Annotated in this window: 57 protein-coding genes, 1 tRNA gene and 1 pseudogene (1 of these 59 only partly in view); 21 read left to right on the forward strand and 38 right to left on the reverse strand. The window is 69.0% G+C overall.

Annotated elements, in window-relative coordinates:
- Positions 1–509 precede the first annotated feature (509 nt).
- Positions 510–794, reverse strand: a pseudogene (locus tag ACQI5H_RS21025) (PE family protein); the annotation flags it as partial.
- Positions 795–967: 173 nt separating this feature from the next.
- On the opposite strand from ACQI5H_RS21025, the gene ACQI5H_RS21030 reads away from it, so the two are divergent.
- Entirely contained in the window at positions 968–1,315 is a 348-nt protein-coding gene (locus ACQI5H_RS21030; RefSeq protein ID WP_427081234.1) for a hypothetical protein, read from the forward strand.
- A 15-nt stretch (positions 1,316–1,330) separates the two neighbouring features.
- Here ACQI5H_RS21030 and ACQI5H_RS21035 read toward each other — a convergent pair whose 3' ends face one another.
- Together ACQI5H_RS21035 and ACQI5H_RS21040 are read right to left on the reverse strand one after the other, a co-directional pair.
- On the reverse strand, positions 1,331–2,524 hold the full coding sequence (locus ACQI5H_RS21035; RefSeq protein ID WP_427081235.1) for a PPE family protein: 1,194 nt from the start codon (positions 2,522–2,524) through the stop codon (positions 1,331–1,333).
- Between the two features lie 13 nt (positions 2,525–2,537).
- On the reverse strand, positions 2,538–2,837 hold the full coding sequence (locus tag ACQI5H_RS21040; RefSeq protein WP_427081236.1) for a PE family protein: 300 nt from the start codon (positions 2,835–2,837) through the stop codon (positions 2,538–2,540).
- A gap of 277 nt (positions 2,838–3,114) precedes the next feature.
- Between ACQI5H_RS21040 and ACQI5H_RS21045 the strand changes: the two genes are divergently transcribed.
- The gene (locus ACQI5H_RS21045; protein WP_427081237.1) at positions 3,115–3,852 is read left to right on the forward strand and encodes an SIMPL domain-containing protein; all 738 of its coding nucleotides are present in this window, start codon (positions 3,115–3,117) and stop codon (positions 3,850–3,852) included.
- A gap of 5 nt (positions 3,853–3,857) precedes the next feature.
- On the opposite strand, the gene hpt is transcribed toward ACQI5H_RS21045, so the two are convergent.
- Genes hpt through dacB form a run of 4 tightly spaced genes read right to left on the reverse strand, consistent with a single transcriptional unit; the run spans position 3,858 to position 7,879 of the window.
- The gene (hpt, locus tag ACQI5H_RS21050; RefSeq protein ID WP_076114835.1) at positions 3,858–4,466 is read right to left on the reverse strand and encodes a hypoxanthine phosphoribosyltransferase; all 609 of its coding nucleotides are present in this window, start codon (positions 4,464–4,466) and stop codon (positions 3,858–3,860) included.
- A 43-nt stretch (positions 4,467–4,509) separates the two neighbouring features.
- Complete coding sequence (tilS, locus tag ACQI5H_RS21055) at positions 4,510–5,463, reverse strand: tRNA lysidine(34) synthetase TilS (RefSeq protein WP_427081238.1); 954 nt, start codon at positions 5,461–5,463, stop codon at positions 4,510–4,512.
- Positions 5,442–6,497, reverse strand: a complete 1,056-nt coding sequence (locus ACQI5H_RS21060; RefSeq protein WP_427081239.1) for a zinc-dependent metalloprotease — start codon at positions 6,495–6,497, stop codon at positions 5,442–5,444. The genes tilS and ACQI5H_RS21060 overlap by 22 nt, the downstream gene beginning before the upstream one ends.
- Positions 6,494–7,879, reverse strand: a complete 1,386-nt coding sequence (gene dacB, locus ACQI5H_RS21065; RefSeq protein WP_427081240.1) for a D-alanyl-D-alanine carboxypeptidase/D-alanyl-D-alanine endopeptidase — start codon at positions 7,877–7,879, stop codon at positions 6,494–6,496. Before dacB ends, ACQI5H_RS21060 begins: the two co-directional genes overlap by 4 nt.
- Positions 7,880–7,984: 105 nt before the next feature.
- Between dacB and ACQI5H_RS21070 the strand changes: the two genes are divergently transcribed.
- The gene (locus tag ACQI5H_RS21070) at positions 7,985–8,473 is read left to right on the forward strand and encodes an inorganic diphosphatase (protein ID WP_427081241.1); all 489 of its coding nucleotides are present in this window, start codon (positions 7,985–7,987) and stop codon (positions 8,471–8,473) included.
- Between the two features lie 47 nt (positions 8,474–8,520).
- On the forward strand, positions 8,521–9,213 hold the full coding sequence (locus ACQI5H_RS21075) for a hypothetical protein (RefSeq protein WP_427081242.1): 693 nt from the start codon (positions 8,521–8,523) through the stop codon (positions 9,211–9,213).
- Between the two features lie 183 nt (positions 9,214–9,396).
- Here ACQI5H_RS21075 and ACQI5H_RS21080 read toward each other — a convergent pair whose 3' ends face one another.
- Positions 9,397–10,488 (reverse strand): DUF475 domain-containing protein, encoded by a 1,092-nt coding sequence (locus ACQI5H_RS21080; RefSeq protein ID WP_427081243.1) that lies wholly within the window; start codon positions 10,486–10,488, stop codon positions 9,397–9,399.
- Between the two features lie 91 nt (positions 10,489–10,579).
- On the opposite strand from ACQI5H_RS21080, the gene ACQI5H_RS21085 reads away from it, so the two are divergent.
- From ACQI5H_RS21085 to ACQI5H_RS21095, 3 genes are read left to right on the forward strand one after another with little or no spacing between them, the layout of a single operon-like run.
- Positions 10,580–11,854 carry a hypothetical protein gene (locus ACQI5H_RS21085; RefSeq protein ID WP_427081298.1) on the forward strand — a complete coding sequence of 425 codons (1,275 nt, stop codon included), beginning with the start codon at positions 10,580–10,582 and terminating at the stop codon, positions 11,852–11,854.
- A 14-nt stretch (positions 11,855–11,868) separates the two neighbouring features.
- Complete coding sequence (locus ACQI5H_RS21090) at positions 11,869–12,570, forward strand: glycosyltransferase family 2 protein (RefSeq protein ID WP_427081244.1); 702 nt, start codon at positions 11,869–11,871, stop codon at positions 12,568–12,570.
- The gene (locus ACQI5H_RS21095; RefSeq protein ID WP_427081245.1) at positions 12,567–12,908 is read left to right on the forward strand and encodes a DUF2304 domain-containing protein; all 342 of its coding nucleotides are present in this window, start codon (positions 12,567–12,569) and stop codon (positions 12,906–12,908) included. Before ACQI5H_RS21090 ends, ACQI5H_RS21095 begins: the two co-directional genes overlap by 4 nt.
- Here the strand turns inward: ACQI5H_RS21095 and ACQI5H_RS21100 are convergent.
- A complete protein-coding gene (locus ACQI5H_RS21100) occupies positions 12,905–13,849 on the reverse strand; it encodes an NAD-dependent epimerase/dehydratase family protein (protein WP_427081246.1) in 945 nt (314 codons plus the stop codon). The genes ACQI5H_RS21095 and ACQI5H_RS21100 overlap by 4 nt on opposite strands.
- On the opposite strand from ACQI5H_RS21100, the gene ACQI5H_RS21105 reads away from it, so the two are divergent.
- On the forward strand, positions 13,815–15,626 hold the full coding sequence (locus tag ACQI5H_RS21105) for a hypothetical protein (RefSeq protein WP_427081247.1): 1,812 nt from the start codon (positions 13,815–13,817) through the stop codon (positions 15,624–15,626). The two genes, ACQI5H_RS21100 and ACQI5H_RS21105, sit on opposite strands and share 35 nt — an antisense overlap.
- Here the strand turns inward: ACQI5H_RS21105 and ACQI5H_RS21110 are convergent.
- The 3 genes from ACQI5H_RS21110 to ACQI5H_RS21120 are packed head-to-tail and all read right to left on the reverse strand — an operon-like array spanning position 15,623 to position 17,628.
- Positions 15,623–16,417: a hypothetical protein gene (locus ACQI5H_RS21110; RefSeq protein ID WP_427081248.1), complete on the reverse strand. Its 795-nt coding sequence runs from the start codon at positions 16,415–16,417 to the stop codon at positions 15,623–15,625. The two genes, ACQI5H_RS21105 and ACQI5H_RS21110, sit on opposite strands and share 4 nt — an antisense overlap.
- A 1-nt stretch (position 16,418) precedes the next feature.
- Positions 16,419–17,117 (reverse strand): RHO alpha subunit C-terminal catalytic domain-containing protein, encoded by a 699-nt coding sequence (locus ACQI5H_RS21115; protein ID WP_427081249.1) that lies wholly within the window; start codon positions 17,115–17,117, stop codon positions 16,419–16,421.
- Positions 17,089–17,628: an aromatic ring-hydroxylating oxygenase subunit alpha gene (locus ACQI5H_RS21120; RefSeq protein ID WP_427081250.1), complete on the reverse strand. Its 540-nt coding sequence runs from the start codon at positions 17,626–17,628 to the stop codon at positions 17,089–17,091. Before ACQI5H_RS21120 ends, ACQI5H_RS21115 begins: the two co-directional genes overlap by 29 nt.
- Before the next feature lie 67 nt (positions 17,629–17,695).
- On the opposite strand from ACQI5H_RS21120, the gene ACQI5H_RS21125 reads away from it, so the two are divergent.
- Positions 17,696–18,304 (forward strand): TetR/AcrR family transcriptional regulator, encoded by a 609-nt coding sequence (locus ACQI5H_RS21125; RefSeq protein ID WP_427081251.1) that lies wholly within the window; start codon positions 17,696–17,698, stop codon positions 18,302–18,304.
- A 533-nt stretch (positions 18,305–18,837) separates the two neighbouring features.
- Complete coding sequence (locus tag ACQI5H_RS21130; protein WP_427081252.1) at positions 18,838–19,212, forward strand: DUF732 domain-containing protein; 375 nt, start codon at positions 18,838–18,840, stop codon at positions 19,210–19,212.
- 30 nt (positions 19,213–19,242) lie between these two features.
- Here the strand turns inward: ACQI5H_RS21130 and ACQI5H_RS21135 are convergent.
- Both ACQI5H_RS21135 and ACQI5H_RS21140 read right to left on the reverse strand, forming a co-directional pair.
- Positions 19,243–19,315 (reverse strand) — tRNA-Thr (locus tag ACQI5H_RS21135).
- A gap of 64 nt (positions 19,316–19,379) precedes the next feature.
- Positions 19,380–20,588: a DNA polymerase III subunit delta' gene (locus ACQI5H_RS21140; protein ID WP_427081253.1), complete on the reverse strand. Its 1,209-nt coding sequence runs from the start codon at positions 20,586–20,588 to the stop codon at positions 19,380–19,382.
- Positions 20,589–20,686: 98 nt separating this feature from the next.
- On the opposite strand from ACQI5H_RS21140, the gene ACQI5H_RS21145 reads away from it, so the two are divergent.
- Positions 20,687–22,357: an adenylate/guanylate cyclase domain-containing protein gene (locus ACQI5H_RS21145; RefSeq protein ID WP_427081299.1), complete on the forward strand. Its 1,671-nt coding sequence runs from the start codon at positions 20,687–20,689 to the stop codon at positions 22,355–22,357.
- Positions 22,358–22,366: 9 nt separating this feature from the next.
- Here the strand turns inward: ACQI5H_RS21145 and topA are convergent, their stop codons facing one another.
- From topA to cspA, 3 genes are all read right to left on the reverse strand, one after another.
- Positions 22,367–25,156, reverse strand: a complete 2,790-nt coding sequence (gene topA, locus ACQI5H_RS21150) for a type I DNA topoisomerase (RefSeq protein ID WP_427081254.1) — start codon at positions 25,154–25,156, stop codon at positions 22,367–22,369.
- 194 nt (positions 25,157–25,350) lie between these two features.
- Entirely contained in the window at positions 25,351–25,941 is a 591-nt protein-coding gene (locus ACQI5H_RS21155) for a hypothetical protein (protein ID WP_427081255.1), read from the reverse strand.
- Between the two features lie 160 nt (positions 25,942–26,101).
- Positions 26,102–26,305 (reverse strand): cold shock protein CspA, encoded by a 204-nt coding sequence (gene cspA, locus ACQI5H_RS21160; protein ID WP_007166602.1) that lies wholly within the window; start codon positions 26,303–26,305, stop codon positions 26,102–26,104.
- Positions 26,306–26,552: 247 nt separating this feature from the next.
- On the opposite strand from cspA, the gene ACQI5H_RS21165 reads away from it, so the two are divergent.
- Both ACQI5H_RS21165 and ACQI5H_RS21170 read left to right on the forward strand, forming a co-directional pair.
- A complete protein-coding gene (locus ACQI5H_RS21165) occupies positions 26,553–28,868 on the forward strand; it encodes a DEAD/DEAH box helicase (RefSeq protein WP_427081256.1) in 2,316 nt (771 codons plus the stop codon).
- 262 nt (positions 28,869–29,130) lie between these two features.
- Positions 29,131–30,168, forward strand: coding sequence for a PAS domain-containing protein (locus tag ACQI5H_RS21170; protein WP_427081257.1), 1,038 nt, complete (start codon positions 29,131–29,133; stop codon positions 30,166–30,168).
- On the opposite strand, the gene ACQI5H_RS21175 is transcribed toward ACQI5H_RS21170, so the two are convergent.
- From ACQI5H_RS21175 to ssd, 7 genes are read right to left on the reverse strand one after another with little or no spacing between them, the layout of a single operon-like run.
- Positions 30,165–30,461, reverse strand: a complete 297-nt coding sequence (locus ACQI5H_RS21175) for an Rv3654c family TadE-like protein (protein ID WP_427081258.1) — start codon at positions 30,459–30,461, stop codon at positions 30,165–30,167. The genes ACQI5H_RS21170 and ACQI5H_RS21175 overlap by 4 nt on opposite strands.
- Positions 30,462–30,492: 31 nt before the next feature.
- Complete coding sequence (locus tag ACQI5H_RS21180) at positions 30,493–30,768, reverse strand: TadE family type IV pilus minor pilin (protein WP_427081259.1); 276 nt, start codon at positions 30,766–30,768, stop codon at positions 30,493–30,495.
- Between the two features lie 50 nt (positions 30,769–30,818).
- A complete protein-coding gene (locus tag ACQI5H_RS21185) occupies positions 30,819–31,052 on the reverse strand; it encodes a DUF4244 domain-containing protein (RefSeq protein ID WP_427081260.1) in 234 nt (77 codons plus the stop codon).
- Positions 31,053–31,643, reverse strand: coding sequence for a type II secretion system F family protein (locus tag ACQI5H_RS21190; RefSeq protein WP_427081261.1), 591 nt, complete (start codon positions 31,641–31,643; stop codon positions 31,053–31,055).
- On the reverse strand, positions 31,640–32,440 hold the full coding sequence (locus tag ACQI5H_RS21195) for a type II secretion system F family protein (RefSeq protein WP_427081262.1): 801 nt from the start codon (positions 32,438–32,440) through the stop codon (positions 31,640–31,642). Before ACQI5H_RS21195 ends, ACQI5H_RS21190 begins: the two co-directional genes overlap by 4 nt.
- Positions 32,437–33,600 carry a TadA family conjugal transfer-associated ATPase gene (locus ACQI5H_RS21200; RefSeq protein ID WP_427081263.1) on the reverse strand — a complete coding sequence of 388 codons (1,164 nt, stop codon included), beginning with the start codon at positions 33,598–33,600 and terminating at the stop codon, positions 32,437–32,439. Before ACQI5H_RS21200 ends, ACQI5H_RS21195 begins: the two co-directional genes overlap by 4 nt.
- Entirely contained in the window at positions 33,597–34,643 is a 1,047-nt protein-coding gene (ssd, locus tag ACQI5H_RS21205) for a septum site-determining protein Ssd (RefSeq protein WP_427081300.1), read from the reverse strand. Before ssd ends, ACQI5H_RS21200 begins: the two co-directional genes overlap by 4 nt.
- Positions 34,644–35,139: 496 nt before the next feature.
- Between ssd and ACQI5H_RS21210 the strand changes: the two genes are divergently transcribed.
- A complete protein-coding gene (locus tag ACQI5H_RS21210; RefSeq protein ID WP_427081264.1) occupies positions 35,140–35,997 on the forward strand; it encodes an HAD-IB family hydrolase in 858 nt (285 codons plus the stop codon).
- 490 nt (positions 35,998–36,487) lie between these two features.
- On the opposite strand, the gene ACQI5H_RS21215 is transcribed toward ACQI5H_RS21210, so the two are convergent.
- From ACQI5H_RS21215 to ACQI5H_RS21240, 6 genes are all read right to left on the reverse strand, one after another.
- On the reverse strand, positions 36,488–37,258 hold the full coding sequence (locus ACQI5H_RS21215) for an oxidoreductase (RefSeq protein ID WP_427081265.1): 771 nt from the start codon (positions 37,256–37,258) through the stop codon (positions 36,488–36,490).
- A gap of 11 nt (positions 37,259–37,269) precedes the next feature.
- On the reverse strand, positions 37,270–38,874 hold the full coding sequence (locus tag ACQI5H_RS21220; protein WP_427081266.1) for a dipeptide ABC transporter ATP-binding protein: 1,605 nt from the start codon (positions 38,872–38,874) through the stop codon (positions 37,270–37,272).
- Positions 38,871–39,743 carry an ABC transporter permease gene (locus ACQI5H_RS21225; protein WP_427081267.1) on the reverse strand — a complete coding sequence of 291 codons (873 nt, stop codon included), beginning with the start codon at positions 39,741–39,743 and terminating at the stop codon, positions 38,871–38,873. Before ACQI5H_RS21225 ends, ACQI5H_RS21220 begins: the two co-directional genes overlap by 4 nt.
- Positions 39,736–40,662: an ABC transporter permease gene (locus ACQI5H_RS21230; protein ID WP_427081268.1), complete on the reverse strand. Its 927-nt coding sequence runs from the start codon at positions 40,660–40,662 to the stop codon at positions 39,736–39,738. Before ACQI5H_RS21230 ends, ACQI5H_RS21225 begins: the two co-directional genes overlap by 8 nt.
- 1 nt (position 40,663) lies before the next feature.
- Positions 40,664–42,304, reverse strand: coding sequence for a peptide ABC transporter substrate-binding protein (locus ACQI5H_RS21235; RefSeq protein ID WP_427081301.1), 1,641 nt, complete (start codon positions 42,302–42,304; stop codon positions 40,664–40,666).
- A 124-nt stretch (positions 42,305–42,428) separates the two neighbouring features.
- Positions 42,429–42,983 carry a DUF4232 domain-containing protein gene (locus tag ACQI5H_RS21240; protein ID WP_427081269.1) on the reverse strand — a complete coding sequence of 185 codons (555 nt, stop codon included), beginning with the start codon at positions 42,981–42,983 and terminating at the stop codon, positions 42,429–42,431.
- A 116-nt stretch (positions 42,984–43,099) separates the two neighbouring features.
- Between ACQI5H_RS21240 and acs the strand changes: the two genes are divergently transcribed.
- Positions 43,100–45,052, forward strand: coding sequence for an acetate--CoA ligase (gene acs, locus ACQI5H_RS21245; RefSeq protein ID WP_427081270.1), 1,953 nt, complete (start codon positions 43,100–43,102; stop codon positions 45,050–45,052).
- 1 nt (position 45,053) lies between these two features.
- Here the strand turns inward: acs and ACQI5H_RS21250 are convergent, their stop codons facing one another.
- Positions 45,054–45,752: a serine protease gene (locus ACQI5H_RS21250; protein ID WP_427081271.1), complete on the reverse strand. Its 699-nt coding sequence runs from the start codon at positions 45,750–45,752 to the stop codon at positions 45,054–45,056.
- A gap of 126 nt (positions 45,753–45,878) precedes the next feature.
- On the opposite strand from ACQI5H_RS21250, the gene ACQI5H_RS21255 reads away from it, so the two are divergent.
- Positions 45,879–46,436, forward strand: a complete 558-nt coding sequence (locus ACQI5H_RS21255) for a phage holin family protein (protein WP_427081272.1) — start codon at positions 45,879–45,881, stop codon at positions 46,434–46,436.
- On the forward strand, positions 46,437–47,390 hold the full coding sequence (locus ACQI5H_RS21260; RefSeq protein WP_427081273.1) for an alpha/beta fold hydrolase: 954 nt from the start codon (positions 46,437–46,439) through the stop codon (positions 47,388–47,390). It begins immediately after the preceding gene.
- Here ACQI5H_RS21260 and marP read toward each other — a convergent pair.
- Genes marP through nth form a run of 4 tightly spaced genes read right to left on the reverse strand, consistent with a single transcriptional unit; the run spans position 47,383 to position 50,770 of the window.
- Entirely contained in the window at positions 47,383–48,576 is a 1,194-nt protein-coding gene (marP, locus tag ACQI5H_RS21265; protein ID WP_427081274.1) for an acid resistance serine protease MarP, read from the reverse strand. The two genes, ACQI5H_RS21260 and marP, sit on opposite strands and share 8 nt — an antisense overlap.
- 11 nt (positions 48,577–48,587) lie before the next feature.
- The gene (locus ACQI5H_RS21270; RefSeq protein WP_427081302.1) at positions 48,588–49,403 is read right to left on the reverse strand and encodes an NUDIX hydrolase; all 816 of its coding nucleotides are present in this window, start codon (positions 49,401–49,403) and stop codon (positions 48,588–48,590) included.
- Positions 49,378–50,016 (reverse strand): TlpA family protein disulfide reductase, encoded by a 639-nt coding sequence (locus tag ACQI5H_RS21275; protein WP_427081275.1) that lies wholly within the window; start codon positions 50,014–50,016, stop codon positions 49,378–49,380. The genes ACQI5H_RS21270 and ACQI5H_RS21275 overlap by 26 nt, the downstream gene beginning before the upstream one ends.
- 16 nt (positions 50,017–50,032) lie before the next feature.
- Positions 50,033–50,770, reverse strand: a complete 738-nt coding sequence (gene nth, locus ACQI5H_RS21280; protein WP_427081303.1) for an endonuclease III — start codon at positions 50,768–50,770, stop codon at positions 50,033–50,035.
- A gap of 104 nt (positions 50,771–50,874) precedes the next feature.
- On the opposite strand from nth, the gene ACQI5H_RS21285 reads away from it, so the two are divergent.
- Both ACQI5H_RS21285 and crp read left to right on the forward strand, forming a co-directional pair.
- Positions 50,875–51,270, forward strand: coding sequence for a hypothetical protein (locus tag ACQI5H_RS21285; protein WP_427081276.1), 396 nt, complete (start codon positions 50,875–50,877; stop codon positions 51,268–51,270).
- Between the two features lie 97 nt (positions 51,271–51,367).
- Complete coding sequence (crp, locus tag ACQI5H_RS21290; RefSeq protein ID WP_007772229.1) at positions 51,368–52,042, forward strand: cAMP-activated global transcriptional regulator CRP; 675 nt, start codon at positions 51,368–51,370, stop codon at positions 52,040–52,042.
- Positions 52,043–52,123: 81 nt separating this feature from the next.
- Here crp and ACQI5H_RS21295 read toward each other — a convergent pair whose 3' ends face one another.
- From ACQI5H_RS21295 to ACQI5H_RS21305, 3 genes are read right to left on the reverse strand one after another with little or no spacing between them, the layout of a single operon-like run.
- A complete protein-coding gene (locus ACQI5H_RS21295; protein WP_427081277.1) occupies positions 52,124–52,918 on the reverse strand; it encodes an MBL fold metallo-hydrolase in 795 nt (264 codons plus the stop codon).
- A gap of 5 nt (positions 52,919–52,923) precedes the next feature.
- Complete coding sequence (locus tag ACQI5H_RS21300; protein ID WP_427081278.1) at positions 52,924–53,379, reverse strand: RidA family protein; 456 nt, start codon at positions 53,377–53,379, stop codon at positions 52,924–52,926.
- 13 nt (positions 53,380–53,392) lie between these two features.
- Positions 53,393–53,548 (reverse strand): hypothetical protein, encoded by a 156-nt coding sequence (locus tag ACQI5H_RS21305; RefSeq protein WP_139329387.1) that lies wholly within the window; start codon positions 53,546–53,548, stop codon positions 53,393–53,395.
- 40 nt (positions 53,549–53,588) lie between these two features.
- Between ACQI5H_RS21305 and ACQI5H_RS21310 the strand changes: the two genes are divergently transcribed.
- A complete protein-coding gene (locus ACQI5H_RS21310) occupies positions 53,589–54,614 on the forward strand; it encodes an ArsA-related P-loop ATPase (protein WP_427081279.1) in 1,026 nt (341 codons plus the stop codon).
- A protein-coding gene (locus ACQI5H_RS21315) for an ArsA family ATPase (protein WP_427081280.1) crosses the window boundary here: on the forward strand, positions 54,611–55,659 show its 5' portion. The gene runs 103 nt beyond the window's last position; the window shows 1,049 of its 1,152 coding nt (coding positions 1–1,049); it begins with the start codon at positions 54,611–54,613; its stop codon lies beyond the right edge, outside the window. The genes ACQI5H_RS21310 and ACQI5H_RS21315 overlap by 4 nt, the downstream gene beginning before the upstream one ends.

Consider the following 55,659-nt stretch of genomic DNA (forward strand, 5'->3'; position numbering starts at 1 on the left):
GGGTGAGCCGGTGCCGGGTGACTACCCCAGCCGCCGCCATGCAGCTCGTGACCACCCCAGCCGCCGCCGTGCGGCGCGGCGTAACCGCCATAGGCGCCGCCGTGCGGCGTGTAGTTACCGCCCCAGCCACCGCCGTGGGGCGTGTAGTTACCGCCCCAGCCACCGCTGTGCGGCGCGCCATAACCGCTGTAGGCGCCACCCCTAAACCGCGTCGGGTTGGCGGGCGGTGCGGGCGCCGGGTGAGCGGGCGCCGGCCGAGCGGGCGCGGTCGGCGCCATGCGCGGCGGCGCGACGCGGGCGGGCCCGCTCGGCACGCGAGCGGGCGCGGCAGACGCCGCACCAGCGGGCACCGCCGAGGCGACGCGTTCAGGAACGACAGGCGCGGCCGGCACATGAGCAGGTGCAGCCCCGGCGGGCACACGAGCGGGCCCGGCCGGCACGCGAGCGGGCGCGGCGGGGACCATGCGCGCCGGCGTCCCGGTGACCACCTGGCCACCCGCGACCTGCATCGCGTTGATCGCGTCGGTGTCCGCGTAGGCGTTGGCGCTGGCCCCCAAGGTCTGGACGAACTGTTCGTGGATCACGCCGGCCTGCGCGCCGATTGCCTGATACATCTGGCCGTAACCGGTGAAGCGTGCCGCTGTCATTGCGGACACCGCGTCGGCTGCGGCGGGCACCACGCCGGTGGTCGGAAACGCGGCGGCCGCATTGGCCGCGCTGACGGCCGCGCCAATCGCCTGTAGCCGGCCGGCGGCAGCGCTGAGCTGCTCCGGCAGTGTGATCACAAACGACATGGGGATTGCTCCTTCTGGCGGGAACCGTGGTGCTGTCCGGGGACGAACTGCGGACACTCTGTCATAAAACTGGAATATATGTCTAGTTCTAAGTCAGAAATTCTTTTTTGGAAGCTCGACGTCCCAGCTCAGGACAGTTTGACCGGCTTTCGGCACCCGGTTACGCTTGTCGGATGCCACGGACGAACGCGGACGGCTGGGGATTGAGGCGCCTTCTCGAGGCGACGCTGAACCGCGACATCACGGTCGAGCAGTTGCGCGACGCCTGTGGCGTCACCAAGGGCCGCTGGTACGGCGAGGCGGGGCGCGCAAACGCCGACGACTTCCCGGACGCCGAGGAGGCCAGGCGCGCGGCCCACGCGTTCGGGCTCAGCGCCACCTGGCTGCAGGTCGAACTCGGCCTCATCACGCTCGCGGACGTGCGCGAGGCCCTAGCCGACCCGGGTTCCGTGGGCCCGTTCCAGGACACCAGTCGACGCCGGGTGTTGCAGTTTCCGACGCCGGACGCTCCCCGCGAGTAGCTGGCGAGCCCGCCGCTAACCGCCGACGGGCGAATGCGCCATCACGGTCGGCTTGAATCCGTAGCGGGGTGGCGCAATGTGGGCCAGACCCCGCCCTCCCCCGGCACCCACCACGGGCAATCCGCCCAACGTGTTCGTGGCCGGTTCGGCGGCCGCGGCGGCTCCGAGGCCGTTGAGGCCCACCGTGACGGGGCTCGCCGCCGGGGCCGCGCCCGCCCAAGACGCCGGCACCGACAATCCCCCGATCGATGCGGCCTTGCCCACCGCTCCCGCGGCGCCGCCGAGGGCGCCCGAAACGGCGCGCGGCAACGTCTCAACAGCAGCCTTCGCGGCGCCCTCCGCCCCCTTCGCGGCCTGGGGCATCATGGCCTGGGCGAGGCCCTGGATGTCTTTGAATGCGGTGGTGAAAAGCCGTGTGGGAGAGATCAATCGGATAAACGTGTCGAAGGGCGTGCTGGCATCCAGCGTCGCCGATCCGGTCAAGCCCTCCAGCACATCGCCGAGCACGCCGCCGACGACGATTCCGTCGCCGTTAGGGGTCGGGGTGACGTCGAGAAGCGACGTCGGTGAGCTTGTCAATCCGGCGAGGCCCCGCAGCGCGGTGGGAATCGCCTGCTCCGCGCCGGTGGCGCCCGCGGCCGCTTGGGCGACCGCGGCGGCCTGGCTTGCCGGCCCGGCCGGGTTGGTCGTGGGCGCCGCGGGGTCGAACGGCGGCAACGTCGACGCAGCCGCCGACGCACCGGCATAGCCGTACATCGCGGAGGCATCCTGAGCCCACATCTCGGCGTACTGCGCCTCAGTGGCCGCTATCGCCGCGGTGTTCTGGCCGAGGAAGTTGGTCGCGAGCAAGGCCATCAACAGCGCCCGATTGGCCGCGATCACCGGCGGAGGCACCGTTTCGGCGAACGCCGCCTCGTAGGCGGCGGCCGCCGTAACGGCCTGGGCCCCGGCCTGTTCCGCCTGTCCGGCGGTGCCGTTCAGCCACGCGACGTGCGGCGCGGCCGCGGAGACCATGGACGCCGCGGCCGGACCATGCCACGGTCCGTCGGTCAGGCCAACGATCAGCGATCCGTAGGAAGACGCGGTGGCCTGCAGCTCGGTGGCGAGTCCGTCCCAGGCCGCCGCGGCCGCCAGCAGCGGCGCCGAGCCGGGCCCGGAATACATCAGCGCCGAATTGATCTCCGGCGGCAGCTGCGCGAAATCCAGCATGAGTCCCCCTCGGTCAGGCGATCGTGGCGGCGTTGGACGCCTCGGTCGCCGCATACGAACCGGCGCTGATGCCAAGCACCGTCGCCAACTGCTCTCGGAGAGTCGCGGCCTGGGCGCTGATCTCCTGATAGAGCCTTGCGTGCGAGGCGAACTGCGCGGCGGTCAGCATCGACACCACGTCCGCGGCGGCGGGAGACACCCCGATGGTCGGGGCTGCCGCGGCGGCATTTCCGGCCCGCACCGCGGCATTGATCGCGTGCAGTTCCGCCGCGGCCGCGGCCATTACGTCGGGATGCGCGACGACTAAAGACATGCTTTCTCCTCAAAAACGCTTCGGTTCAACGGCTTTCAAGACGCTAAGTCAGCTACGGCCGGATATGACAGCTCCAGCGGTGCCAATTCATTGCGGAGTCGATGACTGTTCACTTAGCTGCGTGAATGTGCTGCAACATTGGGTTCTTATATGAAACATGTTGTGAACCAATATGATTGGAGTTGTATATGAATTTCTTGCGATTGCCACGGCGCACGTTATGCTTTGCCGGCCGCGGCTCCTGGAGCGCCGAGCCCCGAGACGCTAGTGTCCACACATGTCGATCGCAAGAAGCGCCCCGTGGTTTGTCCGCCGGTCCATTGCGGTAACCGCCGCCGGATTGGCCGTCGCCACCCTGTCGGCGTGCGACCAGCACAATTCCGCGTCCGCACCGGGCGCAAATCCGCGTCAAGTAACCGTCTTGGGATCGGGGCAAGTCCAAGGCGTCCCGGACACGCTGACCGCCGACGTCGGCATCGAATTCACCGCGCCCGACGTCACCGCCGCGATGAACCAGACCAACGACCGTCAGCAGGCGGTCATCAGCGCGCTGGTCGGCGCCGGGCTCGATCGCAAGGACATCAGCACCACGACGGTCACCCTGGACCCCCAATACAGCGGTGGCACCGCGACCATCACCGGCTACCGCGCCACCAACGCGATCCGGGTCAAGATCCACCCGACCGACGCCGCGTCCCGAATGCTCGCGTTGATCGTGAACACCGGCGGCGACGCGACCCGGATCAGTTCCGTGAGTTACTCCATCGCCGACGACTCGCAACTGGTAAAGGACGCTCGCGCACGGGCATTCAACGATGCCAAGAACCGCGCCGATCAGTACGCGCAGTTGTCGGGGCTGCGGCTGGGCAGGGTGCTGTCCATCTCGGAAGCGCCGGGCGGCGCACCCACGCCCGGGGGTCCGCCGGCGCCGCCTCGCAGCATGGCCGCGGTCCCGCTGGAGCCCGGCCAGCAGACCGTCAGCTTCTCGGTGACCGCGGTGTGGGAGCTCGACTAACGCGGCTACTGGTAGACGCGGGGATCCAGCGTCCCGATATACGACAGGTCGCGGTAGCGCTCGTCGTAATCCAGGCCGTAGCCCACCACGAACTCGTTGGGAATGTCGAAGCCGACGTAGGCGATGTCGACGTTGGCGTGCATCGCGTCGGGCTTACGCAGCAGCGTGCACACCCGAAGCGAGCGCGGATGCCGGGTAGTGAGGTTCCGCGAGAGCCACGACAAGGTGAGGCCGGAGTCGACGACGTCCTCCACGATCAGCACGTCGCGATCGTTGATGTCGCGATCCAGGTCCTTGAGGATCCGCACGACCCCGGACGACGACGTCGAGGACCCGTAGGAGCTGACGGCCATGAATTCGAACTGCGTCGGCACCGGAATCGCGCGGGCCAAATCGGTGACGAAGATCACCGCGCCCTTGAGCACGGTGATCAACAGCAGATCCTGGCCGGTCTGCGCGGCGACGTCGCGGTAGTCGCTGCCGATTTGCTCGCCCAGTTCGCCGATGCGGGCCTGAATCTGCTCGGCGGTGAGCAGCACAGACTTGATATCCCCCGGATACAGGTCTACCGGCTGCGCGGGGGTGATCGCCGAGGAGATCTGGGCCACGCCCACAGCGTGCCACGCCAACGGGCGAACAACCAACGCCAGTCCCGATTTACACAGGCTCGCGTCGCAGCGTCAGGACGCCGTCGTGCCGTCCGGCGATCAACCGCTCACCACGCAACGGGGACCCGACGGCCACCCCGCCCTGCCCCCGCCAGGCGGTGACCAGCGTGTCCACGCCCCTGATCTGCTTGTCCGTCAACCCGGTTGCTCCGCCGCTCAGCAGCCAGCCGCGGATCACCCGCCGTCGAACCGGATCGGGCAGCGCGGCCAGGGCCTGGGCGTGCAGCCCGGCGCCCGCCGTCACCCCGGGCAACGCTTGTGCGGCAAGGGCATCGATCAACTCGGTGTCCGCGCGCAAGGCCGTCGCGGTGCGGGCCAGCGCCTCGGCCACGCCGCCGCCCAGCACCTCCTCCAGCAGCGGCAGCACCTCGAGGCGCAACCGGGTTCGGGTGAAGCGGCGGTCGGTGTTGTGCGGATCCTGCCACGCGGTCAGGCCCAGCTCCTGGCAAGCGGCGTGCGTCACGGCCCGCCGCACCCCCAGCAGCGGTCGGCACCACGGCGGATCGTAGGGACGCATACCGGCGATCGAGCGCGCCCCGGAACCGCGACCCAGGCCCAGCAGCACCGTCTCCGCTTGATCGTCGAGCGTGTGTGCCAGCAGCACCGGCCCCTCGCGGTAAGCCGCCAACGCGGCGTAGCGGGCGGCGCGCGCGGCCGCCTCCGGACCGCCGTCGTTCCCCACCGTCACGCACAGCACCTGTGCATCAACACATCCCAGCGAAATCGCTTGCGCCCGTGCGGTTTCGGCAACGGCGGCCGATTCGGACTGCAAGCCGTGATCCACGATCAGCGCCGTGGTGGGTCGTAGCTGGGCCGCGACGGCGGTGAGCGCCAACGAATCCGGGCCGCCGGACAGCGCGACCCCCCATTGGGTGACCGGATGGGCCTTGGCGAAATCCTCGACAGCTGCGCGCAGCTGCCCTACAGCACCCTGTCGATCCATCGCTGGGGATCTTCGATCTCGGCGGGCAACGGCAGCGTGTCGGGGCCCGACCAGATGGTGTTGAACCGCTCCATCCCGACCTTGCCCACCACGTGGTCGACGAACGCCTTGCCGCGGGTGTATTGGCTGAGTTTGGCATCGAGGCCCAGCAGGGCGCGCAGCAGCCGCTGCAGCGGCGGTTGCTTGCGGTGGCGACGTTCATCGAATCGCTGGCGGATGGTGGCCACCGACGGCACCACCATCGGTCCGACGGCATCCATCACGTGGTCGGCGTGGCCTTCCAGCAGCGTGCCGAGGACCAGGAGCTTATCCAGGGCTTCGCGCTGCGCCTCGGACTGGACGGCGCGCACCAGGCCGAGAATCCCCGACGAGTTGGCGTCCGGTTCCGCGGCGCCGCGGTTGCGGACGAAGTCGGCGAGGCGATTGACCACCTGCCCGACGTCCTCGCCGGCGTCGCGGGTCAGCAAGCCCAGTGCCTGCGACATGTATTCGGACAGCCATGGATTGGCGGTGAACTGAACCCGGTGGGTCACCTCGTGCAGGCATACCCACAACCGGAAGTCGGTGGGCTCGACGCGCAGCTGACGCTCGACGGCGATGACGTTCGGGTACACCAGCAGCAGGCAGCCCTGTTTGGTCCCGGTATTGGTGGCGAACGGGTCATACTGGCCAAGGATCCCGGACGACACGAACGCCAGCACCGCTCCCGTCTGCGCCCCGGTGATCCGGCCGGTGAGGAATCCGCGCGGCTTTTCGCTCCCGTTCGTCATCACGCGCATCGACTCCGCGGCGGCCCGAACCCACTCGGGCCGGTCGACGATTCGCGCCGCGGGCACCGCGCCGTTGGTCACCAGGCCGGTGACGTCGCGCACCGGCGGTTCGGCTTTCGCGGCCGCTGCCGTCAGCTCGTCGATCGCCTGGCGGCGGGTGTAGTCGGTGGCCGGCGGACCCGGCCGGGCCAGCCGGACTCCGACGGTGGCCGCGAATCGCCAGTCGACGGCGGTGCCGAGAGTCAGATCGGACGGCGGGCTCATGCGCACCCGCAGGTCCACAGCTTGCTCGCCAGGGCATCCATCACGTTGCGGCCGTTGGGGCCGGCGGCGTTGGACAGAAACGCGAAGGTGAGCACGCGTCCGCTGCGGTCGGTGAGGACGCCGACCAACGCGTTGATGGCGGTCAACGAGCCGGTCTTGGCCCGCAACCAGCCAGCCGGGCCCTGGTTGGTGGCCGTGTCGAGGAAGCGGTCGGCCAGCGTTCCGCTGCCGCCGGCGATGGGAAGCAGATCCAGTAGCGCCCGCAACGCGGGCTGGTCCGGACCCGCGGCCGCCTGCACCGTGCCGTCGAGGGTCTTGGCCGTCAACCGGTCGTCGACCGATAGCCCGCTGGAATCCATCAGCGCGGCCCCGGTGGTGTCGATGTGTCCGGTGCTCAACCGGTTGGTGATCGCGTCGACCGCACCGGCGAAGCTGCGCGGCCGGTTGATCGCGGCCGCCACCTCGCGGCCGATGCATTCGGCCAGCACGTTGTCGGAGTGGTCCATCATCTCGGACAGCCGCTGGACCAACGGCGCGGACTGCACCACGGCCAGCTGCCGCGCCCCGGACGGCGCCGTGGCGATCGTCACCGCGCCCGGATCCAGGCCGAGGGCCTTGGCCAGCTCCCGTCCCGCATCCAGCGCGGGCGTTCGCGACCGCCGCGAATTGACCGTGCTGGGCTGGATGCGCCCGGCGTCGATCATCACCGATTCGATCGGCGCGATGTCGCCGTTGTCGACATCGGCGGCGTCCCAGCCCTGCGCCATCGTCGGCCCGGTGAACGCCGAGGTGTCCACCTGCACCGCCGTCGGCGTCACCCCGCTGCGGCGGACCTGCTCGACGAGGTCGCTGAGCCGCGGCGAACCCCGGTACCAGGTGGGGACGTCCGGCGGCGCCGCCGACAGCGTCGGATCCCCGGCACCGACGAGCACGATGGGCCCCTGTGCGTTCGGACCTCCGGCGACGACCCGGGTGCTGATCCGGGCCTGCCGATCCAGCGTCAGCAACGCCGCGGCCGCGGTCAGCACCTTGTTGGTCGACGCCGGTACGAAGGGCACGTCGTCGGCCACCTGCCACAGCTCTTTGCCGGTCATCGCGTCGGTGATGCGCCCGCCCAACCGGCCCAGGTTCGGATCGCCCGCCACCGGCGCCAGCGCGGCCGCCACCCCGGGGACGCTTGGTGTTTCGGCCGAGTCGCTGACCGGAACCATTCCCGGCTTGACGACGGGCGGCCGCGGCGGCGGTACCGGAACCCGCCCGCCGCTGCCGCCGTGCCCGCCCGTGGTGAAGAACGTCGCCGCCGCTACCACGGCGGCAACAAACGCCAGCACGGCCAACCCGACGAACACAGGGGTGGATTTCCGCCAGCGAGTAGGACTCATCACTCTCCTGACTGTCTGGTCCCATTCTGCCGAATCGGCCGCATTCCGCTCGACTAGGGTGGACCCGCAACGCACTGACCTACCCAGACTCAAGGAGCCGAGACGGTGCAATTCGACGTGATCATCGAGATCCCGAAAGGCCAGCGGAACAAATACGAGGTCGATCACGAGACGGGACGGGTACGTCTGGACCGCTACCTCTACACGTCGATGGCCTACCCGACCGACTACGGCTTCATCGAGGACACCCTCGGCGAGGACGGCGACCCGCTGGATGCGCTGGTGCTGCTGCCCGAGCCGCTGTTCCCCGGCGTGACGGTGGAGGCGCGGCCGGTCGGCATGTTCCAGATGACCGACGAGGCCGGCGGCGACGACAAGGTGCTGTGCGTCCCGGCCGGCGACCACCGGTGGGATCAGATCCAGGACATCGGGGACGTTCCGTCCTTCGAACTGGACGTAATCAAGCACTTCTTTTCTCAATACAAGGCGCTGGAGCCGGGCAAATACGTCAAGACGGCCAACTGGGTCGGGCGGGCCGAGGCGGAAGCCGAGGTGCAGCGCTCGGTGGAGCGGTTCAAGACCGAAGGGCACTAACGCTGCAGGCGTAACCGCGCACCGATTCTCGGTGGCATCCTGGCGATGTGACGCCGGTTCTGCATTTCGCCTCGAACTTCTGGTGGTTGGTCTTTCCACTGGGCGGCGCGATCGGTGGGGGCCTGCGAGCCCTCGCCGCCGCCAGCGAGCGCCGGGCCGATCGGCGGCTGGAACGGTATCGGCTCAAGCAGCAAGCCAAGATCGCCGTGGCGCAGGCGTCCGGCCGCGCGCGGGACGACGGGGAAAGCGACCGCCGCGCGCTCGCGAAAGTCATTGCGGCACATGACCGCACGGATGCACGGTGGCTGGACTACGAGGTCGACATCGCCAAACTGCTCGACTTCCCGATGATGACCGACATGCGCGCGCCGCTGACCATCGCGTTTCACAAGGCCAAGCGGCGCGCGGACCTGCTGCGGCCGGAGCGGCCCGACGACCTACTCGGCGACCGGGACGCGCAACTGGAATACCGCAACGCCGTCCACGAGTACATCAGCGCGTTCGAGATCGCCGAGGCCGAGGCGATCCGCAGACGCCGCAGCGACTTCTCCGAGGACGAACAGCAGCGGCTGGCGCGCGCCCAGCACCTGCTGGACCTGGCGCAGGACGAGGCGGCCACGCGCGAGGAACGGCAGAGCGCTTATGCGCGGGCGAGCAAGGAACTCGACGGCCTGATCGTGCTGCCGGCCCCGGCGCGCGCCGCCATCGAACGCCGCATCGACGGCCAGATCGAGGCGTAGCTGGCCTGAACAACATCCGCCCCACAAGCCACGGCCGGAAAGGACGGTGGGTTTGCCCGCCTCTGAGCGACAACCCGACCGCGGCGGCAAAGGCCCACTACCCGGCTGCGCGTCGGCATTGTCGCTCAGAGGCGGGCACAACTCCTATCCCCGCCCCGGGGTGAGAGAAGTGGCAGGTGTGACTCACGCAACGGCCCCGGCGCGTGCGACCCTTCGATTGCGCAACACGCTCCAACCCAACGCCGCGCCGATGGAGACGACGCCCACCGACGCGGTGATGACTTCGTGGATCTGGAAGCGCGGCTCGATGGAAAACAGCATGATCACCGCCAGCGCGCCGATCGCCCAGTGCGCGCCGTGTTCCAGGTACACGTACCGATCCAGCGTTTCCTGGTGGACCAAGTAAATGGTGATGGACCGGACGAACATCGAGCCAACCAACCCGAGACCGAGCGCGATCACGATCGGGTCCGAGGTGATCGCGAACGCGCCGGTGACACCGTCGAACGAGAACGCGGCGTCGAGCACCTCGAGATACAAGAACAGCATCAATCCGGCCCTGCCGGTCGCACCGGCCGGCTTGGCATCCGTCGTGGCGGTGTCGACGCTCGACGGCCGGAACGCCCGGCTCAGGCCGTTGACTACCAGATACGTGACCAGGCCCAGCAGCCCGGCCGTCAGCACCGTCGCACGCTCCTCGCTCGAGTGCGTTAGCAGCGTGCCGGCGAGGACCAATGCACCGCCGGCCACCACCACCGACACTTGCCCGAGCCGCCCGATGCGGGCGAACGGGATCTCAATCCACTTGAGCCACTTGATGTCTCGGTCCTGAAACACAAAATCGAGAAACAGCATCAATAGGAACATCCCACCGAAAGCCGCGATCTGGGGGTGGGCCGAGATGATCAGCTTTTCATAGCTGGGTGAGCCGTCGGGAAATTCCAGCGCCCCGTGCGGCGGCGGTTTGAGCGCCAGCTCCATAGCGCGCACCGGGTCGAGTCCGGCGGTCGCCCACACGATGAGCAACGGGAAGATCAGGCGCATACCGAAAACCGCGATCAAGATGCCGAGCGTCAGGAACATCTGGCGCCAAAACGAGCTCATCCGCTTCAGAATCGCGGCGTTGATGATGGCGTTGTCGAACGACAGCGACACCTCGAGCACGGCCAGGACCAGCAACAGAAACAGGGCGTCGAGCCCGCCGTGGGCATACCCGAGCACAAGGGCCGCCACGGTGAGTAACAGCGAGAAACCGAAGATGCGAAGGGCGGCCATGGGTCCTTCCTGCCAGCCGCCCACACTAGCGAAGCCGATTGCCGCCGCCGGCCGTCGGCACCGGCGCACTTACTATTTTCAAATTGTGGCGATGCCCGAGGTCGGCGGTACCCAAGCCTCCACTGGAGCCGGGCCGATCGCGCGCGGCAGCATGGCCCGAGTTGGCACCGCGACCGCGCTCACCGCGCTGTGCGGCTATGCGGTGATCTACCTGGCCGCTCGTGACCTGGCTCCGAGCGGCTTCTCGGTTTTTGGGGTGTTCTGGGGGGCGTTCGGGCTGGTCTCCGGGGCCGCCAACGGCCTGCTGCAGGAAACCACCCGCGAAGTCCGCTCGACGCGCTACATCGACGTGCTGCCCGACCCGGGCGGATCGCGCACCCATCCGCTGCGCGTCGCCGCGATGGTCGGCGTCGCCGCCGCCGTCGTGATCGCCGGGAGCTCGCTGCTGTGGAGCGGTCGGGTCTTCGTCGAGGCGCGCTGGCTATCGGTCGTGCTGCTCAGCGTCGGCCTCGCCGGGTTTTGCCTGCACGCCACCCTGTTGGGCATGCTGGCCGGCACCGACCAGTGGACCCACTACGGGGCGTTGATGGTGACCGACGCCGTCATCCGCGTCGCCGTCGCGGCGGCGACGTTCGTCATCGGCTGGGGCCTGGGCGGATTCCTGTGGGCCACCGTCGCCGGCTCGGTGGCCTGGCTGATCATGCTGGTGGCGTCGCCCGCCGCGCGCGCGACCGCCCGCATGCTGACGCCGGGCAGCACCGCGACGTTCCTGAGGGGCGCCGCCCATTCCATCACCGCGGCCGGCGCGAGCGCGATTCTGGTGATGGGATTCCCGGTGTTGCTGAAGCTGACGTCGAATGAGCTTGGGGCACAAGGCGGAGTGATCATTCTGGCCGTGACGCTGACCCGGGCGCCGCTGCTGGTGCCGCTGACCGCCATGCAAGGCAACCTGATCGCTCATTTCGTCGACCAGCGCACCGAGCGGCTTCGGGCGCTCGTCGTGCCGGCGGCGATCATCGGCGGCATCGGCGCGATCGGGGTAGTGGCCGCGGGCGTCGTGGGGCCGTGGCTGCTGCGGGTCGCGTTCGGCCCGCAGTACGACGCCGGCAGCGCGCTGCTGGCGTGGCTGACCGGCGCCGCCGTGGCGATCGCGATCCTGACGCTGACCGGAGCGGCAGCCGTGGCGGCCGCGCTGCACCGCGCGTACTCGCTGGGGTGGGTCGGTGCCACGGTGGCGTCGGGACTGCTGCTGCTGTTGCCGCTGCCGCTGGAGACCCGCACCGTGGTCGGCTTGCTGTGTGGTCCGTTGGCGGGAATCGGCGTCCATCTGGTGGCGCTGGGGCGCGCCGGGCGCCTAACCGGCTGATCCTGGATAACCTGGTGAGCATCGAAACGGATTACTCCGGCGTCTGGATCGTCATTCCCGCCTTCAACGAAGCCGCTGTCATCGGTGAGGTGATAGGCGATGTGCGCTCGGTTTTTGACAACGTCGTGTGCGTGGACGACGGCAGCGCCGACGACACCGGCGAAATCGCCAGGCGTGCCGGCGCGCACTTGGTGCGCCACCCGATCAACCTGGGGCAGGGCGCGGCCATCCAGACCGGCGTCGAATACGCCCGCACCCAGCCCGGCGCAGGGGTTTTCGCCACCTTCGACGCCGACGGCCAGCACCGCGTCAAGGACGTGGCCGCGATGGTCGAGCGGCTACGCGCGGGCGACGTCGACGTCGTCATCGGAACGCGGTTCGCTGCGCCCCAGGGCAGCCGGCCGCCGTTCGTCAAGCGCATCGTGCTGCGGACCGCGGCGCGGTTGAGCAGGCGCGGGCGCCGGCTTGGCTTGACCGACACCAACAATGGGCTGCGGGTGTTCAACAAGACGGTGGCCGACGGGCTGAACCTCACCATGAGCGGCATGAGCCACGCCAACGAGTTCGTCATGTTGATCGCCGAAAACCATTGGCGCGTGGCCGAATTGCCGGTCGAGGTGCTCTACACCGAGTACTCGAAGTCGAAGGGGCAGCCCCTGCTCAACGGCGTCAACATCATCTTCGACGGGTTTCTGCGAGGGAGGATTCCGAGATGAACTGGATTCAGGTGCTGCTGATCTCCTCGATCGTCGCGCTGCTGGTCTACCTGCTACGGTCGCGCCGCAATGCGCGGTCCCGGGCCTGGGTCAAGGTCGGCTACATCCTGTTCGTGCTGGGTGGGGCCTACGCCGTGCTGCGGCCCGACGACACCACCGTGGTCGCGCACTGGTTCGGGGTCCGCCGCGGGACCGATCTGATGCTCTACGCGCTGATCATGGCTTTCAGCTTCACCACGCTGAGCACCTACATGCGATTCAAGGACCTGGAGTTGCGCTATGCGCGGCTCGCGCGTGCGGTTGCGCTCGAGGGCGCGCTGGCGCCGGACGAGGGCTAGACGGTCTGCACGCCGCGAAAGTAGTCGACCGTGCGGCGCACGCCGTCGTCGAGCCGAACCTGCGGCCGCCAGCCCAAAACGCTTTCGGCCAAGCCAATGTCGAGGCAGGATCGCTTCAGGTCGCCCAGCCGCGGTGGGTGAAACTCCGGGTCGTCGGGCCCGCCGACGGCTGCGGCCACCGCCGAATGCAGCTGGCGGTCCGAGGTCTCTATCCCGGTGCCGATGTTGAAGCGCTGCCCGCCGCCCGCTTCCCCCGCGGCCTTGACGAACGCGTCCACCACGTCGTCGACGAACACGTAGTCGCGGGTGTTGGTGCCGTCGCCGAACACCTTTGTGGGCTCACCCGACAGCAGCGCCTGGGCGAAAATCGCCACCACGCCCGCCTCGCCGTGCGGGTCCTGGCGCGGCCCGTAGACGTTGGCGGGCGCGATGTGCGAGCAGTCCAGGCCGTACAGATGGCGAAAGGTGTTCAGATAGATTTCCCCGGCCACCTTGCCCGCGGCGTACGGGGACGCCGGATCGGTGGGCACCGTCTCGGGGGTGGGATAGCGCGGCGGGGTGCCGTAGATGGATCCGCCCGACGACGTGTGCACGATTTTGCGGACCCCGCTGCGGCGTGCGGCTTCGGCCAGCCGCACGGTGCCGACGACGTTGACCGAGGCGTCGAATTGCGGGTCCGCCACCGAGTGCCGCACGTCGATCTGCGCCGCCAGGTGAAACACCACCTCCGGCCGGTGCTCGTCGAGGATGGCGTTCAGGTCGGCCGTCACGATGTCCGCCTCGACGAAGACATGCGCCGGATTGTCGGCCAGGTGCTCGAGGTTGGTCGCGCGGCCGCTGGCGAAGTTGTCCAGCCCCAGCACCGTGTGACCGTCGGCCAGCAGACGGTCGACTAGCGTCGACCCGATGAATCCGGCTGCCCCGGTGACCAGTGCGCGCACCGGCCCACCATACAGAGTGGTGTCCGCGGCGGTCGCGCTGATCGCGGTGCAGCTGGTGATCCGCGCCGTGCTGGCCTTCGGCGGCTATTTCTACTGGGACGACCTGATTCTCATCGGCAAGGCCGGCACCCACGGCCTGCTGTCGCCGTCGTATCTGTTCGACGACCACGACGGCCATGTGATGCCGGCCGCTTTCCTGCTCGGCGGCGCGATCACCCGGCTGGCTCCCCTGGACTGGACGTGGCCGGCGATCAGCCTGGTGGTGCTGCAGCTACTGGCGTCCTTGGCCCTGTTGCGCGCGCTCTACGTCATTCTGGGCTGGCGCTGGGTCCTGCTCCTCCCGCTCACCTTCGCGCTGTTCACCCCGCTGGGTGTGCCCGGGTTCGCGTGGTGGGCGGCGGCGCTGAACTCGCTGCCGATGCTGGCGGCGCTGGCCTGGGTGTGCGCCGACGCGATTCTATTTGTCCGCACCGGCAACCAGCGCTACGCGGTGACCGGGGTGCTGGTCTACTTCGGCGGGCTGCTGTTCTTCGAGAAGGCGGCCGTGATCCCGTTCGTGGCGTTCGCGGTGGCCGCCCTGCTGTGCCATGTGCGCGGCGAGGCGGCGGCGCTGCGCACGGTGTGGCGGGCGGGGCTGCGGTTGTGGATCGCGTCGCTGATCTTGACCGTCGCCTGGGTGGCGCTGTATCTGGCCGTGGTCAACCAGCAGCGCTGGAGTTCCGACGTGGCGATGACGTGGGATCTGCTCTCTCGATCGGTCACGCACGGGATCGTGCCGGGGCTGGCCGGCGGGCCGTGGCACTGGGACCGCTGGGCACCCGCGTCGCCGTGGGCCACTCCCCCGCCGGCGGTGATGGCGGTCGGCTGGCTGATACTGGCCGGGCTGCTCGCGCTGTCGCTGGCGCGCAAGCAACGGATCGGGCCGGTGTGGCTGACCGCGGCCGGTTACACCGTCGCATGCCAGGTGCCGATCTATCTGATGCGGTCGTCGAAGCAGACCGCCCTCGAACTCGCCCAGACCCTGCGGTATCTGCCGGACCTCGTCGTGGTGCTGGCGCTGCTGGCCGCCGTCGCGCTGTGCGCGCCCAACCGGCCTCCCTCGGCGCGGTGGCTGGACGCGTCGCGGTGGCGCGCGGTCGCGGTGACGGGTTTGGCGGGCTTGTTCGTGGCCAGCAGCCTGTACTCCACGGCGACGTTCCTGACCAGCTGGCGCGACAATCCCGCCCAGCCGTATCTGCGAAACGCCCGGGCCGGGTTGGCCGCCGCGCGCGCGGCCTCGAACGCGCCGATGCTCGATCAGGAGGTCGATCCCCTGGTTTTGCAACGAGTGGCCGCACCGGAGAACCTGGCCAGCCACATGTTCGCGCTATTGCGGGATAGGCCCGAATTCGCTGCGGCGACAACGCAATTGCGCATGATCGACAGTTCCGGGCGGGTGATCCCCGCGAGAGTCACCTGGATTCGGACCATCGCGCCGGGACCCATGCCGCACTGCGGCTATTTCGCGCAGCCGGACAAGCCCGCCCGCCTGGCCCTCGACGGTCCGCTGCTGCCCGCCGACTGGACCGTCGAACTGAACTATCTGGCCAACAGCGACGGTTCGATGACGCTGTCGCTGACGCAGGGGCCCGATGTCAAGGTTCCGGTGCGTCCGGGGCTGAACCGCGTCTTCGTCCGGCTGCCGGGCGCCGGCGACGCGATCACCGTCCGGGCCAACACCGCGGCGCTCTCGTTGTGCCTCGCGTCGGGGCCGGTGGGTTTCGTCGCGCCGGCCTAGCGCGCGGTTAGCTCGGCCAGGGCCTGCGAGCGCGCGGTGACCGCCTTGACGGACGCGACGGCGCCGTCGGCGACGTGGGCGATCCCGGCGGCGTGCAGCGCGGCCGGTTTTCCGACGAATTGTTCGGCGCCCGCGCCCAATCCACCCCGGTATGGGCCGCGGATCGTGACGTGGAAGGGGACGTCGTCGCCCGCGGAAAAGAGGTCGTTGACGACGACGTCGCGGGGATCGAGCACTGGTTCATATGTTGCGCCGGTGCGCTCGTCGTCGATCTCGTGCACGGGGGCGGCGGCGAGGTCGCCGTTTTCCAACCACGTGCGCACGGTCTTTTCGGCGTCGGGATCGGCGGGCACCGCCTCGGTCGACGTCCAGGGATCGATGTGGGGCGGAATCAGCGGATGGGGTTGGCCGCTGGCGATCTGCGCCCGCATCGCGAAGTAGTCCTGCTCGACGTAGTTCTCCGTCAGCCGGGTGCCGTTCCACTTGTAGAGCCCGATGCCGCGCCAGCAGGTGAGGGCTCGCGATTCTCCTGCCGGCATGGCCGCGTGCTCGCTGAAGTGCATGCACAGCCGCTCGCCGTTGAGCACGAACTCGTGCACGGCGATGCCCAAACCCGGTGCGGCGTCGAAGATCTGACGAACGGCCTCGGCATAGGTGGTCGACCGGACGAGCGCCAAGCCGTTGATGTGCACCACGTAGTCGGGCTCCATGATCTGCGGGCAGAGCGATTGGTCGTGCGAGTTCGTGTAGTCGATGCAGTACTTGCGCATCAGTGCGACGAAGGGATGCATGTCACTGTCCGGCGAAGGGGCCGAGAAGCTCTGGTACCCGCAGGGATTCGGGAACGCGCTCGACACCGATGGCCCGGTCGATGGCCTCGTGCAGGTAGTAGATGCGCCGCTCGTGGTAGCCGAGCCGCACCGACCCGAGGGTGCCCGCGTCCAGCGATCGCTGCGTGCCGGGCAGGACGTCGAGGTCTTCGAACAGCACCTGGGACAGGGCCGCGATGACGGCGTCGTTGGTCTGCGCGTCGGTGCCCAATGACGAGCACCAGTGGACGCTGTACGTCGACGTGGCCGGGCCGGTCGGCCAGTTGGTGATCAAAAAGACGAACCCGGTGCCGTTGAACACGATGCTCAGGTTCGGGAAGACGTGGTAGGAGAACGTGCCCCGGAACGGCAGATCACCGAGGCCGGGAAACACGCTCGGAAACGGCGAGAGGGACTCCCCGTCGATGCCGTCGCGATAGGAGACGAGCATGCGGGAATGGCCGTTGGGCAACAGCTGGATGCCGGTCGCGGACTGTTGCAGTGCCCGGGCCGCCGAGGCGCGGTGCACGTAGTTGACGTGGTAGGTCTCGAGATTGGCGTCTACCGGCAGCTTCCAGTTGACGGGAACGTCCCGCACCGTGCGATTCACCAGGTGTAGCCGGCCGTCGAGCTCGCCGAAGTCGCTGAGATCCTCACCGACGGAGGCGAGATAGCGCGACAACGGCGGCGCGCCCGGGTCGAGGTTGACGAAGACGAGCGGGCCCCACGACTCGCACCGGACCTCGGCCAGGCCGTGGCACTCGGGGTCGAGTCCGGCGAAGTTCGACGCCTCGGGGTAGCCAACCAGCTTTGTACGTCCAAGCGTGGAAGGGACACGTGAGCCTGCGGCCGACGTTTCCGTGCGGCTCCTCGACGAGCGCGGCGCCCCGATGCCGGCAGGTGTTGTAGAAGGCGCGAACGAGGTTGTCGCGCCCGCGGATCAGTATGACCGGCTTGTCGAGTTGCTCGAGCAGCAGGTAGTCGCCGGGGTTGCGCAGCTGGTCGGCGTGGGCGACGAACAGCCAGGAGCGCGAAAAGACCGCGGCGGCTTCGAGTTTGGCGAAGTCGACATCGGAATAGCGTCCGGCGGGCACGGGCGGCAGCACCGGGAACTCCGGCGGGTATGCCCGTCGCTCGGCTTCGGCGCGGGCGTCCCGCTTGACCCCGTCGATCAGCTGGGAGCTCATCACCATTCCCCGAGTATATGAACGGTAACTCATTTATCAAGACATCGTCGCCAATTCCCGCAAGAATGGCCCCATGCCGAACACGAAGGCTCCCGCGCGCCGCCCCCGGGGCCGCCCGCGCAACTCGGACGGACAGGCTACCGCCCAGCGGCTCCTCGACGCAGCCGCGGCGGTGTGCGTCGAAAGGGGATTCGAGGGCAGCACCCTGCCGCGGATCGCGGAGCGCGCGGGCGTCTCGCCGACCGCCGTCTACAACCACTTTCACAGCCGTGAGGAGTTGCTGTACGCGGCCGCGGTGCGTGCCCTCGACCAGATCACCGCGGCGGCGCTGCGCACGGCCGGCGGCGAGCAGACCCTGCAAGCCATCGCAACCGCCTACCTACGCCCGGAAATGACACAGCACCGGCGGCTCATCGCCGAATTGCATCTGGCCAGCCGGCGCGATGAGCGGTTGGCGTCCTTGATCGCGCAGTGGCACCGCGACTACGGCGACCGGTTCGTCGGGGCGCTTTCGGGCACCGATCCAAACCCGCGAGCCACGACGAAAGTCGTGTTCCTGCTGCTGCTCGGGCTATGCCATTTCGATGACGTCTCGGCGATCAGGGCGCCGCGCGCCGCGGTCACCGAGCGGGTCGAGCGCATGATCGAGATGCTGGTGCCGGGGACGGTCCATTCTCGTTAAGCCGCAACGACTTACACGAGCCTCGGCTCAAGGTGCGAGCTGGACATGGCCCTTCGGCGGAGGCTGGGGGGAGGGCGGAGGCGGCGGCGGAGGCGCCTCGGGTGGTGGCGCGGGTGCCTCGGGTTGTGGCGCGGGCGCTTGCGGCTGTCGGGGCGACACCGGCTGTGGTGCACGAGGTGGCGGTGCCGGGGCTGGCGGCGCGAGCTGCTCTACCGTCGGTGCCGGTATCTGTGGATCGGGCGTAATGTCCCCCACCGGGGCCGGCCCGATCAAAGCGGTCGCGTTGAATGTCGTTGGTAGCTGGCGCAAATCGTTCGCCGCGCCATGAGCCCACGTGGCTGTGCCCATCAAGGCGGCGATCACCGCATACTTGCATGCCCGTCGCGCCGCGGCCCGAAAGTCCAATGGTGATGCACGCCTACAACCGGTTACGATCTCCATCATTGCAGGCGCCAGCCGCCGTGACTGTTACCTCTGGGTGTCGATTAATTGAGATGCCGAGCGGGTGACACCGAAGAAATGGGACTCCTGCCGTGCGCACCGGGATCATCCGCCTCGCAGCCGCTCTGGCTGGCGGCTCGGTGGCGCTGACGGCGGCGACTATTTGCGCTGGTGGGGCAGGCGCCGACACTCAGCAGGATCAGTTTCTGGCGAGGCTCCAACAACTGCAGATACCCGCCCTCGATGGCGTGCCGGGTCTCGTCTACCACGCTCATCAAATTTGTGGCGACCTCGACAGCGGCACACCGGTCGAGGCCGCAGTGACAGATGTGATGAACAAGGCGTATGACGACAATCCGTCCTTACGCGCAATGCCCGCTCGCGCCAGAAGGACCGCGGTCAGATTCGTCACCGCGTCGGTGGACGTCTACTGTCCCAGCCATCAAGGCGAGCTTCCTCCGGGCTGAGGTGCCGACGCTCGCACGGCAGGTAGTCGGAGCCGCCTGGGGGAATCGAACCCCCGACCTATTCATTACGAGTGAATCGCTCTACCGACTGAGCTAAGGCGGCACACCCGCACGGCGGGCGGGACGAGTCTACGGCAGGCGGGCGGGGGCGCCCAACTCGCCGGATCTCAATCGCGCAGTTCCTGGCCGATGGTCGCGACCATGGCGTCGACCGCGAACTTGGGTTTGACGTTGATCGCCAGCGCTTCACGGCATTCCAGGACGGCCTCGATGCAGCGCAGTAACCGCTCGGGGGTGGCATGGGCGGCCAGCGCGCCCACCCGCTCGGCCATGTCGGGGTGGTTGGCCCGCACGGCGCCGGCATCCGCCGAGACCACCAGCGCGTCGCGGAAGTAGGTCGCGAGGTCGATCAGCGCCCGGTCCAGCGCATCGCGCGACGCGCGGGTCTGCCGCGACTTCTGCCGTCGCTCGAGGTCCTTCAGAGCGCCGGTGGCCCCGCGCATCGCGGATGCGGTGCCTTTCCCCGAGCCTCCTGCGCCGAGCGCCGTGCGCAGCTCTTCGGTCTCGGCCTCGGCGCGGTCGGCGGTCAGCACGACGGCCTCGGTTTCGGCCGCGGCCACCAGCTCCTCGGCGGCCTCGTAGGCCCGCGACGGGGTCGCGGCGTCGCGCACCAGTCCCAGCGCCCGCTCCCGCCGCTGCCGGGCCTCGGCGTCGGTGGCCAGCCGGCGCGCCCGGCCCACGTGACCTCCGCTGACCGACGCCGCCCAGTTCGCGGTGTCGGCATCCAGGCCGTCGCGCTCGATCAGCACGCGCGCGATGGCCTCGGTCGACGGGGTCACCAGTGCGACGTGCCGGCAGCGGGATCGCAGCGTAACCGCGATGTCCTCGGGGTCCACCGATGGCGCGCACAGCAGGAACACCGTCGACGGCGGGGGTTCCTCGACGACCTTCAGCAGGGCGTTGGCCGCGCCCTCGGTGAGCCGGTCGGCGTCCTCGATGACGACGATCTGCCGGTGTCCGGTGGTGGGCCGGCGCGAGGCGATCTGCACGATCGCCCGCATCTCATCGACGCCGATGGACAGGCCCTCGGGGATCACCCGCCGCACGTCGGCGTGGGTGCCGGCCATCGTGGTCGTGCAGGCCCGGCAGCTGCCGCAACCCGGCTCGCCGTCGGAGGTGCACTGCAACGCCGCCGCGAAGCACACCGCCGCGACCGACCGACCGGAGCCCGGCGGGCCGGTGATCAGCCACGCGTGTGTCATAGTCCCGTCACCCGCGGGGCTGTGGTCCAGGTCACGGCGGGCGGCCCGAGCGGCGGCGAGCAGCGCGGCCTCCACCGCCTCCTGGCCCACCAGCCGTGTAAACACTCCGGACATCACCGGCAACACTAATGACGCCGACCGACGGATACCGATCGGCCACCAAACCGGGACAATTCCGTTATGTTTCGCGGCGTTTGGCCAGCACGGGACGACTGGCCGAGGGGTTTATAGGTTTCCAACTAGTCCGTGCCGACCGATACGGTGGGTTGGTGGCAACCGAGGCAGCACTGCCCGGGCGAATCAGCGCGTTCGTCCGGTGGGTGGTGCGCACCCCGTGGCCGCTGTTCGCATTGAGCATGTTGCAGGCCGACATCATCGGCTCGCTCTTCGTGTTGGGCTTCCTGCGCTACGGCCTGCCGCCGCAGGATCGCATTGAACTGCAGGATCTGCCGACGGTCAACCTGGCCATCTTCGCCAGCTCGTTGGTCGTCCTGTTCCTCGTCGGTGTCGTGGTCAACCTGCGGCTGTTGGTGCCGGTTTTCCGCTGGCAGCGCCGCGACAACATGCTCGCCGAGGCCGACCCGGCCGCCACCGAGCTGGCGCGCAGCCGCGCGCTGCGCATGCCCTACTACCGCACGTTGAGCACCATCGTGTACTGGTGCATCGGCAGCGTGGTGTTCATCGTCGCCAGCTGGTCGGTGGCCCGCTACGCCGCGCCCGTGGTGGCCGTCGCGACCGCGCTGGGAGCGGCGGCGACCGCGATCATCGGCTACCTGCAGTCCGAGCGGGTGCTGCGGCCGGTGGCCGTCGCCGCCCTGCGCAGCGGGGTCCCGGAGAACGTCAAGGCTCCCGGCGTCATCCTGCGGCAGATCCTGAGCTGGATGCTGTCCACCGCGGTGCCGCTGCTGGCCATCGTGCTCGCGGTGGTGGCCGACAAGGTGTCGCTGCTGCACGCCGCACCGGAGAGTCTGTTCAACCCGATCCTGTTGTTGGCGTTGGCGGCGTTGGGCATCGGGCTGATCAGCACCCTATTGGTGGCGATGTCGATCGCCGACCCGCTGCGCCAGCTGCGCTGGGCGCTGTCGGAGGTGCAGCGCGGTAACTACAACGCGCACATGCAGATCTACGACGCCAGCGAATTGGGTTTGCTGCAAGCGGGTTTCAACGACATGGTGCGCGACCTGTCCGAGCGGCAGCGGCTGCGCGACCTGTTCGGTCGCTACGTCGGCGAAGACGTCGCGCGCCGGGCGCTGGAGCGCGGCACCGAGTTGGGCGGGCAGGAGCGCGACGTCGCGGTGCTGTTCGTGGACCTGGTCGGCTCGACTCAGCTGGCCGCGACGCGCCCGCCCGCCGAAGTGGTCCATCTGCTCAACGAGTTTTTCCGCGTGGTGGTCGACACCGTCGGCCGGCACGGCGGGTTCGTCAACAAGTTCCAGGGCGATGCGGCGCTGGCGATCTTCGGTGCGCCGATCGAGCACCCGGACGCATCCGGCGGCGCGCTGGCGGCCGCGCGTGAGCTGCACGACGAACTCCTCCCGGTGATCGGCTCGGCGGAGTTCGGCATCGGGGTGTCCGCGGGCCGGGCAATCGCGGGCCACATCGGGGCGCAGGCCCGCTTCGAGTACACCGTGATCGGCGATCCGGTCAACGAGGCCGCGCGTCTCACCGAGCTGGCCAAACTCGAGGCCGGGCACGTGCTCGGGTCGGCGATCGCGGTCAGCGGCGCGCTGGACGCGGAGGCCCTGTGCTGGGACGTCGGAGAGGTCGTCGAGCTGCGCGGGCGCGCCGCACCCACTCAGCTGGCCCGGCCGCTGCAGCTCGCCACTCCGGCCGAAGACACACCCGAGCGCGCGTCCGAAGAGGTATCCAGCGAGATCATGTGACCCGCCGGATCAGCTACGCCTGGCGGCCTTCTTCGCCGGCGACTTGCGCGCCCGCGACGTCTTCCTGGCGGGCCGCTTGGCCGGGCCACGGGCCCGCCGGTCGGCCAGCAGTTCGGCGGCGCGCTCGTCGGTGATCGACATGACGTCGTCGCCCTTGCGCAGGCTGGCGTTGGTCTCGCCGTCGGTGACGTAGGGACCGAATCGGCCGTCCTTGACGACCATCGGCTTGCCCGACGCCGGGTCGGTTCCCAGCTCCCGCAGCGGTGGCGCCGAAGCGCTTTGGCGCCCAGAACGTTTCGGCTCGGAGTAGATCTTCAGCGCCTCGTCGAGCGTGATCTCGAAGATCTGATCCTCGGTCGTCAGCGAGCGAGAATCGGTGCCGCGCTTCAGGTATGGGCCGTAGCGCCCGTTCTGCGCGGTGATCTCCTCACCCGATTCGGGATCCACGCCGACGACGCGGGGCAGCGACAGCAGCTTCAGCGCATCCTCGAGGGTGACCGTCTGCAGGTCCATGCTGCGCAACAGCGAACCCGTCCGGGGCTTGGGGCCGGTGGCCTTCTTGCCCTTCTTGGGGGGCTCGCCGTTGGTGTCGGCCGGGGGCTCCGGCAGGACCTCGGTCACGTACGGCCCGTAGCGCCCGTCCTTGGCGAGGATCTCGTGGCCGGTGTCCGGGTCCACCCCGAGCACCCGTCCCTCTTGCGGGGTGGCGAAGAGCTCTTCGGCGACCTCCAGCGTCAGCTCGTCGGGCGTCAGGGAGTCGTTGAGGTTGGCCCGCTGCGGCGTCGGTTCGCCGTCGTCGCCGGTGATCGTGCGCTCCAAGTAGGGCCCGTTCTTGCCGACCCGGACGTAGACGGGGCGGCCCTGCGCGTCGTCAAACAGCTTGATGGAGTTGACTTCTCGAGCGTCGATGCCCTCGAGGTTGACGCCGACGAGCTTCTTCAGGCCACCGGAGCGGGCGATCGACTCCGGCACGCCGTGCTCACCGCCGAAGTAGAAGTTGTTCAGCCACGTGGTTCGCTGCTCGTTGCCCGAGGCGATCTCGTCGAGCTCGTCTTCCATCGCCGCGGTGAAGCCGTAGTCGACCAGCCGGCCGAAGTGTTGCTCCAGCAGACCGGTGACGGCGAACGCGACCCACGAGGGCACCAGGGCGCTGCCCTTCTTGTGCACGTAGCCGCGGTCCTGGATGGTCTTGATGATCGACGAGTACGTCGACGGACGCCCGATGCCCAGCTCCTCGAGCGCCTTCACCAGCGAGGCCTCGGTGTAGCGCGCCGGCGGGTTGGTGGCGTGGCCGTCGGGGGTGAGCTCCAGGGCGTCCAGCCGCTGCCCCTCGGTGAGGTGCGGCAGCCGCCGCTCGGCATCGTCGGCCTCGCCGCCGGCCAGCTCGTCGACGGTTTCCACGTACGCCTTGAGGAAGCCCGCGAACGTGATGGTGCGTCCGGTCGCGGAGAACACGACCTGCCGCTCGCCGGAGGTGCCGGCGATTCGCAGACTCAGCGTGGTGCCGCGAGCGTCGGCCATCTGCGAGGCGACCGTGCGCTGCCAGATCAGCTCGTAGAGGCGGAAGTCGTCGCCGTTGAGTTCGCGGCGCACCGCGTCCGGGGTCGCGAACGTCTCCCCGGCCGGACGGATTCCCTCGTGCGCCTCCTGGGCGTTCTTCACCTTGCGGGTGTATTGGCGCGGCGATGCAGAGACGTACTCCTCGCCGTAGAGCTGGCGGGCCTGGGTCCGCGCGGCGTTGATCGCCGACTCCGACAGCGTCGTGGAGTCGGTACGCATATAAGTGATGTAGCCGTTCTCGTAGAGCCGCTGGGCGATGCTCATCGTGCGCTCCGCGGAGAAGCGCAGTTTTCGGCCGGCCTCCTGCTGCAGCGTCGACGTCATGAACGGCGGGTACGGGCGCCTCGTGTAGGGCTTCTCCTCGACCGAGGCCACGCTCAGCTGCCCGCCGCGCAGCCCGGCGGCCAGCTCGGTCGCCTGAGCTTCGTCGAGCACCACGACCTCGTCGGCCTTGCGCAGCGCGCCCAGCGAATCGAAATCGCGGCCGGTGGCCACGCGCAGTCCGTCGACGTTCGTCAGGCGGGCGATGAAGGTGGGCGGCTGGGCCTGCGGGTCGGACACGCTGGCGTCCAGCTTGGCGATGACGTCCCAGTATGCGGCGCTGCGGAACGCCATCCGGTCGCGCTCGCGCACGACGATGATGCGGGTCGCCACCGACTGCACCCGGCCCGCCGACAGCTTGGGCGCGACCTTCTTCCACAGCACGGGGCTGACCTCGTAGCCGTACAGCCGGTCCAGGATGCGGCGGGTTTCCTGCGCGTCGACGAGGTCGATGTCCAGGTCGCGCGGGTTTTCGGCCGCCTCAAGAATGGCCGGCTCGGTGATCTCGTGGAACACCATCCGCTTGACCGGAATGCGGGGTTTGAGGGTTTCCAGCAGGTGCCAGGCGATGGCTTCGCCCTCGCGGTCGCCGTCCGTGGCCAGATAGAGTTCGTCGACGTCCTTGAGCAGGCCCTTCAGCTCGGTGACGGTGCTCTTCTTTTCCGGGCTGATGATGTAGAGCGGTTCGAAGTCGGCGTCGACGTTGACCCCGAGCCGCGCCCACGGCTCGGACTTGAACTTGGCCGGAACGTCGGCGGCGGCGCGCGGCAGGTCGCGGATGTGGCCGCGCGAGGACTCGACGATGTACCTCGAGCCCAGGTAGCTGGCTAGTTTGCGCGCCTTGGTCGGCGACTCGACGATGACAAGTCGCCGCCGGCTCCCATTTCCGCTGGTGCCGCGGTCTTCTTCGTCAGCCAACTGCGCTTACGCTCCATCTCTTGTCCCGGCCCCCCTGCGGGACCGCCCTGCAGGAAGAATGACAGGCCGGCTTCCGAAATTCCGGTGAAATTCAGATACGCCAGCGTTCCTTCGCCTGCGGGCACCTGACAATTTCGCACCCTTGGGCGGGCCGATGCAAACCGACTCCCCGGGACGCGGGTCGAATCTAGCCGCTAAATACGCGGCCACACCGACAACGCGGCGGCGTCGCTCGGGGGTTCCCCGACGTTCTCTACCAGTCGCGACAGCCGCCGACGGCCGCTGATCCGAAGCGCGGGCCGGCCGCGGCGGGTGCCGATCAGCGTCGGCGCGATCCCGACCCGCATCAGAGCCGACGCCAGCGGCGAATGGGTGTCCGGCGCGTGCGGGTCGAGCCCGAGAAGATAGTGGTCGCCTTCGGGCGCGCCGGCCGCCAGGGTCCACGCCCGCAGCTCGCGCGGCCCGGGCAGCCAGCGCGGCGGGACCGTCTTGACCGCCCCGCGTGTCCACTCGGCGGCCATCGAGGTCAACGACGAGTTGACGGCCGTTCTCACCAGCGGGGTGTTCTCGTCGGTGCGGCCGATCTCGGGGACCAAACCCGCCTCGCGGATCATCTCGGCCAGCGCCGTGGCGCGCCACAGCTCCTCCACGACCACCGATAGCCGGGCACCCTGCGCGTCCGGAGCACCGACCATCACGATCTGGCCGGAGGCTGCCAGCACCCCGGAGAGATCGGCGACCGCGGGCGGCACCGACTCCGCTGTGAAGAAGGAAAGCTGGCTCACGCTAACCGACAGTAGGCCAGGTCGTCCGCCCACGCGTTGAGGTTGGCGGTGAGCCGGGGAATCCGGGGGCGCTTTCCACAGCGATGGGGCAGAAAGAAAACCCCCCGCCTGGCCCGTAAAACGGGACTGTACGGGGGGTTTCCGTGGTGAATCCGCTCAGTTAGACGGAACGGACTCCGGTGGCCTGGGGGCCCTTAGGGCTGTGGCCGATCTCGAACTCGACCTTCTGGTTTTCTTCGAGGGTGCGGAAGCCCGAACCCTGGATCTCCGTGTAGTGGACAAAAACATCTGCGGAACCATCTTCGGGTGCAATGAACCCGAAGCCCTTCTCCGCGTTGAACCACTTCACAGTTCCCTGTGGCATCTCTCGATCTTTCCTTTTCTTCTGGATGCGGGGCGTCGCCTTTCGATGCCCCGGGCCGAGTACGACCGCCATACCTCGCGTAGTCGCCGGAACTTCACCCGACCTATAACCTCGCAGGAACCGCGGCCGCAACGTTGTTCCTGCGAAAGTTTGACACGAACACAGAAGCTGCGACCGCAAACAGTCAACCATGTTCATCGCGTCGGCGACAGACTTGTGTCGCGGACTGATTCTTGGAGGGCGTGGGGTGACGAGTTTCGGCAGCGACCTGCTTGCCGCCGCGCTCGCCGGTACGGCGGCGGGCGAACGGCCGCTGCGCCACGTCGCCGAGCTGCCGGCGCGGGGCGGCCGGCCGCAGGGCTGGCCGGACTGGGCCGAGCCCGACGTGGTGCGCGCATTCGCCGACCGCGGCGTCACATCCCCGTGGTCGCACCAGGCGCGCGCCGCGGAACTGGCCCACGCGGGGCGTCATGTGGTGGTGAGCACCGGCACCGCGTCGGGCAAGTCACTGGCCTACCAGCTTCCGGTCCTCAACGCGCTGGCGACAGATCCGCGGGCCCGCGTGCTGTACCTGTCGCCGACCAAGGCGCTCGGCCACGACCAGCTGCGCGCCGCGTACGCGCTGACTGCGGCGATTCCCCGGTTGCGCGATCCTGGTTTTGCGGTCGCCCCCACCGCCTACGACGGCGACAGCCCCGCCGAGGTGCGCCGCTTCGCGCGCGAGCGCTCGCGTTGGCTGTTTTCCAATCCCGACATGATCCATTTGTCGATCCTGCGCAACCATGCGCGCTGGGCCGTCCTGTTGCGCGGCCTTCGCTTCGTCATCGTCGACGAATGCCATTACTACCGTGGGGTTTTCGGCTCGAACGTGGCCATGGTGCTGCGCCGGCTGTTGCGGCTGTGCGCGCGCTACTCGTCGGCGCCCACGGTGGTGTTCGCCAGCGCGACGACGGACTCGCCGGGCGCGACGGCCGCCGAACTCATCGGGCTTCCGGTGGAGGAGGTCACCGAAGACGGCTCACCCCAGGGCGCCCGCACGGTGGCGTTGTGGGAGCCCGCGCTGCGGGCCGACGTGAGCGGCGAGAACGGCGCCCCGGTGCGCCGCTCGGCGGGGGCCGAGGCGGCGCGCGTGATGGCCGATCTGATCGCGGAGGGGGCGCAGACCCTGACGTTCGTCCGGTCGCGGCGCGCGGCGGAATTGACGGCACTGGCCACCCGGGCGCGGCTGGACGACATCGCGCCGGGACTATCGCCGACGGTGGCGTCGTATCGGGCCGGCTATCTCGCCGAGGACCGTAGCGCGCTGGAGCGCGCCCTGGCCGAGGGCCGGCTGCGGGGCCTGGCCACCACCAACGCGCTGGAGTTGGGCGTCGACATCGCCGGGCTGGACGCGGTGGTGCTCGCCGGTTTTCCCGGGACCGTCGCCTCGTTCTGGCAGCAGGCCGGCCGGTCGGGCCGGCGCGGGCAGGGCGCGCTGGTAGTGCTGATCGCCCGCGACGACCCGCTGGACACCTATCTCGTGCACAATCCCGCCGCGCTGCTGGACAAACCGGTGGAGCGGGTGGTGATCGACCCCGCCAACCCCTACATTCTTGGGCCCCAACTCCTTTGTGCCGCAACCGAATTGCCGCTTAACGACGCCGAGGTGTCCGATTTCGGTGCGGTGGAGGTGGCCTCGGGGTTGGTCGACGACGGGCTGCTGCGCCGGCGCAACGGCAAGTACTTCCCCGCGCCGGGGCTGGAACCCCACGGTGGGGTGGATATCCGCGGCTCCGCGGGTGGGCAGATCGTCATCGTGGAGGCCGACACGGGGCGGCTGCTGGGCAGCGTCGGGGTGGGCCAGGCGCCGGCCTCGGTCCACCCCGGGGCGGTGTACCTGCACCAGGGCGAGAGTTACGTCGTCGACTCGCTGGACACCCAGGACGCGATCGCGTTCGTGCACGCCGAGGATCCCGGGTATGCCACTTTCGCCCGCGAACTCACCGACATCGTCGTCACCGGCAGCGGGGAGCGGTTGGAGTTCGGGCCCGTCGTCTTGGGTGTGGTGCCGGTCAGGGTCACTCACCGGGTGGTGGGCTACCTGCGTCGCCGGCTGTCCGGAGAGGTCATCGACTTCGTCGAACTGGACATGCCCGAGCACACGCTGGACACCACCGCGGCGATGTACACCGTCACGCCGGAAGCCTTGCACCGCAACGGCATCGACGCACTACGTGTTCCCGGATCGTTGCACGCGGCCGAGCATGCCGCCATCGGCCTGCTGCCCCTGGTGGCCAGCTGCGACCGCGGCGACATCGGCGGCATGTCGACCGCGGTCGGTCCCGACGGCCTGCCCAGTGTGTTTGTCTACGACGGATACCCGGGCGGCGCGGGATTCGCCGAACGCGGCTTCCGCCGGGCGCGTACCTGGTTGGGAGCGACGGCCGCCGCCATCGAGGCATGTGAATGCGCGACGGGATGCCCGTCGTGTGTGCAGTCGCCCAAGTGCGGCAACGGCAACGACCCGCTGGACAAGGCGGGTGCCATCCAGGTGCTGCGCCTAGTGCTGGCGGAGTTGCCCTAAGCGTCACGCGGGCCGATCCGCCGGACGGCGACCGACCCCTCAACGGTCGACCTCCACGGATGGCATCGCGACGGCCGCGCCGAGGGCACATTTCCTTTTTTGCTAAAGAAATGCCTGTACGCCATTACACGCGCGGCGAATGCCAGAAGTTACCAAGGCCGCGCTGGGGTTTGCAAATTCGTCGGCGACCCGGCAACCGGCGGTTGCCGCCGTAACGGGCGCTGGGAACCCCGAGCGCCCACACCGCCGTAAAATCGAGCGCATGGCCCACGACTGGTTGCTCGTGGAGACGCTGGGGGACGAACCCGCTGTGGTGGCGCAGGGGCGCCAACTCAAAAACCTCGTCCCGATCACGACGTTCCTGCGCCGAAGCCCCTCGCTGTCCGCGGTTCGGACGGCGATAACCGAGTCGGTGCAGACCGGTCAGAGCCTTACCAGCATCACCCCCAAGCGCGATCGGGTCATCCGAACCGAGCCGGTGCTGATGTCCGATGGCCGCATGCACGGTGTGCACGTGTGGACCGGGCCCGCCGATATCGAACCGCCCGAGCGGCCGGTGCCGGGTCCGTTGAAATGGGACCTCACCCTGGGCGTGGCGACGGACACGCGGGAGTCGCTGGCCAACAGCGGCAAGAACCCCGACGTCGAGGTCACCTTCGGCAGAGCTTTCGCAGAAGATCTTCCGTCACGGGCCCTCAATCCCAATGAAACCAAGGTGCTGGCCATGGCGGTGCGGGCGAAGCCGGGCCAAACGCTATACAGCACATGGGATCTCACCGATTGGCAGGGCAACCCCGCCCGGATAGGTTTCGTCGCGCGCACCGCGCTGGAACCGGGGCCGGACGGCCGGGATCACCTGATCGCGCGGGCGATGAACTGGCGTGCCGACCTCAAGGGTCCATCGGTATCTGCCGACGATCTGGCACAGCGGATCCTCCACGGACTGGCGCAGGCCGGTGTTCACCGTGCGCTCGTCGACCTGCACAACTGGACGCTGCTGAAGTGGCTCGACGACCCCTGCACCTTCTACGACTGGCGGGGCACCGACACGGACAGGCCCAGGGTCCACCCTGACGACGAACCCCTGATGTCCGCCATGACAAGGGAATTCGCCGACGGTCCGACCAGCCGTGTGCTTCGGATGCGGGGTCACGACGCCGATTGGGTGCCGGTGCACGTCACCGTCAACCAGGTGGAGCTCGAACCCGACACCTTCGCCGGACTGGTTTCACTGCGGTTGCCCACCGACGAGGAAATCGCCGCCGCCGGATTGCCTCCGGCCCAAGCCGACACGACCTAGGGCTCTGACACCGGGCCCGCCCGAGCGGCCGCCCGCGCCGGGCCGGCAAAGGCGGCGGTGACTTGGACGGTGACGACGATATCGAGATCGTCCGCGCCGCACTGCACACCGTCGACGCGCATTTCGCGGGCCACCGTCGTCGCCCGCGCACACGCAGCCTCGACCCCGGACGGCATCCGCGCCGCGGCGGCCAGCGCGGCGAGATCGGCGGCGGCCTGCGCGCGGTGACGCGCCACCACCGCCGAGCCGACGTACGCGCCGGCACCGGCGACACACAAGAGCACCGCCACCATCGCGGCCGCGAGGACGGTGGCCGAGCCCCGATCATCGCTCGGGCTCCGCCGCCGCGACGGCCTTCGCGGAAATGTCCAACGCGGGCAAGAGTTTTGAGCGAGCGACGACGGTAGCGACCAGAAAATCGCCGTCTCGGCGCACCTGGATCCGCGCTGCCGGCGGTGCGATGCGGCGAGCGGCGTCGACGGCCGAGCGGTCGTCACCGCGCGCGGCCAGCCGGGCGGCCTCGCGCGCGGCGTCCACACAACGCACCTGCAGCGAGACTGCGGACAGACCCGCCAGGCACAGCACCAACACCACGACCAACGCCGCGATCGCCAGCGCCGCTTCGACGGTGCTCGCGCCGTCACACCCGGCTAAACCTTGGTATTGAGGGCTCGACCGATGATGTTGGTCAGCGCCGACACGATGGAGTCGCCGGTGACGACGGTGTACAGGATCGCGCCGAACGCGGCCGCCGCGACCGTCCCGATGGCGTATTCCACCGTGGACATGCCTGCCTCGTCGGCCGCCAGGACGGAAATGCGTGCCACGAGCACGCGAAACATGTTGACCACCAATACATCCTCTCTTGTGCGACGTCCGCTCATTCACAGCAGGCCCGACTGAAAAACATCGCCGGCCAGCCCGGCCACCACCGGGACGATCCCGAGGCACACGAAGGCCGGCAGGAAGCAGAGTCCGAGCGGCCCGGCGATCAACACCCCGGCCCGCTCGGCGGCGGCGGTGGCCGCGTGCGAGGCGTCCTGCCGAGACTGATCGGCCAAGTCCTCGACGCCGTCGGTCAACGCGGCACCCGAGGCCGCCGAACGCCGCGCCAGCCGCAGCAACGCATCGGTCTGCGCGTCGACCTCGGTGGCCGGCAGGTCGGGCGGGATCGCCCATGCCACAAAGGGATCCGCGCCCAGCGCCAGGAGGTCGGCGGCCCTGCGCAGCACCCGGGCCAGCTTCGGTGGCGCGGACGCGGCGGTGGCCGCCGCGGCGGTCGACACCGCCATGCCCGCGCCCAGGCACGCACCCAACACGTCGAGGCTGGATGCGACGGCCAGCGGGTCCGCTCCATGTTGGGCTCGCGACCGCGGCCGAGGGGCGGGCGGCGGCGTCCCCGCCCGCGCCCGCACCACCGATGGTCCGGGACCGATGCACAGGGCCAGGGCGAGCAACACCGCCGCGGTGCTCATGCCGCCACCCGCCCCGTGATTCGGTCCGACCACAACAGCCCGCCGCATGCCAGCGTCACCCCGACCACCAGCAGCCACCCGCCGCCCTGCCCGCTCAGCAGAAATTCGAGCGGCCGGGCCCCGATCAGCTGACCGAGGAGCACGCCCAGCAGCGGCAACCCCGCCAGTATGGCGGCGGTGGCTCGCGCCCCGGCCATCCCCGATGCCGCCCGCGCCGAGAACCGTTGCCGCTCGGCGATATCGCGCTGCGCCGTGCGCATCAGGGTGGCTATCGCCAACCCGTGGTCGTTGGCCAATTGCCAGCACACCGCGAGCCGATCCCAGTACGTGGGCTGAGCCGATGATCGCGCCGCGGCGCGCAGGCCGGCCGCGACGTCGGCGCCCAATCTGGCCCGCGCCGCCACCGCCCGCAACGACCCGGCGACGGCGCCGCCTGTTTCGTCGGCGGCAACGCGAAACGCATCCACCGGATGAGAGCCCACCCGCAATTCGCCGACCAACACCTCCAGGGCGGCTTCCATCGTCCGAGCCTCGTCCATCGCGCGCCGCATGCGCCGCCGGCGACGGTAACGCAGGCCCGCCGTCGCGCCGGCCACCGCGATGGCGAGGACCGTCGTCGGCGGCAGCAGGACCGCGGCCGCGGCCGCGGCGCACGTGGTCGCGACGCCGGCCCCACCGGTACCCACCCTCACTCGCCGACCGGGTGGTGACGCGGTGGCGAGCCGGCGCCGCGGGGACGCCGGAAAGACCAAGAGCGCGAACGACATCAGCAGCGTGGCCACGACCGGAGGGCTCATGCCGGCATCCGGGCGCGCAGCATGCGGTGCAGGTCTTCGGCATCGTCAGTCATTCCCCGGTCCGCGTGCCAGACGGTGACCGCCCGAACCCGCCCGTCAACATGGCGCAGCGTGGCGATCTCGGCGAGCCGGCGGTTGCCGGCGCGGTCCCGGGCGACATGCAACAACACCTGGACCGCCGCGGCCAATTGGCTGTGCAGAGCCGCCCGGTCCAGCCCGCCGAGCGCCCCCAACGCCTCCAGCCGGGCGGGAACCTCGCCCGGGTTATTGGCATGCACCGTGCCCGCCCCGCCGTCGTGGCCGGTGTTCAGCGCGGCCAGCAGATCCACCACTTCGGCACCCCTGACCTCCCCGACCACGATGCGATCCGGCCGCATCCGCAGCGCTTGCCGGACGAGTTGTCGTACCGGGACCTCGCCGACACCCTCGACATTGGCGCACCGCGCGACCAGCTTCACCAGATGCGGATGTCGAGGCGCCAGCTCGGCGGCATCCTCCACGCACACGATCCGCTCGGCCGGCGACACGGCGCTCAGCATCGCCGCCAGCAGCGTCGTCTTCCCCGCTCCCGTCCCGCCGCATACGAGGAAGGCCAACCGGGCGGCGATGATGTCGGCCACCAGCGCGGCGGCCCGGGGCTCGATCGCGCCCGCCGCGGCAAGGGCCGCCAAATCCTGTGTGGCCGGGCGCAATACCCGCAACGACAAGCAGGTCCCTCCGGTGGCCACGGGCGGCAGCACCGCGTGGAGCCGAACCGCGAATCCGCCGGCACCGATGCCGGTCAGCTGCCCGTCCACCCAGGGCTGCGCGTCGTCGAGGCGCCGGCCGGCGGCCAACGCCAACCGCTGCGCCAGCCGCCGCACCGCCGCCTCGTCGGCGAATCGGATCTGGCTGCGCCGCAAGCCGTTTCCGTCGTCGACCCATACCGCGTCGGGTGCGGTAACCAAGACGTCGGTCGTGCCCTCCGCGCACAACAGCGGTTCGAGGATACCGGCACCGGTGAGCTCGGTCTGCAGGACACGAAGGTTGGCGAGCACCTCGGTATCGCCGAGCACGCCGTTGGATTCGGCCCGGATCGCGGCGGCCACCACGTTGGGCCGCAGCGGGGCGGACTCGGCCGCCAGCCGCTCGCGCACCCGGTCGATCAGCGAACCGCTCACGCCGCCCTGCCCTGCGCGGCCGAGCCCGCACGCGGCAGCACGGCAAGCACCCCACGAGCCGCGACCGCGAGCGCGGATCGCCGCCCCGGGCGCAGACCGCCTTGCTCCACCCGCCGCGCGAGTTGGGGCTCGGCCCTCATCGACGCCAGCAGCGGCAAGCCGGCGATATCGGCGACCTCGGCCGCGCGCAATCCCCCCGGCGACGGTCCCCGCACGACCAGCCCGACATTGGGATTGACGGCGGCCAGCGCCGGGGCCATCGCCGCGGTCGCCGCGCACGCCCGCACGTCGCACGGGCTGACGACGACCACGAGATCGGCGGCGTAGAGCGCCGCTTGGGCCGCATCGGTGAGGCGGCGGGGAAGATCGCACACCACGGTGACGCCCCCGCGGCGACCGGCATCGACGACGGCCTCCACCGGCGCCGCGTCCAGCTCGCAGGAGCGCCGCGTGCCCGAGAGCATGCTGATTCCGCGGTGCCGCGGCAGGGCATCGCGCACGGCCGACCAGTTAAGCCGTCCGCCCTGCAGCGCCAGATCGGGCCACCGCAGACCCGGCGCAGTCTCGGCACCTACCAGCAAATCGATGCCGCCGCCCCAGGGATCGAGATCCACCAAAAGCGCGTCGCGTGCGGCCAAGGTCAGCGCGACCGCCAGCAAAGACGCTCCGGCCCCACCGCACCCGCCGATCACGGCCAAGGCCTCGCCGCGCGGCCCATCGTCTCGCGCCGATTCGGCGGCCTCGGCGAGGTTGCGGATCAATTCATCTTCCTGCGCGGGCACCCACAGCACATGCTGGGCACCGACGGCGATGGCCGCCATCCACGTCGCCGGCGTGGGTTCGAAGGCGGTCAACACGCTGACGTGAGCGCGTCGCGGAAGCGCCGCCTGCGCGCATCGATCGGCCGCCGCGGTGTCGAGTACCACCGCCGCGGCTGCCGACCACGTTTTCCTGCTCACCACTGAACTGCCGACATGGACCACACGAACTCCGACGGCGGCGGCCACCCGATCGAGTTCTTCGCGCAACTCCGCATCGGTCAGGGCCGCCAGTACCCCCGCGGACCCCGGCGGCACGACACGGCTAGTAGCAGTCACCCACTCACCGTGCGCGGCCACGGCCTTGGGACACCAGTGCCAAACCCGGATTTGTGGAGAGAGACGCAAGTGTGCACAAACGCGTTGCCCAACGCGCGCTCAGCTTACGGATCGCCCGGTCCCCGCAACGCGCACACGGCCGCGCCAATCGCGCGGAACGACCGAATTTCGTACCCCAGAAAAGGGACGACCCCCGCCAGGGGGGGAGGAGGCGAGGGTCGTCGTGTATCAGCCCCGGGGGGTCGGGCTGATACACCCTCGGCTCAGGCCGAGTACTGCTTACTATACACATGACAGTGCGCATTAACGCAATAGCTTCTTCTATACGAAAAAACACGTTGAGCCGCAAAAACACCGGCGGTCCCGCCCGCCACACATCCTCGAAGCGCCGATTTGGATGCAAGGCCGCGGCCCGGTCGGACCGCCGACATATGCTAGGTCGGTGACCGTCTTCGACCCGGGCGCGCAGCAGCAAACTTCACCGCAAACGTCGGCAACCACCGCCGCCCACGCCCGCACGGCCGCCTTCTTCGACCTCGACAAGACGATCATCGCCAAGTCCAGCACACTGGCGTTCAGCAAACCGTTCTTCGCTCAGGGGCTGCTCAACCGTCGCGCCGTGCTCAAGTCCAGCTACGCCCAGTTCATCTTTCTGCTCTCCGGTGCCGATCATGACCAGATGGACCGGATGCGCACACACTTGGCCAACATGTGCACCGGCTGGGACGTGGCTCAGGTCAAGTCGATCGTCAACGAGACGCTGCACGACATCGTGACTCCCCTGGTGTTCGCGGAGGCCGCGGACCTGATCGCCGCCCACAAGTTGTGCGGCCGCGACGTCGTGGTGGTCTCGGCCTCCGGCGAGGAAATCGTCGCGCCGATCGCGCGGGCCCTGGGCGCCACCCATGCGATGGCGACCCGGATGGTCGTCGAGGACGGCAAGTACACCGGCGAGGTGGCCTTCTACTGCTACGGCGAAGGCAAGGTGCAGGCGATCCGGGAGCTCGCCGCCCGGGAGGGCTACCCGCTGGAGCACTGCTACGCCTATTCCGACTCGATCACCGACCTGCCGATGCTCGAGGTCGTCGGCCACCCGAGTGTGGTCAACCCCGACCGCGGGCTGCGAAAAGAAGCCGTCGAGCGCGGTTGGCCCGTGCTGATGTTTTCCCGGCCGGTGTCCCTGCGGGACCGAATTCCGGCGCCGTCGGGCGCGGCGATCGCAACCACCGCCGCGGTCGGAATCAGCGCGCTGGCCGCCGGGGCAGTTACCTACTCGTTGTTGCGCCGCTTCGCGTTCTAGCGCCGAGGCGCCCCGCCCGCGAGGCGCGCCGGCCGGCTGACAGCAAACGCCGCGACCACCCCATCCGGTGTCGCTTCGCAACATTCGCAGAATTGGGCCTTGCTGTGCTAAGGCTCCAGTAGTACAAATGGAACCACGGAAGCCCGGTGAGGCCTAGGTCGATCCGGAAGAGAAGGTTCGATCTCCCGATCCGGGCGCCCAGCACGGTACCCGGCACCCACGCGGAGTCATAGCCGCGATAATGGCAGAAGTGTTGCGGGCCTGCGTAATTGCGAAAAGCGGATGGTGTCGACGGCCCTTTGGGTGGGGTTGCAGCCGCAAGCGTCGCAAGATCGCCGAGGCCACCCACGCAGCCCAGAGATGCACGCTTGGTAACCGAGTTCCGTGCTAGCGGGCGGCGGACCGAATCTTTCGGAACGTCGCCCGCTCTACATTTATTCGGACGCATTATCCCTCGCCGTTTTGCGGCTCCCTGGCTACCGATTGGAAGCTATCGATTGGGCAGCGATTCGGCGATCGACAACGCCTCCTGCGCGCCGGCCTGCATCGCCCGGCAACACAGCACCAGCCAAGCGCCCACCCCCTCCGGCGTGCCGTCGGCGAACCGCTGGGCGGCCCCGCGGTAGTCCGCCGGCTGGCGCATCCAACTCACCTCGGGCACACCGAGTCCGTGGGGATCGAGGCCGCTCGCGATCGTCACCAGCCGTGACACCGCACGGGCCACCACGCCATCCGCGCTGCCGAATGGCTTCAGCGTCAGCAGCTCTCCGTGTGCGACCGCGGCGACCACCGGCGCGGGCGCCCGCGTGCGGCCGGTCACCAAATCCGCCAGCAGCTCCAGCCGGGGTCCAATGTCGCCGTCGGCCCGCGGCCGGCCCAACCGGTCGTCGTCCACCAGGTCCGCCGCCGCCAGCATGTGCAACCGGGCCAGCGCCTGCAGCGGTGCTCGCTCCCACACGCCAACCACGGCACCCCCGCCGCCTTCCAGCTCCTGGGCCACCCGCAGCGCGCCGCCGAACACCGGATCACCCGCCGCCGGGCCGTCCGGTGCGGCGGCCGCCAGGTCCTCCAGCCGCACCGGCCCGCCGTCGAGCACCGAGGAGGCGCGCGCCGACCGCAACGCCGCCTCGGCGGCGGTCACCGGCCAGCGCCGCAGATTCGCCGGGTGGCGGTGGGCCCGGCCCAGCGCGTCGCGGGCCCGGTCGCTCGCCTCGGCGACGCCGGGGAGGTCCATGAGCGGGGCCAGCGGGTCAGCCGTCACAGGTTGCCAACCTAGCCGGGCGGCGCCGGTGCGCGCGGGATGGCCTCCAGCAACTGGCGGGTGTACTCGTGACCCGGCCGGGCGAACAGCTCCTCGGTGGGCGCCCGCTCCACCACGCGGCCCGCCCTCATCACCAGGACGTCGTCGGCGATCTGCCGAATGACCGCCAGGTCGTGACTGATGAACAGGTAGGCCAGGCCGAGTTCGGCCTGCAGCCGGGCCAGCAGCTCGAGGATCTGGGCCTGCACCAGGACGTCGAGCGCCGAGACCGCCTCGTCGCACACCAGCACTTCGGGTCGCAGCGCCAGCGCCCGCGCGATCGCGACCCGTTGCCGTTGACCGCCGGACAGCTCGCGGGGCAGCCGCCCCAGCACCGACGACGGCAGGGCCACCTGGTCGACGAGCTCGTGCACCGCGCGCCGGCGCTGCCCGCGGTCGCCCACCCGGTGGATCCGCAACGGCTCCTCGATGGTGCGAAACACCGAGTACATGGGATCCAGGCTGCTGTACGGGTTTTGGAACACGGGCTGCACCCGCCGGCGAAAGGCCATCGCCGCGTCCCGGTCCGGTGTGTCGACGCGGGTGCCGTCGAACACCACCGAGCCCGACGTGGGTTGCAGCAGGCCGAGCGCCATCCGCGCCACCGTCGATTTACCCGAGCCCGACTCCCCGACGATCGCGAGGGTGCTGGCGCGTCGCAGGCGGAACGATACGTCGTCGACGGCGCGGAACTCGGTCCGCCGCCACGGTGCGCCATGCGACTCCCGGTAGACCTTGGTCAGCTCGGAAGCCACCAGGACGTCGTCGCCATCCTCGGGACGGCTTCGGGGGCCGCGAGCCGTGAGCGACGGGGCCGCGGCCACCAACCGCCGGGTGTACTCGTGCTGCGGGTCCTGCAGGATCGCCTGTGCCGCACCCGATTCCACCACGGAACCGTGATGGACCACGACCACACGCTCGGCGCGTTCGGCGGCCAGCGCCAGGTCGTGAGTGATCAGCAGCAGCGCGGTTCCCAGCTCGTCGGTGAGTCGCTGCAGATGGTCGAGCACCTGCCGCTGCACGGTCACGTCGAGAGCCGATGTCGGCTCGTCGGCAATGAGCAGCTGCGGCCGGCCGGCCAAACCGATGGCGATCAGCGCGCGTTGACACATGCCGCCGGACAGCTGATGCGGGTAGCGGCCTGCCAGCTTCGCCGGGTCGGGCATGCCGGCCTCTGCGAGCAGTTCCAGCGCCCGCCGCCGTGCGCTGCGGCCATTCGTGTTGGCCCGCAACGCTTCCCGAATCTGAAAGCCCACCTTCCAGACCGGGTTGAGGTTGGTCATCGGATCCTGCGGCACGTATCCGATGGAGCGCCCGCGGATCGAGCGGAGCGCCCGGCGATCGGCCGAGGTGATGTCGCGCCCGTCGAACATGATGCGCCCGGCCGTGATTCGTCCGCCCGGCGGAAGCAAGCCGAGGACGGCGGCGGCCGTGGTGGATTTGCCCGATCCTGATTCGCCCACCACCGCGACCGTCTGCCCGCGCAGCACCGTCAGATCGACTCCGCACACCGCGGGGGCGTGGTCGCCGAACGCGACTTCCAGACCCTCGACCGACAACAGCGCTGATTCGTTCACGCGCGCACCGCCCGCGAGGCAGGATCGAGCGCGTCGCGCAGGGCGTCACCCATCATCATGAACGCCAGCACCGTAATCGCCAGGGCGCCGGCCGGATAGAACAGTATCGGCGAGCCGGACCGCAGCCGGCTCTGCGCCAGGTTGATGTCCCCACCCCAGGACACCACCGATGTCGGCAATCCGACACCGAGGTAGGACAACGAGGCCTCGGTGACGATGAAGACGCCGAAGGCAAGAGTGGCCACCGCGAAAACCGGGCCCAACGCGTTGGGCAGCGCATGTCGGAGCAGGATCTGGAAGTCGCTCAGCCCCAAGGCTTTCGCCGCAAGAACATAATCGCTTGCCCGCGACTGCAGCACTGCACTGCGCGCGATCCTGGCCACCTGCGGCCAGCCGAACACGGCCAGGATGACGATCACCGTCCACACCCGGCGGTGGTGCAAGACGCCCATGAGCACGATGGCGGCCAGCAGCAGGGGCAACCCGAAGAAGATGTCGCTGATCCGCGAGACCACCGCGTCGATCCAGCCGCCGTAGAAGCCGGCCAGCGCGCCCAGCGCCCCGCCGACGAAAAATACGAGCAGGGTGGCCCCCAGACCCACCATCACCGAGGCCCGCGCCCCGTAGACGGTGCGCGCGTAGATGTCGTGGCCCTGCAGATCGGTGCCGAACCAGTGAGCGCCCGACGGGGGAAGCAGGCTCTGGCTGGGATCGGCATAGCTGGGATCGATTCCGGTGAACCATTCGGGGAAGATCGCGACGACGACGATGACGACGATCAGCGCGGCGGCGACGACGAACTTCGGACGCCGGCGCAGCGTGCGCCACGTGTCGCGCCAGAAACCATGGGTTGGGATGTGTTCAGCCATAACGGATCCGGGGGTCGAGGGCGGCGTAGAGCAGATCCACCACCAGGTTGGCTACCAAATACACGAGCACCAGCACCGTCACGATGGACACCACCGTCGGCGCCTCCTGCCTGGTGACGGCCTGAAACAACACGCCGCCGACACCATGGATGTTGAAGATGCCTTCGGTGACAACGGCCCCACCCATCAGCGAGCCCAGGTCGGCGCCGAGGAAAGTCACCACCGGGATCAGCGAGTTGCGCAGGATGTGCACCGTCACCACTCGCGGTCGCGACAGTCCCTTGGCCGTGGCGGTGCGCACGTAATCGGCGTGGGCGTTGGCGGCCACCGCGGATCGGGTCAGCCGCACCACATACGCGAACGACACCGAGCCCAAGACGATTCCGGGCAGCAGCAGCCGCGCGAAGCTCGCCCGCTCGCCCACCGTGACGGGCGCGATCCCGAGCCGAACGCCGAAAACGAATTGCGCGAGGAAGCCGAGGACGAAGATCGGTATCGCGACGATGACGAGGCCGGTGAGCAGGACCGTGGCGTCGAAGATTCCGCCCTGACGCAGGCCGGCGACGACGCCGAACCCGACTCCCAGCACCGCTTCCACCGCCACCGCGATCAGCGCCAGTCTGATGGTGATCGGAAACGCATGGGCCAGAACGGCACTGACCGGCAGCCCGGAAAACGAGCGTCCCAGATCGCCGTGCAGGACACCCCCCAGATAGCGCAGGTACTGCACGACGAACGGGTCGTCGAGGTGGTAGCGGGCGCGCAGCGCGGCGGCCACCGCCGGGGTCAGCGGGCGGTCTCCCGCCATCGCCGCCACCGGGTCACCGGGCAGCAGGAAGACCATGCCGTAGATCAACAGCGTGGCACCGATAAAGACCGGCACCATGATGGCGATTCGGCGCGCGATGTACCAGCCCATCTCAGCCCTTCACGATGTTCTCGTAGTCGGGCAGGCCGTTCCAGGCGACGCCGACGCTTTTGACCTGCATCGACCAGCCGACGACGCTGACGTTGTCCCAAAGCTCGACAACGGGCATGTCGTGGAACAGGATTCGCTGCGCGTCATTGGTCATGGCATTGGACTGCGGCAATGTTGAGGCGGCCTCGGCGGCCGCGAGCGCCGCGTCGAATTCGGGGTTGGAGTAGCCGACGTCGTTGGATCCCGCCCCGGTGGCGAAGAGCGGGGCAAGGAACTCGATCATCGACGGGTAGTCGCCCTGCCAGGCGGCGCGGAACGCCGTCGCGATGCTGTGATTGGTGATCTGGGTGCGGAATCCCGCGAAGGTCGGCTGGGGCGCGCCGACCGCGTCGATGCCCAGCACGTTCTTGATGCTGTTGGCCACCGCGTCCACCCATTCCTGGTTGCCGGCGTCGGCGTTGTACGCGATCGCGTACTGCCCATTCCACTGCGAGATCGCGTCGGCCTGTGCCCAAAGCTGGCGCGCGCGACCGGGATCGAAGTTCAGCACCTCGTTGCCCGGGAGGTTGGGGTTGAAACCCGGCAGCGATCTGGCGGTGAAATCGCGCGACGGAGTGCGGGTGCCCAGGAAGATCTGCTGGCATATCTGCTGCCGGTTGACGGCGGCCGATAGCGCGAGCCGGCGCAGCCGCCCTTCCTCGCCGCCGAAATGCGGCAGTCGCAGCGGCGTGTCGAGGCTGTGTTTGACCGCGACGGGTCCGCTGGCGAAGTTATTGCCCAGGTCGCGCTTGTAGATCGGCAGCGCGCTCGGCGGAATGGTGTCCAGGACATCGAGATTGCCCGACAGCAGGTCGGCGTACGCGGTATCGAGGTTGGCGTAGAAGTCGAATCTCAGGCCTTTGTTGCGGGGCTTCCGGTTGCCGTGATAATCGGGGTTGGGCCGCAGGTCGATCTTGACATCGTGCTCCCAGGCGGGCCCGTCCGGGCTGTCGGCGAGCCGGTATGGGCCGTCGCCGATCGGGTTGCGGCCGAATGCCGCCATGTCGCGGAAGGCCACGTCGGGCAGCGGGTAAAACGCGCTGTGGCCCAACCGCAAGGTGAAGTCGATGGTCGGCGCCTTGAGGCGCACGGTGAACTCCATATCGTTGACCACGTGCAGCCCGGACATGGTGGTGCGCCCCGTTTTCGGTGCCGGCTTTCCGTCGCCGGTCATCCCGGAGACCTCGTCGAACCCGTCGATCGGGCTGAAAAAGCTTTGCTGCAGTTGGGCATTGGTGCTCAGCGCCCCGTAGTTCCACGCATCGACGAACGAGTGGGCCGTCACCGCCGAGCCGTCGGTGAACTTCCAACCCGGTTTGAGGACGATGCGGTAGTTGACGTTGTCCGTCGTCTCGATCGACTGGGCAACCTCTTTCGACGGGTTTCCGGCGGCGTCGTAGGACACCAGCCCGGCGAAGATCCGGTCGATGATCCTCCCGCCGTTGCTGTCGTTGGTGCTGGTCGGGATCAGCGGGTAGGGCGGCTCCCCGCCGTTCACCACGACCAGGTCGGGGCTCAGCATTCCGCCGCCGCAGCCCGTCGCGGTCACCAGCGTCCAGGCGGCCAGCGTCGCCACCGCGGTCCGGTACTTGGCAGCGCTGATCACGATTCCCGCAATCGGATTGGTCCGTCTCGCCAGGGGTCACGACACGATAATCGGTTGGCCGCCGATACGTCAACGCCGCTGGACGACCGCATCAGCGAAATTGCTTACGCCACAAGATGTTTCAAGAGGATTGACCGACGGTGATGGGGTGGATCTGCAGCGCGCAGGCATCGATGCCGGCAGGAACGGTGAACACCTGGACGATGTCGGGAGGGCTGACGGCCAGGTCGGTGTAGGTAGGACAGGGGTGGCCGCCGGCGTCGACGGACATGCCCTCCAGGATCGCCTGACCCTGTTGGGACAGCGACAGGGTGACGGGCTGCGGCGCATCGACGCCGGCCGGCAAGCCGCCCATGTACCCGCGCGGTGTGGGTTCGGCGTGAATGGCCGGCCCGCCATTGCCGGCGTCGACGCCGGGGTAGCCGGTGAGCGTGCACGGCTCTGCGCCGCCCGCGAGGGTGAAGATCAGAGCCAGCGAGCGGTGGCCCACGGCGCCCTGGGCCGGCGAGGCGCTCACGGCGACCTGCTCGGACCAGCACGGCGTGGGCTGGTCCCCCGCCTCGACCGGCGCCGCCCACGCGGGTGCCCCCAGCAGCGTGGCGGCCGCGCAGCTCGTTGCCACCACGACGATGCTGGGGACTCCTCGGCGACGGCGCCGCCCGGCAGGTCCCGGCACATCGGTGATTATGCGTTACGCGGGCATGGCTTGGGATTGGATTGGAGCGCGCCGGTTCAACTCGCGGGGCTAGGCTCACTGACGGTTGACGAGCCAAACCAACAGGAGAGTAGCCAGTGACCGCGACCCCCACCGAAGGGCCCTCCACGTACCCCCCGCCGGCGGAGTTCGCCGAACAGGCCAACGCCCGCGAGGATCTGTACCACGAAGCGGAGCGAGACCGGCTCGCATTCTGGGCCGAACAGGCCAACCGGCTGTCCTGGACGACGCCCTTCAACCAGGTGCTGGACTGGTCGGAGGCGCCGTTCGCCAAGTGGTTCGTCGACGGCAAGCTCAACGTCGCCTACAACTGCGTGGACCGTCACGTCGAGGCCGGCCTCGGAGATCGGGTCGCCATCCATTGGGTCGGTGAGCCCGTCGGCGACGGCCGCAGCCTGACCTACGCCGATCTGCAGGCCGAGGTGTGCAAAGCCGCCAACGCGCTGACCGACCTCGGTCTGGTCGCTGGCGACCGGGTCGCCATCTACCTGCCGTTGATCCCGGAGGCCGTCATCGCGATGCTGGCCTGCGCGCGGCTGGGTGTCATGCACAGCGTCGTGTTCGCCGGTTTCACCTCGAAGGCGCTGCGCGCCCGGATCGCCGACGCCGAAGCCAAGCTGCTGATCACCAGCGACGGGCAGTTTCGCCGCGGCAAGCCGGCGCCGCTCAAGGACGCGGCCGACGAAGCCGTCGGGGATCCGGACAGCCCGATCGAGAAAGTTCTGGTGGTGCGCCGCACCGGGATTGACGTGTCCTGGAACGACGACCGCGACGTGTGGTGGCACGATGTCGTCGACTCCGCGTCGCCCGAACACACCCCCGAGTCGTTCGACTCCGAGCAGCCCCTGTTCCTGCTCTACACCTCGGGTACCACCGGCAAGCCCAAGGGCATCGTGCACACCAGCGGCGGCTACCTGACGCAGTGCTCCTACACGCACTACTACGTCTTCGACATCAAGCCCGAGCGCGACGTCTTCTGGTGCACCGCCGACATCGGCTGGGTCACCGGACACACCTACGGCGTCTACGGCCCGCTGTCCAACGGTGTCACCGAGGTGCTCTACGAGGGCACGCCGGCCAGCCCGGACCAGCACCGCCATTTTCAGATCATCGAAAAATACGGCGTCACAATCTATTACGCCGCCCCCACCCTGATCCGCACCTTCATGAAGTGGGGCCGCGAGATCCCCGACGCCCACGACCTGTCGAGCCTGCGGTTGCTGGGATCGGTCGGCGAACCGATCAATCCGGAGGCCTGGCGCTGGTACCGCGCGGTCTTCGGCGCCGACCAAATCCCGGTCGTGGACACCTGGTGGCAGACCGAAACGGGCGCCGCGATGATCTCGCCGCTGCCCGGAATCGCTGCGGCCAAACCCGGTTCGGCGATGACAGCGCTACCGGGGATCTCGGCCAAGATCGTCGACGACCACGGCGATCCACTGCGGCCCGAGGGCGACAACGCCCAGAACGCCACCGGATACCTGGTCTTGGACCAGCCGTGGCCGGGGATGCTGCGCGGCATTTGGGGCGACCCGGAGCGGTACCGGGACACGTACTGGTCGAAATTCGCCGACAAGGGCTTCTACTTCGCCGGCGACGGCGCCCGTTTCGATTCCGACGGCGCGATCTGGGTGCTGGGCCGCATCGATGACGTGATGAACGTGTCGGGGCACCGGATCTCGACCGCCGAGGTGGAGTCGGCGGTCGTCGGCCACGACGGTGTCGCCGAGGCGGCGGTGGTCGGGGTTACCGACCAGACCACCGGCCAGGCGATCTGCGCGTTCGTGGTGCTGTGCGACAGTGACGACGCGCACCAGGGGACGCTCGATGAGCTGCGTGCTCACGTCGCGCAGGAGATCTCACCGATCGCCAAGCCGCGCGAGATCCATGTGGTGCCCGAGCTGCCGAAGACGCGCAGCGGCAAGATCATGCGCCGGCTGCTGCGCGACGTCGCCGAAAACCGCGAGCTGGGCGACACGTCGACGCTGCTCGATCCCGGCGTGTTCGACGCGATCAGGGCGGCCAAGTAGGTCAGGCCGGCACCGGGACGAATCCGGCACCGGGGCGGTGCCTGGCGTTGATGTCGCCCAGGATCGAGTTGAACGACATCACGATGGCCGGGGTGTGCAGCGGGATGTACTTGATGATGCAGGTCGGCAGGTTGTCGCTGAACGCGCCGTGGATCATGCCGACCAGCAGGTTGTCGACGGTGACCGGCGCCCCGGAGTCACCGGGGTTGCCGCACACCTGCATGACGATGGTGCCCGGGGTCTGGCCCATCCCCCACGTGACACCGCACGAATTGCCCGTCGTACGCCCCTGTTTGCACGCGACCTGGCCGAACGTCGGATCCGGCCCGATGCCATTGATCGCAAACCCGTTGAACACGGCCACCGGCGCCACCCTGGCCGGATCGAATTTGATCACCGCGTAATCGAGGTTGTCGTTCCCTGCGACCATCGTCCCCAGCGTGCCCCTGCCCGCCGCGGCCTCGGCGGCGACCTGAGCGCCGGGACCCCCGCAGTGCGCGGAGGTGAAGCCGATCAGCTCGCCGGCCGCGTCGGTGCCGATCGCGGTGAGCGTGCACATCGTGTCCCCGTTGATGACGATCCCGGCGCCGCCACCCAACGGAACCCTGTCGTCAGCACCCGCGACGCGAACGGGCAAACCCAGCAGACCCACCAGCACGGCCACCATCGCCGCCACGAAGCACCGATGTGCCGTCCGCAATCGAAACTCCCGTCAGCCGATCGGAACGTCGGAGACCAGCTGCGCCAGTCTAAATGATCACCGGGGGTCCGCCAGTGCTGCGGCGGTCGTCGGCTGGCCTCGTCTGGCACCGCGGCGCATGGCAACATGAACCGCGACGACAGCGAACCGAGAGGACCGTCTGTGAGTAACGATCGCAAGAACGGTGTGCCCAGCACGCTGACCACGATTCCGCTGGCCGACCCGCACGCGAGGCCCGCCGACCCGTCGATCGGTGATCTGATCAAGGACGCGACCACTCAGGTGTCCACGCTGGTGCGCGCGGAGGTGGAACTGGCCCGCGCCGAGATCACCCGCGACGTCAAGAAGGGATTGACCGGCAGCGTCTACTTCATCGCCGCGCTGGTGGTGCTGTTCTACTCCACCTTCTTTTTCTTCTTCTTCCTCGCCGAGCTGCTCGACGACTGGCTGTGGCGCTGGGTGGCCTTCCTGATCGTGTTCGCGATCATGGTCGTCGTCGGCGCGGTCCTGGCCCTGCTGGGATTCCTGAAGGTCCGCCGAATTCGGGGACCGCGGGAGACCATCGAATCGGTCAAGGAGACGCGCACCGCGCTCACCCCGGGGCACGACAAGGCCGCGACGCCCAGGCTCCCCGGGCCGGACGGCGGTTCCGACCGAGCTCCGGCAGATCCCTCGGGTTGGTAGATGTCGGCACCGGATCCGTCGGTGACCCGCATCGACGGGCCATGGCGCCATTTGGACGTGCACGCTAACGGCATCCGATTCCATGTCGTCGAGGCGCTGCCGGCCGACCCGGACGCGACCAGACCAGCCTCGGCGCGGCCGCTGGTGATGCTGCTGCACGGTTTCGGTTCGTTCTGGTGGTCCTGGCGACACCAGTTGCGCGGACTGCGCGGCGCCCGGATCGTCGCGGTCGACCTGCGCGGCTACGGCGGCAGCGACAAGCCGCCCCGCGGCTACGACGGCTGGACGCTGGCCGGTGACACGGCCGGACTCATTCGCGCGCTTGGGCATTCGTCGGCGACGCTGATCGGCCACGCCGACGGCGGGCTGGCCTGCTGGACCACCGCCCTGCTGCATTCCCGGCTGGTGCGGGCCATCGCGCTGATCAGCTCGCCGCATCCGAGCGCGCTGCGCCGGTCCACGCTGACGCGGCGCGACCAGAGCTACGCGCTGCTGCAGACCTTGCTGCGTTACCAGCTGCCCATCTGGCCCGAGCGCCTGCTGACCCGGGACAACGGCGCGGAGATCGAGCGGCTTGTCCGCAGCCGCAGCTCTGCCAAATGGGTTGCGTCCGAAGACTTCTCCCAAACCGTCGGCTACCTACGCACGGCGATTCAGATTCCCGGCGCCGCGCACTGTGCGTGCGAGTACCAACGCTGGGCGGTGCGCAGCCAGCTGCGGGGCGAAGGCCGGCGATTCATGAGGTCGATGTCGCAACAGCTCGGCGTTCCACTGCTACACCTGCGCGGCGACGAGGATCCCTACGTGCTGGCCGACCCCGTCGACCACAGCCGGCGCTACGCGCCCCAGGGGCGCTACGTATCCATCAGCGGCGCAGGGCATTTCAGCCACGAAGAGGCGCCCGAGGAGATCAACAGGCATCTGATGAGGTTTCTCGAGAACGTGGTCAGCTGACGCAGGAACCCGTGGCGACCTGGGCGGTGTCGCCGATCCGCGCCAGCTGGCCGGCCACCTCGCTGGCCGTCAACACGAAGCCGGTGTCGGGGTCGTCGACGGCCGCGCCGAACACCACGCCGAGCACATGGCCGTTCAGGTCGATCAACGGCCCACCCGAATTGCCTTGCTCCACATTGGCTCTGATGGTGTACACGTCGCGGGTGACGGGCTGCGGGTCGCGGTAGATGTCGGGGCCGCTGAGTTTGATGTTCTCCCGAATCCTGGCCGGGGTGGCGGTGAAGTTGCCGCCGCCGGGATAACCCATGACCACCACGTCAGTGCCGGTCTTCGCCTCGCCTTCGGCGAAGGCCAGCGGCGGCGGCGGCAGGTTGCGGACGGACAGGATGGCGATGTCGACCGACGGGTCATAGGACACCACCGTGGCGTCCAACGGGTTGCCGCTGGCGTATATCTGCACGCTGCTGGACCCGGCCACCACGTGTGCGTTCGTCATCACCCGATCGGGCGAGATCACGAATCCACTGCCCTCCAACACTTTTTGGCAGCTGGGCGCCAGGCTGCGCACCTTCACGACGCTCGCCGCCGTGGCTTGCACGACCGGATTGTTGGCCAGCGCCGGGTCCGGCGACGCGACCGGAATGACCGGGGTGCGGCTGAACGGCTCGAGCACCGCGGGCAGCCCGGAGGTGTTCAGCAATGCGGAGAGCCGCTTGGGCACGCTCTTGAGCCACGGCGGCGCGACCTCGTTGACCTTGGCGAGCACCCGCGAACCGCGGACCGCGGCGGCCAGCTCGGGCTGGTCCTTCGACTGCGTCAGCGGCGTCGCCAGGAGCCAGGCCGCGGTCAGCACCACGACGAGCTGAACCCCCACCCCGATGACGGAGTCGACGGATCGGATTGTGCGGCTACGGATCGCGCCGCGCACGGCGCGGCCCAGCACCACGCCGGCGACCTCCCCGACGACGACCAGCGCGAGGATCAAAAACAGTGCGGTGAACAGTTTCGCGCGGGGGGCGGCGATGTGGCTGACGATGTGCGGCGCCAGCAGCACCCCCGCGATCGCGCCGAGCAGCACGCCGACGAACGACAGCAGCGAGCCCAGCGCGCCCGAACGCCAGCCCGAGATGGCCGCGATGAACGCGACCGCCAGGACGGCAATGTCCAGCCACTGCGAAGGCGTCATCGAATTCACATTCATCGAGCACCGTCCTCGCCACCGACCAGCACCATCGCCTCGTCCAATTCGCGAATGTCGGTGGTGTCCCAGGGCCGGGCCCAGCCGGCGACATCGAGCACCGCGGAGATCACCTGGCCAGTGAATCCCCAAACCAGCATCTGGTTCAACAGAAACGCCGGGCCGGCCCAACGACGGCCGAGGGCGCCGCGGTACACCATCAGCCGGTTCTCCGGATTGATGAAGGCGCGCACCGGAACCCGCGACACGATCGCGGTTTCGGTCTCGTCGACGACGGACACCGGGCCGGGATCGGGCGAGTAGGCCAACACCGGCACGACGTGAAACCGTGACGGCGCAATGAAAGTCCGCTCCATCGTGGCCAGCGGATGCAGCCTGCGAACATCGATCCCCGTCTCTTCCTGCGCCTCGCGCAGGGCGGTGGCCACCGGACCGTCGTCGGCGGGTTCGGATGCGCCGCCGGGGAATGCGGCCTGGCCGGCATGGTGGCGCAACGTCGATGCGCGCACGGTCAGCAACAGATCGGCATCGTCGGGCAGGCCACCGCCGGGCGGCCCGGACTCCGGACCCGAGAACAGCACCAGCACGGCGGCCTCACGCCCGTCGCCGCGCAACGTCGCCATCGACGACGCCGCCTTGGCCGCGGTCACCATCGCGAGCACGCCGGCCGGGAGCCGATGCCGATACGCCTCGGGGATCTGACCGACGTTGTCGACCAGCGGGCGCAACCAGGGCGGGCAGATGTCCGGCGTCAGCGGAACCGCAGCACTCACCGGCGCCTCCTTGCCCTCAGCCCGCGTCGTTTCCGACCGCAGCCGCGATCTCGTCGGCACTCGCGAAAGCCCGCGGCAGCGTCTGCGCAACGCTACCGTCCGACCGCAGCACCACCGTCGCGGGCATCACGTTTGCCACCCGCAGCGCCGCGGCGACCCGGCGGCGCCCGTCCTGCAGCGTCGGCAGCCGAACGCCCAACTCCGCCAACCGCAGCAGCGCCGCCGTCTCGTTCTCGTCTTGATGCACGGTCACCACCATCACGCCGGTCCCAGCCCGCCTTTGATACTCGGCCATCGCGGGCAGTTCGGCCGCGCACGGCGCGCACCAATACGCCCACAAGTTGAGGATCACCCGGCGTCCGGCGAGCGCCGCAGCGACGTCGACGGCCGAGCCGTCGGCGGCGCATTCCACCGTCACACCGCGCAGCGCCGCCGGGCCGGGGCCGCTCCCGGCCGCGGGACACGGCGGCAGGCCGGCGCGTTCGCGGGGTCCCGCCAGCGCGGCCGCCGTGTCGGCGTCGCGATGTTCACGAGCGGCGGTGGGCGGCGAGGTTGCGGTCGTCGAGGGGCGCTCGTGCAGCTGGGCCAGCAGCGCCACGGCCAGTGCCACCACCACCGCCAGGATCGCGATGGTCCAACGCGTCTTACGGGCCACCGGCACCGGCCTTGATTTACAGCCCGGCCAGCGCCAGCAAGTGCTCGGTTTCCGGGCCCTGCACCAGGGGCGCGGCGAGCAGCGGCTCGGTGGGGCCGAGGCCGAAGGAGGGACAGTCCTTGGCAAGCACGCAAACCCCGCACGCCGGTTTGCGGGCGTGGCATACCCGGCGGCCGTGGAAGATCACCCGGTGGCTCAACATGGTCCACTCGTTGCGCTGGATCAGGTCGCCGACCGCGTGCTCGATCTTGACCGGATCCTTCTCATCGGTCCATCGCCACCTGCTGACCAACCGCGCGAAGTGGGTGTCGACGGTGATTCCCGGGATGCCGAACGCGTTTCCCAGGATGACGTTGGCGGATTTGCGTCCCACCCCGGGCAGCGTCACCAGCTCGGCCATGGTCGACGGCACCTCGCCGTCGAACCGTTCGACCAGCGCCTGCCCGAGGCCCATGAGCGATGTCGCCTTGTTGCGGAAGAAGCCGGTGGGGCGGATGAGGCCTTCCAGTTCGGTGCGGTCGGCCTGCGCATAATCAAGCGCGGAGCGGTATCGCTTGAACAACGCGGGCGTCGTCAGATTCACCCGTTTGTCGGTGCTCTGCGCCGAGAGAATGGTGGCCACCGTCAACTCCAGCGGCGAGGTGAAATCCAGTTCGCAGTGCGCATCCGGAAACGCTTGCGCCAGTGCACGATTCATTCGGCGGGCGCGTCGCACCAACCCGGTTCGGGTTTCGTCGGACCAGCGCCGGGCCAGGGCGGCGCCGGGGGTGGATTGCGTGGACTTGGAGCGTGCGGACGGCTTTGCCACTGTCACCTACGACAGAGTACTGATTTCGTGATCTCGCTGAGACCTTGGACATGTTTACTCTCCTTGTGTCGTGGTTGCTGGTGGCCTGCGTTCCCGGCCTTTTGATGCTTGCGACGCTCGGTTTGGGGCGGCTGGAAACCGAGGTCGCCCACCACACGGTCACGACGACCGACGTCGACGAGTTTCTCGCGTACGCGGAGGCCGTGGACGTGCACACGCTGGCCCGCGAGGGTATGCCCGAGGCGCTGGATTACCTGCATCGACGCCAGGCCCAGCAGCTCGCTCAATCTCCGTCCGAGGAATCGCACGTCGGCAGGCATCGGGCCGAGGTGATCTTTGCCAGGGCCGCCGCAAACGGCGTCGAGGCCCGGTTGCCGTCACAAATACGAACGCATTCGCGCGGCAATCCGCAATTTAGGGGGACTAGACACGTCAATCGTGTGTAGCGTTGGCACGTTGGACATATAGGCCTACCTCTAGACTCGTCACACGGGCAGCGGTTGGCCTGCCGATATCACATCGTTGGAAAGCTGAAGAGGCAACGTGGACGAGATCCTGGCAAGGGCAGGAATCTTCCAAGGGGTTGAGCCTGGCGCGGTCACCGCACTGACCAAGCAACTGCAACCCGTCGACTTCCCCCGTGGGCACACGGTTTTCGCGGAAGGGGAGCCGGGCGATCGGCTGTACATCATCGTCGCGGGGAAGGTCAAGATCGGGCGCCGCTCACCGGACGGCCGGGAGAACCTGCTGACGATCATGGGCCCGTCGGACATGTTCGGCGAATTGTCGATCTTCGACCCGGGCCCACGGACTTCCAGCGCAACGACGATCACCGAGGTGCGCGCGGTGTCCATGGACCGCGACGCGCTGCGGGCCTGGATCGCCGACCGCCCGGAGATCGCCGAGCAGCTGTTGCGGGTGCTCGCCCGGCGGCTGCGGCGGACCAACAACAATCTGGCCGACCTCATCTTCACCGACGTGCCCGGCCGAGTGGCCAAGCAGCTGCTGCAGCTCGCGCAGCGTTTCGGCACCCAGGAGGGCGGCGCGATGCGGGTCACCCACGACCTGACGCAGGAGGAGATCGCCCAGCTGGTCGGCGCCTCCCGGGAGACCGTGAACAAGGCGCTCGCCGATTTCGCCCACCGCGGCTGGATCCGGCTGGAGGGCAAGAGCGTGCTGATTTCGGACTCCGAACGGCTGGCCCGCCGCGCCCGGTAAGCGCCCGTTTGCGTCGAGCCTGTAATTCTGCAGGCCTCTACTCGCACTTCTTCTGTGAAATTACAGTCTCGACGTAGGTAGTCAGTCTCGACGCAGATAGTCCAGTTGCGCCTGAACGGACCATTCGGCCGCGTCCCACAGCTTCTCGTCGACGTCGACGTAGACGTATTCGACGATCTCGCGCGTCGTGGCCTCCTCGCCGAGGTCCCACAGCGCGGCGCGCACCTGCTCGAGGCGCTCGTGGCGGTGCATCAAGTACCCGGCGGCGACGGTCTCCAGATCGGCCAGATTCGGCCCGTGCCCGGGCAACACGGCACGCCGGCCCAGGCCGCGCAGCCGCCGCAGCGATTCCAGGTAGTCGGCCAGGCTGCCGTCTTCCTTGTCGATGACGGTGGTGCCGCGGCCCAGCACGGTGTCCGCGGTCAGCACGGCGTCGTCGAGCAGGAACGACATCGAATCGGCGGTATGCCCCGGGGTCGCCAGCACGGTGATCTTCAGGCCGGCCGCATCGATCACCTCGCCGTCGGTCAGCTCACCGCCGAGGCCGCGCAGAAATCCGCTGCCCGCCGAGCGCACGACGGCGCCGGTCCGCTCGACCAGCTTGTCGATGCCGTCGGTGTGGTCGCCGTGGCGATGACTGATCAGCACCAGAGCGACGCGGCCGAGCGCGGCGATGTTGTCGATGTGCTGATCGTCGTCGGGCCCCGGGTCGACGATCACCAGCTCGTCGCTGCGCGGGCCGCGCAGCACCCAGGTGTTCGTGCCCTCCAGCGTCAACAAGCCGGGGTTGTCGGCGAGCAGGACCGAGGCAGTGTCGGTGACCGCCCGCAACCTGCCGTATGCGGGATGGCTCAACGACGCAGTAGCCTCGGTCACGGCCGTTAGCCGACCTCCACGATCAGCTCGACTTCCACCGGCGCATCCAGGGGGAGCTCGGCGACGCCGACCGCCGAACGCGCGTGCGCGCCTTGCTCGCCGAACACCTCGGCGAGCAGCTCCGAGGCCCCGTTGATCACGCCGGGCTGGCCGTGGAAACCGGAAGCGGACGCGACGAACCCGACGACCTTGACCACCCGGGTCACCGTATCGATGCCGACCAGCGAGTCCACCGCGGCCAGCGCGTTGAGCGCGCACAGGCGCGCCAACGCCTTGCCCTCGTCGGGGGTGATCTCCGCGCCGAGCTTGCCGGTGCGCGCCAGCTTCCCGGCCTCCATCGGCAGCTGGCCCGCCGTATAGACCAGGTTGCCGGTGCGCACCGCCGGAACGTAAGCGGCCAGCGGCGCAACCACCTGGGGGAGCGTGACGCCGAGCTGGCCGAGCCGGGCCGATGCGGTCATGAACGCGAGCCCCTTACTTGGGGCGCTTCAGATACGCGACGTGCTGCTCCCCGGTGGGCCCCGGCAGCACCGCCACCAGCTCCCAGCCGTCGTCGCCCCACTGGTCGAGGATCTGTTTGGTGGCGTGCGTCAGCAGCGGAACGGTCACGTACTCCCATGCCTGGCTCATGCCGCGAGCTTATCGGTCGCACCCGTCGGGCTAGCATGCGATGGTGGCAACCACACCTGGCAGCGGTAGCTCTGTCGGCTGGCCGGCGCGCCTGTCGAAAGCCCGTTTGCATTTTGTGACCGGCAAGGGCGGCACGGGTAAGTCGACGATCGCGGCCGCGCTGGCGCTGACCCTGGCGGCGGGGGGCCGCAAGGTTCTCCTCGTGGAAGTCGAAGGGCGCCAAGGGATTGCGCAACTTTTCGACGTGCCGCCCCTGCCCTACCAGGAGCTGAAGATCGCGAGCGCCGAACGCGGGGGCCAGGTCAACGCGCTTGCCATCGACATCGAGGCCGCGTTCCTGGAATACCTCGACATGTTCTACAACCTCGGCATCGCGGGCCGGGCGATGCGCCGGATCGGGGCGATCGAGTTCGCGACGACGATCGCGCCCGGCCTGCGCGACGTCCTGCTCACCGGCAAGATCAAGGAGGCCGTCGTCCGCCAGGACAAGGGGGCCAAGAGCCCGGTCTACGACGCGATCGTCGTCGACGCCCCACCGACCGGCCGCATCGCGCGTTTCCTCGACGTCACCAAGGCGGTGTCGGACTTGGCCAAGGGCGGCCCGGTGCACTCGCAGAGCGAGGGCGTGGTGCGGTTGCTGCACTCCGACCAGACGGCCATCCACCTGGTCACCCTGCTCGAAGCGCTGCCGGTGCAGGAAACGATGGAGGCCATCGAAGAGCTCGCGGAGATGGGGCTGCCGATCGGCAGCGTGATCGTCAATCGGAACATCCCGTCGTACCTAGAGCCCCGCGACCTGGCCAAGGCCGCCGAGGGTGACGTCGACGCGGACTCGGTGCGGGCCGGGCTCGAGATGGCCGGAATCAAGCTCAGCGACACCGATTTCGCCGGTCTGTTGACCGAAACCATCCAGCACGCGACGCGGATCGCGGCGCGCGCCGAGACCGCGCAACAGCTCGACGCGCTGAACGTGCCCCGGCTGGAACTGCCGGCGATCTCAGACGGCGTCGACCTCGGTAGCCTGTACGAACTTTCGGAATCGCTTGCGCAACAGGGGGTTCGATGAGCGTCACGCCCAAAACCCTTGATATGGCGGCCATCCTGGCCGACACGGCCAACCGGGTGGTGGTGTGCTGCGGCGCGGGTGGCGTGGGCAAGACCACCACCGCGGCCGCGATGGCGTTGCGTGCTGCCGAATATGGCCGCACCGTATGCGTTTTGACGATCGACCCGGCCAAGCGGCTGGCGCAGGCGTTGGGTGTCAACGACCTCGGCAACACCCCGCAGCGGGTTGCGCTCGCGGCCGAAGTCACCGGTGAGCTGCACGCGATGATGCTGGACATGCGCCGCACCTTCGACGAGATGGTGGTCCAATACTCCGGACCCGATCGGGCGCAAGCGATTCTGGACAACCAGTTCTATCAGACGGTCGCCACGTCACTCGCCGGGACGCAGGAGTATATGGCGATGGAGAAGCTCGGCCAACTGCTGAGCCAGGACCGTTGGGACCTGGTCGTGGTGGACACTCCCCCGTCGCGCAACGCCCTGGATTTTTTGGATGCGCCGAAACGGCTGGGCAGCTTCATGGACAGCCGGCTGTGGCGACTGCTGCTCGCGCCGGGCCGGGGCATCGGGCGGCTGGTGACCGGCGCGATGAGCTTGGCGATGAAGGCGCTGTCGACCGTGCTCGGCTCGCAAATGCTGGCCGACGCGGCGGCGTTCGTGCAATCGCTGGACGCCACGTTCGGTGGGTTCCGCGAGAAGGCGGACCGCACGTATGCCCTGCTGAAGAGGCGCGGCACGCAATTCGTCGTGGTTTCCGCGGCCGAGCCTGACGCGCTGCGCGAGGCATCCTTCTTCGTCGATCGGCTGTCGCAGGAGGGCATGCCGCTGGCGGGGCTGGTCTTGAACCGCACCCACCCGACGTTGTGCGCTTTGCCGGCGGAGCGGGCGATCGACGGACGCGAAACGCTGGAAGCGGAGGCGGACTCCGAGGCGGCTTCGCTGGCCGCGGCCATCCTGCAAATCCATGCTGACCGCGCCCAAACCGCCAAGCGCGAGATCCGGCTGCTGTCCCGTTTCACCGGAGCCAACCCGCACGTGCCGGTCAT

The sequence above is a fragment of the Mycobacterium heidelbergense genome (assembly GCF_050205645.1).
GTDB lineage: Bacteria > Actinomycetota > Actinomycetes > Mycobacteriales > Mycobacteriaceae > Mycobacterium > Mycobacterium heidelbergense_A.

Excerpts from the sequence above, each read along its gene's own strand:
- ACQI5H_RS21190 (WP_427081261.1), bottom strand. The coding sequence starts at position 31,643 with ATGAGCACCGCGGCGGTGTTGCTCGCCCTGGCCCTGTGCATCGGTCCC.
- ACQI5H_RS21260 (WP_427081273.1), top strand. The coding sequence starts at position 46,437 with ATGTCGGCACCGGATCCGTCGGTGACCCGCATCGACGGGCCATGGCGC.
- marP (WP_427081274.1), bottom strand. The coding sequence starts at position 48,576 with ATGACGCCTTCGCAGTGGCTGGACATTGCCGTCCTGGCGGTCGCGTTC.
- ACQI5H_RS21085 (WP_427081298.1), top strand. The coding sequence starts at position 10,580 with ATGCCCGAGGTCGGCGGTACCCAAGCCTCCACTGGAGCCGGGCCGATC.
- ACQI5H_RS21305 (WP_139329387.1), bottom strand. The coding sequence starts at position 53,548 with ATGAGCCAGGCATGGGAGTACGTGACCGTTCCGCTGCTGACGCACGCC.
- ACQI5H_RS21170 (WP_427081257.1), top strand. The coding sequence starts at position 29,131 with ATGGCCCACGACTGGTTGCTCGTGGAGACGCTGGGGGACGAACCCGCT.
- ACQI5H_RS21105 (WP_427081247.1), top strand. The coding sequence starts at position 13,815 with ATGAATCCGGCTGCCCCGGTGACCAGTGCGCGCACCGGCCCACCATAC.
- ACQI5H_RS21195 (WP_427081262.1), bottom strand. The coding sequence starts at position 32,440 with ATGAGCCCTCCGGTCGTGGCCACGCTGCTGATGTCGTTCGCGCTCTTG.
- ACQI5H_RS21120 (WP_427081250.1), bottom strand. The coding sequence starts at position 17,628 with ATGGTGATGAGCTCCCAGCTGATCGACGGGGTCAAGCGGGACGCCCGC.
- ACQI5H_RS21040 (WP_427081236.1), bottom strand. The coding sequence starts at position 2,837 with ATGTCTTTAGTCGTCGCGCATCCCGACGTAATGGCCGCGGCCGCGGCG.
- ACQI5H_RS21125 (WP_427081251.1), top strand. The coding sequence starts at position 17,696 with ATGCCGAACACGAAGGCTCCCGCGCGCCGCCCCCGGGGCCGCCCGCGC.
- dacB (WP_427081240.1), bottom strand. The coding sequence starts at position 7,879 with ATGAGTCCTACTCGCTGGCGGAAATCCACCCCTGTGTTCGTCGGGTTG.
- ACQI5H_RS21185 (WP_427081260.1), bottom strand. The coding sequence starts at position 31,052 with ATGAGCGGACGTCGCACAAGAGAGGATGTATTGGTGGTCAACATGTTT.
- ACQI5H_RS21310 (WP_427081279.1), top strand. The coding sequence starts at position 53,589 with ATGGTGGCAACCACACCTGGCAGCGGTAGCTCTGTCGGCTGGCCGGCG.
- ACQI5H_RS21225 (WP_427081267.1), bottom strand. The coding sequence starts at position 39,743 with ATGGCTGAACACATCCCAACCCATGGTTTCTGGCGCGACACGTGGCGC.
- ACQI5H_RS21175 (WP_427081258.1), bottom strand. The coding sequence starts at position 30,461 with ATGGTGGCGGTGCTCTTGTGTGTCGCCGGTGCCGGCGCGTACGTCGGC.
- ACQI5H_RS21285 (WP_427081276.1), top strand. The coding sequence starts at position 50,875 with ATGTTTACTCTCCTTGTGTCGTGGTTGCTGGTGGCCTGCGTTCCCGGC.
- ACQI5H_RS21230 (WP_427081268.1), bottom strand. The coding sequence starts at position 40,662 with ATGGGCTGGTACATCGCGCGCCGAATCGCCATCATGGTGCCGGTCTTT.
- ACQI5H_RS21080 (WP_427081243.1), bottom strand. The coding sequence starts at position 10,488 with ATGGCCGCCCTTCGCATCTTCGGTTTCTCGCTGTTACTCACCGTGGCG.
- ACQI5H_RS21095 (WP_427081245.1), top strand. The coding sequence starts at position 12,567 with ATGAACTGGATTCAGGTGCTGCTGATCTCCTCGATCGTCGCGCTGCTG.
- cspA (WP_007166602.1), bottom strand. The coding sequence starts at position 26,305 with ATGCCACAGGGAACTGTGAAGTGGTTCAACGCGGAGAAGGGCTTCGGG.
- ACQI5H_RS21060 (WP_427081239.1), bottom strand. The coding sequence starts at position 6,497 with ATGAGCCCGCCGTCCGATCTGACTCTCGGCACCGCCGTCGACTGGCGA.
- ACQI5H_RS21045 (WP_427081237.1), top strand. The coding sequence starts at position 3,115 with ATGTCGATCGCAAGAAGCGCCCCGTGGTTTGTCCGCCGGTCCATTGCG.
- ACQI5H_RS21110 (WP_427081248.1), bottom strand. The coding sequence starts at position 16,417 with ATGCATCCCTTCGTCGCACTGATGCGCAAGTACTGCATCGACTACACG.
- ACQI5H_RS21030 (WP_427081234.1), top strand. The coding sequence starts at position 968 with ATGCCACGGACGAACGCGGACGGCTGGGGATTGAGGCGCCTTCTCGAG.
- ACQI5H_RS21140 (WP_427081253.1), bottom strand. The coding sequence starts at position 20,588 with ATGTCCGGAGTGTTTACACGGCTGGTGGGCCAGGAGGCGGTGGAGGCC.
- ACQI5H_RS21300 (WP_427081278.1), bottom strand. The coding sequence starts at position 53,379 with ATGACCGCATCGGCCCGGCTCGGCCAGCTCGGCGTCACGCTCCCCCAG.
- tilS (WP_427081238.1), bottom strand. The coding sequence starts at position 5,463 with ATGGATCGACAGGGTGCTGTAGGGCAGCTGCGCGCAGCTGTCGAGGAT.
- ACQI5H_RS21255 (WP_427081272.1), top strand. The coding sequence starts at position 45,879 with ATGAACCGCGACGACAGCGAACCGAGAGGACCGTCTGTGAGTAACGAT.
- ACQI5H_RS21035 (WP_427081235.1), bottom strand. The coding sequence starts at position 2,524 with ATGCTGGATTTCGCGCAGCTGCCGCCGGAGATCAATTCGGCGCTGATG.